General features: G+C 68.5%; 46 protein-coding genes (1 of these 46 running past the window's edge). 27 read left to right on the forward strand and 19 right to left on the reverse strand.

Features of this window, described 5'->3' with window-relative positions:
* The first annotated feature begins 362 nt into the window (after nt 1-362).
* The 6 genes from IT306_20890 (at nt 363) to IT306_20915 (ending at nt 7,006) form a co-directional block, all read left to right on the forward strand.
* Entirely contained in the window at nt 363-2,369 is a 2,007-nt protein-coding gene (locus IT306_20890; protein ID MCC7370883.1) for a family 10 glycosylhydrolase, read from the forward strand.
* Nucleotides 2,370-3,320: a D-2-hydroxyacid dehydrogenase gene (locus IT306_20895; protein MCC7370884.1), complete on the forward strand. Its 951-nt coding sequence runs from the start codon at nt 2,370-2,372 to the stop codon at nt 3,318-3,320.
* 186 nt (nt 3,321-3,506) lie between these two features.
* The gene (locus tag IT306_20900) at nt 3,507-4,313 is read left to right on the forward strand and encodes a sugar ABC transporter permease (GenBank protein MCC7370885.1); all 807 of its coding nucleotides are present in this window, start codon (nt 3,507-3,509) and stop codon (nt 4,311-4,313) included.
* Complete coding sequence (locus IT306_20905) at nt 4,313-5,191, forward strand: carbohydrate ABC transporter permease (GenBank protein ID MCC7370886.1); 879 nt, start codon at nt 4,313-4,315, stop codon at nt 5,189-5,191. Before IT306_20900 ends, IT306_20905 begins: the two co-directional genes overlap by 1 nt.
* A gap of 31 nt (nt 5,192-5,222) precedes the next feature.
* On the forward strand, nt 5,223-6,545 hold the full coding sequence (locus tag IT306_20910; GenBank protein ID MCC7370887.1) for an extracellular solute-binding protein: 1,323 nt from the start codon (nt 5,223-5,225) through the stop codon (nt 6,543-6,545).
* Nucleotides 6,542-7,006, forward strand: coding sequence for an HIT family protein (locus IT306_20915; GenBank protein MCC7370888.1), 465 nt, complete (start codon nt 6,542-6,544; stop codon nt 7,004-7,006). Before IT306_20910 ends, IT306_20915 begins: the two co-directional genes overlap by 4 nt.
* Nucleotides 7,007-7,054: 48 nt before the next feature.
* Here IT306_20915 and IT306_20920 read toward each other — a convergent pair whose 3' ends face one another.
* Both IT306_20920 and IT306_20925 read right to left on the reverse strand, forming a co-directional pair.
* On the reverse strand, nt 7,055-7,846 hold the full coding sequence (locus IT306_20920; protein MCC7370889.1) for a hypothetical protein: 792 nt from the start codon (nt 7,844-7,846) through the stop codon (nt 7,055-7,057).
* A 736-nt stretch (nt 7,847-8,582) separates the two neighbouring features.
* Nucleotides 8,583-9,467: an aldo/keto reductase gene (locus IT306_20925; protein ID MCC7370890.1), complete on the reverse strand. Its 885-nt coding sequence runs from the start codon at nt 9,465-9,467 to the stop codon at nt 8,583-8,585.
* A gap of 178 nt (nt 9,468-9,645) precedes the next feature.
* Between IT306_20925 and IT306_20930 the strand changes: the two genes are divergently transcribed.
* Together IT306_20930 and IT306_20935 are read left to right on the forward strand one after the other, a co-directional pair.
* Nucleotides 9,646-11,136, forward strand: a complete 1,491-nt coding sequence (locus IT306_20930; protein ID MCC7370891.1) for an RNB domain-containing ribonuclease — start codon at nt 9,646-9,648, stop codon at nt 11,134-11,136.
* 56 nt (nt 11,137-11,192) lie between these two features.
* Entirely contained in the window at nt 11,193-11,879 is a 687-nt protein-coding gene (locus IT306_20935; protein ID MCC7370892.1) for an HAD family hydrolase, read from the forward strand.
* A gap of 47 nt (nt 11,880-11,926) precedes the next feature.
* Here the strand turns inward: IT306_20935 and rny are convergent, their stop codons facing one another.
* On the reverse strand, nt 11,927-13,453 hold the full coding sequence (gene rny / locus IT306_20940) for a ribonuclease Y (protein ID MCC7370893.1): 1,527 nt from the start codon (nt 13,451-13,453) through the stop codon (nt 11,927-11,929).
* Nucleotides 13,454-13,831: 378 nt separating this feature from the next.
* Here rny and IT306_20945 point away from each other — a divergent pair, with 378 nt between their 5' ends.
* From IT306_20945 to IT306_20955, 3 genes are all read left to right on the forward strand, one after another.
* Nucleotides 13,832-14,944 (forward strand): zinc-binding dehydrogenase, encoded by a 1,113-nt coding sequence (locus IT306_20945; protein MCC7370894.1) that lies wholly within the window; start codon nt 13,832-13,834, stop codon nt 14,942-14,944.
* Between the two features lie 366 nt (nt 14,945-15,310).
* A complete protein-coding gene (locus IT306_20950) occupies nt 15,311-16,120 on the forward strand; it encodes a hypothetical protein (protein MCC7370895.1) in 810 nt (269 codons plus the stop codon).
* 260 nt (nt 16,121-16,380) lie between these two features.
* Nucleotides 16,381-17,262, forward strand: coding sequence for a PepSY domain-containing protein (locus IT306_20955; protein MCC7370896.1), 882 nt, complete (start codon nt 16,381-16,383; stop codon nt 17,260-17,262).
* 27 nt (nt 17,263-17,289) lie between these two features.
* On the opposite strand, the gene IT306_20960 is transcribed toward IT306_20955, so the two are convergent.
* Nucleotides 17,290-17,604, reverse strand: a complete 315-nt coding sequence (locus IT306_20960; GenBank protein MCC7370897.1) for a hypothetical protein — start codon at nt 17,602-17,604, stop codon at nt 17,290-17,292.
* 378 nt (nt 17,605-17,982) lie between these two features.
* On the opposite strand from IT306_20960, the gene IT306_20965 reads away from it, so the two are divergent.
* Nucleotides 17,983-18,723, forward strand: a complete 741-nt coding sequence (locus tag IT306_20965) for an SIMPL domain-containing protein (protein MCC7370898.1) — start codon at nt 17,983-17,985, stop codon at nt 18,721-18,723.
* Nucleotides 18,724-18,730: 7 nt separating this feature from the next.
* Here IT306_20965 and IT306_20970 read toward each other — a convergent pair whose 3' ends face one another.
* Nucleotides 18,731-19,939, reverse strand: coding sequence for a sensor histidine kinase (locus IT306_20970; GenBank protein ID MCC7370899.1), 1,209 nt, complete (start codon nt 19,937-19,939; stop codon nt 18,731-18,733).
* Between the two features lie 343 nt (nt 19,940-20,282).
* On the opposite strand from IT306_20970, the gene IT306_20975 reads away from it, so the two are divergent.
* Nucleotides 20,283-21,884, forward strand: a complete 1,602-nt coding sequence (locus tag IT306_20975; GenBank protein ID MCC7370900.1) for an MFS transporter — start codon at nt 20,283-20,285, stop codon at nt 21,882-21,884.
* 59 nt (nt 21,885-21,943) lie between these two features.
* On the opposite strand, the gene IT306_20980 is transcribed toward IT306_20975, so the two are convergent.
* Complete coding sequence (locus IT306_20980) at nt 21,944-24,238, reverse strand: hypothetical protein (GenBank protein MCC7370901.1); 2,295 nt, start codon at nt 24,236-24,238, stop codon at nt 21,944-21,946.
* A 31-nt stretch (nt 24,239-24,269) separates the two neighbouring features.
* On the reverse strand, nt 24,270-27,767 hold the full coding sequence (locus tag IT306_20985) for a YfhO family protein (GenBank protein MCC7370902.1): 3,498 nt from the start codon (nt 27,765-27,767) through the stop codon (nt 24,270-24,272).
* A 472-nt stretch (nt 27,768-28,239) separates the two neighbouring features.
* On the opposite strand from IT306_20985, the gene IT306_20990 reads away from it, so the two are divergent.
* The 7 genes from IT306_20990 to IT306_21020 all read left to right on the forward strand — a co-directional run bounded on the left by IT306_20990 (nt 28,240) and on the right by IT306_21020 (nt 35,117).
* Nucleotides 28,240-29,481 carry a tyrosine--tRNA ligase gene (locus tag IT306_20990; GenBank protein ID MCC7370903.1) on the forward strand — a complete coding sequence of 414 codons (1,242 nt, stop codon included), beginning with the start codon at nt 28,240-28,242 and terminating at the stop codon, nt 29,479-29,481.
* 229 nt (nt 29,482-29,710) lie between these two features.
* Complete coding sequence (locus tag IT306_20995) at nt 29,711-30,616, forward strand: hypothetical protein (GenBank protein MCC7370904.1); 906 nt, start codon at nt 29,711-29,713, stop codon at nt 30,614-30,616.
* A 195-nt stretch (nt 30,617-30,811) separates the two neighbouring features.
* On the forward strand, nt 30,812-31,612 hold the full coding sequence (locus IT306_21000) for a hypothetical protein (protein MCC7370905.1): 801 nt from the start codon (nt 30,812-30,814) through the stop codon (nt 31,610-31,612).
* A gap of 451 nt (nt 31,613-32,063) precedes the next feature.
* On the forward strand, nt 32,064-32,840 hold the full coding sequence (locus IT306_21005; protein ID MCC7370906.1) for a hypothetical protein: 777 nt from the start codon (nt 32,064-32,066) through the stop codon (nt 32,838-32,840).
* A gap of 115 nt (nt 32,841-32,955) precedes the next feature.
* Nucleotides 32,956-33,861, forward strand: coding sequence for a dihydrodipicolinate synthase family protein (locus IT306_21010; GenBank protein MCC7370907.1), 906 nt, complete (start codon nt 32,956-32,958; stop codon nt 33,859-33,861).
* Between the two features lie 173 nt (nt 33,862-34,034).
* Nucleotides 34,035-34,589, forward strand: a complete 555-nt coding sequence (locus IT306_21015) for a helix-turn-helix transcriptional regulator (GenBank protein MCC7370908.1) — start codon at nt 34,035-34,037, stop codon at nt 34,587-34,589.
* Nucleotides 34,590-34,865: 276 nt separating this feature from the next.
* Entirely contained in the window at nt 34,866-35,117 is a 252-nt protein-coding gene (locus IT306_21020) for a hypothetical protein (GenBank protein ID MCC7370909.1), read from the forward strand.
* A 116-nt stretch (nt 35,118-35,233) separates the two neighbouring features.
* Here the strand turns inward: IT306_21020 and IT306_21025 are convergent, their stop codons facing one another.
* Nucleotides 35,234-36,304, reverse strand: a complete 1,071-nt coding sequence (locus tag IT306_21025; GenBank protein ID MCC7370910.1) for a 3-deoxy-7-phosphoheptulonate synthase — start codon at nt 36,302-36,304, stop codon at nt 35,234-35,236.
* Between the two features lie 392 nt (nt 36,305-36,696).
* On the opposite strand from IT306_21025, the gene IT306_21030 reads away from it, so the two are divergent.
* Nucleotides 36,697-38,052: an LLM class flavin-dependent oxidoreductase gene (locus tag IT306_21030; GenBank protein ID MCC7370911.1), complete on the forward strand. Its 1,356-nt coding sequence runs from the start codon at nt 36,697-36,699 to the stop codon at nt 38,050-38,052.
* A 36-nt stretch (nt 38,053-38,088) separates the two neighbouring features.
* On the opposite strand, the gene IT306_21035 is transcribed toward IT306_21030, so the two are convergent.
* Both IT306_21035 and IT306_21040 read right to left on the reverse strand, forming a co-directional pair.
* Nucleotides 38,089-38,811, reverse strand: a complete 723-nt coding sequence (locus IT306_21035) for an aspartate/glutamate racemase family protein (GenBank protein ID MCC7370912.1) — start codon at nt 38,809-38,811, stop codon at nt 38,089-38,091.
* An 85-nt stretch (nt 38,812-38,896) separates the two neighbouring features.
* Nucleotides 38,897-40,288, reverse strand: a complete 1,392-nt coding sequence (locus IT306_21040; GenBank protein MCC7370913.1) for a glycosyltransferase family 39 protein — start codon at nt 40,286-40,288, stop codon at nt 38,897-38,899.
* Between the two features lie 395 nt (nt 40,289-40,683).
* On the opposite strand from IT306_21040, the gene IT306_21045 reads away from it, so the two are divergent.
* Nucleotides 40,684-41,661 (forward strand): nucleoside hydrolase, encoded by a 978-nt coding sequence (locus IT306_21045; GenBank protein MCC7370914.1) that lies wholly within the window; start codon nt 40,684-40,686, stop codon nt 41,659-41,661.
* Between the two features lie 97 nt (nt 41,662-41,758).
* On the opposite strand, the gene IT306_21050 is transcribed toward IT306_21045, so the two are convergent.
* Nucleotides 41,759-42,691, reverse strand: coding sequence for a diguanylate cyclase (locus tag IT306_21050; GenBank protein MCC7370915.1), 933 nt, complete (start codon nt 42,689-42,691; stop codon nt 41,759-41,761).
* 325 nt (nt 42,692-43,016) lie between these two features.
* Between IT306_21050 and IT306_21055 the strand changes: the two genes are divergently transcribed.
* On the forward strand, nt 43,017-43,880 hold the full coding sequence (locus IT306_21055; GenBank protein MCC7370916.1) for an EamA family transporter: 864 nt from the start codon (nt 43,017-43,019) through the stop codon (nt 43,878-43,880).
* 119 nt (nt 43,881-43,999) lie between these two features.
* On the opposite strand, the gene IT306_21060 is transcribed toward IT306_21055, so the two are convergent.
* The 7 genes from IT306_21060 to IT306_21090 all read right to left on the reverse strand — a co-directional run bounded on the left by IT306_21060 (nt 44,000) and on the right by IT306_21090 (nt 51,026).
* Nucleotides 44,000-44,779 (reverse strand): flagellar hook-basal body complex protein, encoded by a 780-nt coding sequence (locus tag IT306_21060; GenBank protein ID MCC7370917.1) that lies wholly within the window; start codon nt 44,777-44,779, stop codon nt 44,000-44,002.
* 115 nt (nt 44,780-44,894) lie between these two features.
* Nucleotides 44,895-45,407 (reverse strand): flagellar biosynthesis protein FlgD, encoded by a 513-nt coding sequence (locus tag IT306_21065; GenBank protein MCC7370918.1) that lies wholly within the window; start codon nt 45,405-45,407, stop codon nt 44,895-44,897.
* 16 nt (nt 45,408-45,423) lie between these two features.
* Complete coding sequence (locus IT306_21070) at nt 45,424-47,268, reverse strand: flagellar hook-length control protein FliK (protein ID MCC7370919.1); 1,845 nt, start codon at nt 47,266-47,268, stop codon at nt 45,424-45,426.
* 23 nt (nt 47,269-47,291) lie between these two features.
* On the reverse strand, nt 47,292-48,266 hold the full coding sequence (locus tag IT306_21075) for a C39 family peptidase (GenBank protein ID MCC7370920.1): 975 nt from the start codon (nt 48,264-48,266) through the stop codon (nt 47,292-47,294).
* A 577-nt stretch (nt 48,267-48,843) separates the two neighbouring features.
* Nucleotides 48,844-49,176 carry a hypothetical protein gene (locus tag IT306_21080; GenBank protein MCC7370921.1) on the reverse strand — a complete coding sequence of 111 codons (333 nt, stop codon included), beginning with the start codon at nt 49,174-49,176 and terminating at the stop codon, nt 48,844-48,846.
* Between the two features lie 186 nt (nt 49,177-49,362).
* Nucleotides 49,363-50,127, reverse strand: a complete 765-nt coding sequence (locus IT306_21085) for a ubiquinone/menaquinone biosynthesis methyltransferase (protein ID MCC7370922.1) — start codon at nt 50,125-50,127, stop codon at nt 49,363-49,365.
* On the reverse strand, nt 50,124-51,026 hold the full coding sequence (locus IT306_21090; protein MCC7370923.1) for a 1,4-dihydroxy-2-naphthoate polyprenyltransferase: 903 nt from the start codon (nt 51,024-51,026) through the stop codon (nt 50,124-50,126). The genes IT306_21085 and IT306_21090 overlap by 4 nt, the downstream gene beginning before the upstream one ends.
* A 423-nt stretch (nt 51,027-51,449) precedes the next feature.
* Between IT306_21090 and IT306_21095 the strand changes: the two genes are divergently transcribed.
* The 4 genes from IT306_21095 to IT306_21110 all read left to right on the forward strand — a co-directional run bounded on the left by IT306_21095 (nt 51,450) and on the right by IT306_21110 (nt 57,459).
* Entirely contained in the window at nt 51,450-52,787 is a 1,338-nt protein-coding gene (locus IT306_21095) for an MFS transporter (GenBank protein ID MCC7370924.1), read from the forward strand.
* Between the two features lie 125 nt (nt 52,788-52,912).
* Nucleotides 52,913-54,172, forward strand: a complete 1,260-nt coding sequence (locus IT306_21100) for an MFS transporter (protein ID MCC7370925.1) — start codon at nt 52,913-52,915, stop codon at nt 54,170-54,172.
* A gap of 244 nt (nt 54,173-54,416) precedes the next feature.
* Nucleotides 54,417-55,931, forward strand: a complete 1,515-nt coding sequence (locus tag IT306_21105) for an iron-containing alcohol dehydrogenase (protein MCC7370926.1) — start codon at nt 54,417-54,419, stop codon at nt 55,929-55,931.
* Between the two features lie 310 nt (nt 55,932-56,241).
* On the forward strand, nt 56,242-57,459 hold the full coding sequence (locus IT306_21110) for an MFS transporter (GenBank protein ID MCC7370927.1): 1,218 nt from the start codon (nt 56,242-56,244) through the stop codon (nt 57,457-57,459).
* A gap of 7 nt (nt 57,460-57,466) precedes the next feature.
* On the opposite strand, the gene IT306_21115 is transcribed toward IT306_21110, so the two are convergent.
* On the reverse strand, nt 57,467-57,671 hold the 3' portion of the coding sequence (locus IT306_21115) for a bZIP transcription factor (GenBank protein MCC7370928.1). The gene runs 125 nt beyond the window's last position; the window shows 205 of its 330 coding nt (coding positions 126-330); its start codon lies off the right edge, out of view; it ends in the stop codon at nt 57,467-57,469.

Consider the following 57,671-nt stretch of genomic DNA (forward strand, 5'->3'; position numbering starts at 1 on the left):
CTCTCCCGCGCACAGGGAGAGGGGGCGCGCTGCGCCGAAGGCGCGCGACTCTACGACCCCCCTCTCCCTGTGCGCGGGAGAGGGGGCCGGGGGGTGAGGGCCTCCAACGGGCTGGGGGGTGAGGGCCTCCAACGGGCCGGGGGTGAGGGCTATTCTGGGGGGGCTGGCAATCGGCAGAACGCCGTGATAAAGTTGCGGCAACGTTTGCAGCGCACTGCATCCGATCCTTCGGAGGCCGCTTGGACACGAAGATCGACGCGCGCGCAACCGTGGCGAGCGAAGCCGCTCCCGGGGTTGCCGCGTCCACCGCTGGCCCTGCTCCCGCCGACTCGCCCCCCCTCTGGTGGCGTCAGCCGTTCGGCATGTTCCAGACGAACCTGCGCGAGATCGACGCCACGATGGACGTCGGGGCGGTCCTCGACTTCATCCAGGCCCACGGCGCTGATGCCTGGCTCGTGAACGCCGGCGGCATCCTCTCCTTCTACCCCACGGACCTGCCGTTCCAGACCCGCAACCCATTCCTGGCGCAGCGCCCCGGCGGCGACATGCTGGGCGACGCCGTCACGGCGGCCCACCAGCGCGGCATCCGCCTCGTCGCGCGGATGGACTTCTCGAAGGTCTCCGCGAAGATCGCCGCCGAGCACCCCGAGTGGCTGTACGTCTCGCCGAAGGGCCAGCCGCAGATCTACCAGGGGCTGTACAGCGTCTGCCCGAGCGCCGGGTACTACCAGGAGAAGTCGTTCCAGGCGCTCGACGAGGTCATCGACCGCTATTCGCCAGACGGATTCTTCTTCAACTGGTTCGGCTTCAACGAGGTCGACTACAGCAAGGTCTACAACGGCGTCTGCCACTGCCTGAGCTGCCTGCGCGCCTTCAAGGCGTACAGCGGGCACGACACCCTGCCCGAGGGGCCGTCCTCCCCGACCTACGGCGTCTGGCGGACGTTCTCGGCCAGCACCGTCGCCACGCTGATGCAGCGTTTGCAGACGCACATCAAGACCCGCAAGCCGGGCACCTTCCTGCTCGGGCGGACGGCCGACCTGATCTTCCACGAGGCGAACAACGCGCTCGGGCGCGAGCTGTGGCACCATGCGACTGGCGAGTCGGTCAGCGCGCCCAAGAGCTTCCGCCCCGAGACGCCCGTCCTGGTCAACGCCGTCTCGTTCATGGACATGCCGTACCGGCTGGCCGGCGAGCAGCCGGAGCAGTTCGCGCAGTACTTCGTGCAGACGATTGCCCGGGGCGGCAGCCTCTCGACCTACATCATGGGTGCGCCGGGCCTGATCCCGTATCCCAACCTGCCGGTAGCCGGTGAGATCACACGGTTCCACCGCCGCTGGCGGGACGTCTACACGGACATGCGGCCCACCGCCCGGACCGGACTGGTGCTGCCGAAGCAGCTTGCCCGCTCGGCCGCCGACCACGACCAGTCCATTGCCGAGTACCGGGGCGTCTACGAGTCGTTGCAGCAGACCCACGTGCCGTTCGACGTCGTGCCCCAGGAGGGCATCGCGGAGATGGCGGCGAACGGCGGGCTGGGGCGGTACTCGCTGCTGGTGCTGCCGGACCTCGGTCCGCTGGCGGCCGACACGGTCGCGGCGCTCGACGGGTTCGTGGCCGATGGCGGCCGGCTGCTCAGCACCGGCTCGACGGCGCTGGCCGCCGATGGCAGCGTGCAGCTTGCCAGCCTCGCCGCCAGCCAGCAGCTTGCCGCCACGCGCGGGCAGGATCTCTGGTCGACCTGCATCGCCCCGGACCAGTCGGGGCGGACCTCGCCGTACCAGTACGTCGGGCCAGTCGCGCCGGTCTACGGCGCGTACCACTTCTGCTCCTGGAAGGCGGACGCCGAGCGCCACCAGGTGATGCTGGCGCGCTCCGCCTACGGCCCACCCGAGAAAGCGTACGGCTACGAGCCGGTCGAGCATCCGGGCTACGTCGTGCGGGCGCACGGTAAGGGGCGCACGGCGATGGTTCCCTGGACGGTCGGTCGGTCGTACCGCGACCTGGGCCTGACCGTCTCGCGGGACATCATCCACAGCCTGGCGCAGGAGCTGCTGGCCGGCGACGAGATCGTCTCGGCAGACCTGCCGGAGCACGTCGAAGTGACGCTGCACCGGACGGGCAACCGGCTGGTCGTCCACCTGATCAACATGTCGGGCGCGCGCCGGTCCAACTTCGGGCCGCCGCTGCCGATCCGCGACGGCGTCCTGCACGTGCGCGGGGCTGCCGCGCAGGCAACGGCCCATGCACTGGTCCACGACACGCCGTGCGACCTGGCCCGGCAGGGCGACACCGCGAGCATCGCCCTGCCCGAGATCGACCTGTTTGAAGTGCTTGTCGTGGACCTTTCGGCTGAGGGGAAGCAGTAAATGGCTGGCGAGACACACATTCTGGTGACCGGGCAGTTCTCTGAGGAGAACCAGCAGCACATGCGCGATGCCGCGCCGGAGGCGACGCTCCACTTCGTCAGCAAGCTCGCGGACGCCGGCGACCTCGTCGAGCGGGCGAAGGCGATTGCCGGCACGGTCAAGGCGGCGGACCTGGCGCGGGCGAAGAACCTGGAATGGGTCCACAGCTGGGCGGCCGGCGCTGACAACGACCTGATCCCCGAGATGAAGGCCAGCCCGGTCGTGCTGACCTCGTCGGTGGGCAACGGCGCGATCCCGCTGGCCGAGCACTCGATCCTGCTGATGATCATGCTGAATCGCGACGTCCCCCGCTGGATGCGCGCGCAGCAGGAGAAGAAGTGGGACCGCTTCACCCACCCTGAGCTGAACGGGATGACGCTGGGCATCTTCGGCCTCGGCAACTCGGGGGCGGACCTCGCCCTCAAGGCGCAGGCGTTCCACATGCGCGTGGTCGGGCTGCGCCGGCGCTCGGATATCCCGGTCCCGGGCGTGGACAAGATGTACACCCACGAGCAGTTCCACGAGTTCCTGGCCGAGTCCGACTTCGTGGTGGTGACCGCCCCGAGCACGCCGGCCACGCTGGGCATGTTCGACGAGGCCGCCTTCAAGGCGATGAAGCCGTCCGCCTTCTGGATCTGCATCTCGCGCGGCGGCATCGCGGACGACGACGCGCTGCTGAAGGCGTTGCAGGAAGGGTGGATCGCCGGGGCCGGCCTGGACGCCCACGGCGTGGAGCCGCTCCCATCCGACAGCCCGTTCTGGTCGCTGCCGAACGTCATCGTCACGCCACACAACGGCGCGACGAGCTTCGGCACGGCGAAGCGCAGCGTCGAGATCTTCATCGCCAACCTGAAGCGGTACGTCGCTGGCGAGCCGCTCGGCAACATCGTCGACAAGGTCAACGGGTACTGAGCGAGGCACGGAAGGACACGCATCGTGGCAACCCAGCCGGTCGCCAGTCACTCCAGAGAGATCGCCGGTAGCCCAGGCGCCGCCGCCGTGGGCGCCAGGAAAACGAGCCGCTATCGCCACGGCCTCGCCCCGTGGCTGTTCCTGACGCCGTGGCTCATCGGCCTGATTGCGATCACGCTCGGGCCGATGCTGGCCTCGCTCTACCTCTCGTTCACGAACTACAACCTGCTCGGGCAGACGCGGTGGGTCGGCCTGAGCAACTACGCCCAGATCCTCACGGACGATCCACGGTTCTACGCTGCCGCTGGCGTGACGCTGAAGTACGTCATGGCGGGCGTGCCGTTGCAGTTGATCTTCGCCCTGAGCATCGCCCTGATCCTGAACCAGGGCCTGACCGGGCTGACGTTCTACCGTTCGCTGTACTACCTGCCGTCGCTGCTCGGGTCGAGCGTGGCCATCGCGCTGTTGTGGCGGCAGATTTTCGGCTCGACGGGCCTCGTTAACCAGGTGCTGGGGCTGTTCGGCTTCACGAACCTGCCGGCCTGGATCGCCACGCCGGAGTATGCGCTCGACACGATCATCCTGCTGCACGTCTGGACGTTCGGCTCGCCGATGATCATCTTCCTGGCGGGCCTGCGGCAGATCCCGCGTGACCTCTACGAAGCGGCCTCGGTGGACGGGGCCGGGCGCTGGACGCAGTTCTGGCAGATCACCCTGCCGATGCTCAGCCCGGTCATCTTCTTCAACCTCGTGCTCCAGATGATCCACTCGTTCCAGAGCTTCACGCAGTCGTTCGTGGTGAGCGGCGGCACCGGCGGCCCGGTGGACTCGACGCTGATGTACACGCTGTACATGTACCACCAGGCGTTCACCAACTTCCGGATGGGGTACGCCTCGGCGATGGCGTGGATCCTGATGCTCGCGATCGGCGTGCTGACAGCCATCGCCTTCGGGACGTCGAAGTACTGGGTTCACTACGCAGGAGACAAGTAATGAGCGCCGCGTCCGCGCAGCTCGACGACGACGCCGGGCATCCGAGCAAGCCGCTCACCGTCAAGCACGTCCTGGCCCACATCGCCATCATCGCGCTCGGGCTGGTGATGCTCTATCCGGTCCTGTGGATGGTCACCAGCGCGTTCAAACCGAGCCAGTTGATCTTCTCCGAGCCGGGCCTCTGGCCCCGGCAGATCACCTTGGAGAACTGGGCGCAGGGCTGGATGGCGCTCGGCATCCCGTTCTCGCAGTTCTTCCTGAACTCGACGCTCATCGCCGGGCTGTCGGTGATCGGCAACCTGTGCTCCTGCTCCATCGCCGCGTACGCGTTCGCGCGGCTGGAGTTCCACCTCAAGCCGCTGCTCTTCGCCTTGATGCTCGGCACCATCATGCTGCCGTTCCAGGTCATCATGGTGCCCCAGTACATCCTGTTTCAGGGGCTGGGCTGGACGAATACGCCGCTGCCGCTGGTGGTCCCGAAGTTCCTGGCGGTGGACTCGTTCTTCGTCTTCCTGCTGGTACAGTTCATCCGGGGGCTGCCCCGTGAGCTGGACGACGCCGCGACGGTGGACGGCTGCGGGCCGCTGGGCGTGTTCTGGCGGATCATCTTCCCGCTGCTGCGGCCGGCGCTGGCCGTGACCGCCGTCTTCACCTTCATCTGGACCTGGAACGACTTTCTCGGTCCGCTGATCTACCTGACGGCGACGGAGAACTACACGGTCTCCATCGCGCTGAACGCCTTCCTGGACTCGACGGGCACGTCGAACTGGGGAGCGATGTTCGCGATGTCCGTTCTCTCGCTGGTTCCGCTGTTTCTGGTGTTCTTGTTCGCCCAGAAGCAGCTCGTCCAGGGCATCTCCACAACGGGTCTCAAGTGAGACACCGGGCCACCGGAAGGAGGGAGGGCACATGAGTTCACAGTCACGCGGACGGGTCTCGGTCTCCCGTCGCGAGTTCATGGCGCTGAGCGCCGGCGGGCTGGCGCTCGTAGCTGGCGCCGCTTGCAGCAGCGTCCCCGGGCTTGGCGGCGGCGAGCCGAAGAAGATCAACGTCGGGCAGTGGGGCACGGCCCAGCGCGCCGAGCTGTACAAGTCGGCCATCACCAAGTTCCAGGAAGCGAACCCCGGGGTGACGGCAGACCTCCAGTTCGCCGAGCTTGGCGCCTACAACGACCGTCTGACAACGCAGGCCGCCTCCAAGAGCCTGCCGGACGTGATGTGGATGCGCGACGACCGCATCGCCCGGTACGGCTCATCGAACGCGCTGCTCGATCTGACGCCGTACCTCAACAAGGGGCTGGACACCAAGAGCCTGAGCAGCGTCGCGACGGCTGACGGCACAGTCGGCAAGGGCGTCTACGCGCTGCCCAGCCACTACGTTGGCCAGTCGATCGTCGTCAACGCGACGGTCCTGCAAGAGAAGGGCGTCACCTACGACCAGAAGGTCAAGACCTGGGACGATCTGGCGGCGCTCGCCAAGCAGCTCGCGGATCCCGGGCGCAAGTTCTACGGCATGGCCGATCCGACCCTCGGCACGACGCAGCGCCACCTCCAGGCCTGGATTCGCCAGTCCGGCGAGGAGCTATTCACGCCCGACGGGCAGCTTGGCTTCAAGGCCGAGACGTTCGGGACGTGGCTGGAGTTCTGGAACAAGCTGCGGAAGGACGGGGTGATCCCGCCGGCCGACGTCCAGACCCAGGCCGACGCTGGCAGCTTCGCCACGAACCTGCTCACGCTGGGGCAGGCCGCGATTGGCGCGCAGAGCACCAACCACCTGACGCAGATCCAGCGGCTGACCAAGACGCCGATGGCCATGTTCAGCGTGCCGGAGATCGCCAACGGCTCGAAGGACTGGTGGTTCTTCCCGCCGATCCTTCTGAGCATCGCGGCGAACACCAAGAGCCCGCAGCTGTCGGTGTCGTTGATGGACTACTTCATCAACTCGGTGCCGGCCGGCAAGATCACCCGCGTGGACCAGGGTGCACCGTCGTCGGCCCAGGTGCGCGATGCGCTGGCTCCGGAGCTGGAGGCCGCCGAGGCCGCGTTCGTCAAGCAGATCTCGCGCGAGATGACCTACCCGGCGCGCGGGCTGCCGGTCCTGCCGGCCGCGTCGGCGGCCGTGATCAAGGCCCAGGCGGACGCCGGGCAGCAGGTTGCCTTCGGGAAGGCATCGGTGTCGCAGGCGGTGGACGCGTTCATGTCCGAAGCCCGCAAGGCGATCGCGGCATCATGAGCGCGGCCAACACGAGCAAGGCTGCCGCGTGCCCCATGTGCGAGATCGCCGCCGCTGGCGGCGACGACGCGAGCATCGTCTACCAGGACGACTACTGGCTGGCGCGGTCGATCTCGCCGACGCCAGCGGTGGCCGGCTGGCTGCTGCTCCAGGCCAAACGGCACATCGGCGATTCGGCGGACTTCAACGCCGAGGAGGCCGCGACGTTCGGCGCGGCGTTGCAACGGACGGCGCACGCGGTCCGCGCGGCGACGGGCGCGGTGCGGGTGTACCTGGCGTCCCTGAACGAGGGGACGCCACACTTCCACTCGCACGTGCTGCCACGGCTGCCGGAGATGCCGAACGGCGCTCTCGGGTTTGACGCATTCGCACTCTCGGCGGCGGCCCGGCGCGGCGAGGTCCGCGCCGACCCTGCAGAGGTCACACGGGTGCTGGCCGCGATCCGCGCGCAGTTGGCCTGAGTTTTCGAACCCTCACCCCCTGGGCTGGGGGTGAGGGCCAAGCCGTCCTCAATTCGCCGGGACCGGCAGCGCCTGGCTGTAGGCGTCCTGGGCCGCCTGCTGCCGCTGTTCGCTGTCCTGGCGGTAGGTGGCCCCACGGGCGAGCAGGGACGTGCGTGTGTCAGACGGCTGCACCAGCCGCGCCTGCGCCAGCATCTCGGCGGACCCCATCGCCGAGTTGACGGCGGTCACCATCAAGCCGTGGTAGCGGAAGAGTCGGCCGCTCCCGCGCGCGGCTGCGTAGGCGTCGCGCGTCGCACGGAGGTCGTCGGCCAGGGATCGCAGGCTGGCCGGATCCACAGCGTCAAGCTGGCCGGCTCCGGCCTGCCGCCGAGCCGCATCGAGCCGCCCCTGCAGCGCCGCGAAGCGAGCCCGGAGCGTCGAGGTCTTGCCAAGATAGTCAGCCTCGGCGGCGGTCGGCTCGGGCGGGGTGACGCTGCTGTTGCGCCAGAGCATCAGTTGCCCGTTGACGAGCGCCCAGTGAGTGTTGCCGTTCGTGAAGATGGCCAGGGTGAGTGACGGACGGTAGTAGGCGAGGCCGGTGGAGGTGCGCTGGACGGTATCGCCGCTGGCCGCATCGACGTGCTCGCACTCGGCCGGGTCGCCCATGGGCGCACCGAGCCGCTCCTTGAGCGCCGCGATGGCGAACACGAAGCGGGCAGGCTGGCCCGGCGCGCAGAACGGCGCGCCCTGCGCCAGCACGAGTGGGACATCATCGGCGGGCAGGCCGCCAGCGGCCACGAGCGCGCAGAGCAACAACGTCACCAACGCCGCCGTCGGCAGGCCAAGCCATCGTCGCATCGTCTGTCGCTCCAACCTCGCGCTGGCGCCACACGCTCTCGGAGATGCTACCGGATTGTCCGTCCCTGAGGCTCCCGAACGGGGCGGAAGGCCAGGGCGATTGCATGTTCGCTGGTGTTCCCGAAGCACGACGAGACGCGCAGTCGGGGGTTGAAACCCCGCCTACCGTCACAGCGTCGCTGCGCGACGGCCGTCGGGAACAGCGTCGTCCGGTGAGACCGGGGCATCGCGCAGCGACTGCAGGAGCGTAGGCGGGGCTTTCAAGCCCCGACGCGGCGGCACGACGACATCAACATGCAATCGCTCCGGTTCGTGACTCAGGGCGATGGCATGTTCATTGGTGTCCCCGAAGCATCATGGAACGGGCGGTCAGGGACTGAAGTCCCCGCCTACAGTCACACCGTCGCTGCGCGACGGCCGTCGGGAACGGCCGGCACTGGTGCGACTGGAGCGTCGCGCAGCGACTGCAGGAGCGTAGGCGGGGCTTTCAAGCCCCGACGCGGCGGCACGGCGAGGCCATCATGCAATCGCCCTGGGCGGAAGGCACGGTGGCGGCGGGCAGCGTGGCGGGGGCTGTATCCGTCAGCGCGCCGCCGGAAGGGAGCGGCACCGATGGGTCAGTATTCGATGGGCACGTGGATCGCCATTGGCGGCGCGATGGGCGCGGCGATGTCGGAGTGGAAGCCCGACGCCTGAGGTGTCGGTGTCCGGGTGCGCGGTCGTGGCTTCGGAGCGCTTATGCTGGCCGCCTGCGGTCAACGTACCGCTCGTGCAGCACGTCCGGGTCGAGCCGATAGGTATCGTCCAGGCTGGCGGCGACGTTCGCCTCGGCCTCGGCTGGTGTCCGCATGCCGACCAGTGCCACGCTCACCAGCGGGTTCGCCAGCACGAACGCCAGCAGCGCCCGGTGCAGGTCTACCCGATCCTCGAAGCCGGGATCCAGCATGCTGAGCCAGCGCTGAAACGTCCCGCTCGTCAGCGAGCGCATCGTGATGATGCCCAGGCCACGTTCCGCCGCCTCGAAGATCAGGCCGGCGTGCCGGCTCGGATCATACGGGTGCTGGTGGATCAGGTTGTAGCAGAGCTGGATCACGTCGAAGGCGTCCGTCTGGAGCAGCTGACTCGCCTGCCCGTTGACGCCCTCGGTGGTGAAGCCCAGAAAGCGGACCAGCCCCTCGTCGCGCGCTCGCTGCATGCCCGCCAGCGCGCCGCCCGGCTTGAGGATGTTCGCCACCTGCTCGTCGGTGTACCAGCCGCCGTGGTACTGGAGCACGTCGATCTGCTCGACGCCGAGCCGCTGCAGGCTGGCCTCAACGCTCCGAAACACGGCATCGGCATCGTCGCCGGTGACCTTGGTCGCGACGGTCATCCCGGCCCGCCGTCCCCGGAGTGCCCGTCCGACCATCGATTCGCTCAGCCCCTGGCCGTAGCCGGGCGCGGTGTCAAAATAGGTGACGCCAAGATCGGCCGCCCGCCGCACGGTCTGGACGATCTGCTCGGCGGCCGCCTCACTGGCGGCATCCCAGCGGCCGAGATAATTCGTGAGGCCGGCCGGCGCGCCGCCAAACCCGATCTCGGAGACCGTGAGGCCCGTCCGCCCCAGCCGTCGCGTTCGTACCATGTCGCTCACCTGTTGGACACAATGGTCCGGAGTCAGCCGGCCCTATCCGGCTGCGGGTGTGCCGATTCCCTTGCCGCGTGGAGCATTCCCTGCATACAGTGCCGCCAGCACCAGCCTCGTGACAAACTGCCCCCGCCCCGTGACCGCGTCACCTGGCCGCCCTGCGTGAGGTCTCTTGATGATCGACCCTGGCCACCCGCGCCTCTCCGAGCTTGCCGAGATCGCTCGCCGGGCCATGCTCGATCATGGGCTCGATCCCGATCTCCCGCCGGCCGTGCTGGAAGCCGTCGCCGCCATCCCCGGGCCGGCCACAGACGCTGACCCCGCGATCCGCGATCTACGCGCCCTGCCCTGGTGCTCGATTGACGACGACGACTCCGAAGACCTGGATCAGCTGACCGTCGCCCGGGCCGAGGACGATGGCGCCGTGACGGTGCTCGTCGCCATCGCCGACGTGGACGCGCTGGTCCCGGCCGGCTCGGTCGTGGACCGGCACGCCCAGGTCAACACGCTGACCGTCTACACCCCGGCCATCATCTTCCCGATGCTGCCGCTGCGCCTCTCGACGGACCTGACCTCACTGGACCCGGGGCAGGATCGGCTGGCCATCGTCATCGAGATGGGCATGGGTGGGGACGGCGAGGTCAGCCGCTCGGACGTGTACCGGGCCTGGGTCCACAACCACGCGAAGCTGGGGTATCCAGGGGTCGCGGCGTGGCTGGAGGACGGTGCGCCGATGCCCGACGCGATGGCTCACGTGCCGGGCCTCGACCAGCAGCTGCGGCTGCAGGACGCTGTCGCGCAGCAGCTCTGCACACGCCGGCATCAGCGCGGCGCGCTCGATATCCGGACGGTGGAAGCGCGGCCCGTCGTCGAGGATGGCACGGTGGTCGGGCTGGAGGCGGTGCCGAAGAGTCGGTCGCGGCAGCTCATCGAGGATTTCATGATCGCGGCGAACGGCGTCACGGCGGCGTTCCTGCAAGAGCGCGGCTTCCCGAGCATCCGGCGTGTCGTCAAGGCCCCGGCCAACTGGGAGCGCATCCGGAAGATCGCGGCTGACGCTGGCGAACAGCTGCCAGACCAGCCGAACGCCGTGGCCCTCGGCGAGTTCATGGCGCGCCAGCAGGCCGCCGAGCCGCTGACCTATCCGGACCTGTCGCTCTCCATCGTCAAGCTGATGGGCTCCGGCGACTACGCCGTGGAGCGCCCGGGCGATCCGCCCGGCGGGCACTTCGGGCTGGCCGTCCGCGACTACGGCCATGCCACTGCCCCGAATCGACGCTACCCGGACATCCTGACCCAGCGGCTGCTCAAAGCGGCGCTGGCCGGAGGGCCGGTGCCGTACGCCGTCGAAGAGCTGGAGCGGCTGGCGGCCCACTGCACCCGCCAGGAAGACCAGGCCAGACGGGTCGAGCGGCAGGCGCGCAAGGCCGCCTCGTCGGCGTACCTGGGCGGGCACATCGGCGACCGTTTCAACGCGCTGGTCACGGGCGTCACTGACAAGGGCGTCTGGGTCCGCACGCTGGAGCCGCCAGTTGAGGGCAAACTGGTGGCTGGCGAGGAGGGGCTGGACGTGGGGGACCACATCAGCGTGCGCCTGGAGTCCGTCGATCCGCTGCGCGGCTTCGTGGACTTCGTACGGGCCACGAATGGCCGCACCGGGGCCTGACGGGGCCGGCTGCCCGCTTGCCTTCGAGCGCTGGCGGCCGGTACGCTCCCGAGGCCATGACTGCTGCATCGCTGCCCCTGCGCGCCGTCGCGTTCGACCTCGACGGGACGCTCACCGATTCGGCCCCCGGCATCTGCTCCACGATGACCACGGTGCTCGGGGCGGCCGGCCATCCGATCCCGCCTACCGCAGAGATCGCCGCGATGATCGGGCTGCCGCTGATCGACATCCTGCGGAAGTACTCGCCGGGCGCGTCCGAGGACGACGTGCACCAGCTCGTCGACGCGTACAAGCTCCAGTACGCGGCGTCCGTGATCCCCACCACGCTCCTGTTCCCGCGCGCGTGGTCGCTGCTGCGGGCGTGCAAGGTGGCCGGGCTGGAGCTGGCGCTCGTCACCGCCAAGACCACCGATGTCGCGCACGCGGTGCTGAATCGCTGCCGGGTGCGCGGCCTGTTCACCAGCGTGGTGGGCGGCGACCGCGCGGACCGTCCCAAACCGTACCCTGACCTGATGCACGTGGCGCTGCGCGAGCTTCAGGTGCCAGCCGAGCAGACCCTGCTGGTCGGGGATGGCTCCCACGATGTCGAGATGGGGCGGGGCGCTGGCGCTCGGACGTGCGGCGTCGCCTGGGGCGTCCACGAGACGGAGCGGCTCATCGCAGCAGGGGCGGACCACGTCGTCCACTCGATGTCCGAGCTGCGGACGCTGATCCTGGGGCCAAGGAGCAGCCACACACGGTAGCGCGGGGGCGTGTCTCCCCCGCTGCGGACGTGCTGAGCGCCTGTGTCTTACCGCGCGAAGTCCACCGCGCGCGTCTCCCGGACCACCGTCACCTTGACCTGCCCGGGGTACTGGAGCGTCTCCTCGATGCGCTTGACGATGTCCCGCGCCAGCCGCACCGCGCCGTGGTCGTCGATCTCGTCCGGCCGCACGATGATGCGGACCTCGCGGCCAGCCTGGATCGCGAACGACTTCTCCACGCCCTCGAACGAGTTGGCGACGCTCTCCAGCGCCTCCAGCCGCTTGACGTAGTGCTCCACGCTCTCGCGGCGGGCGCCAGGACGCGCGCCGGAGATGGCATCCGCCGCCTGGAGCAGCACCGCCTCGACCGTCTGGTACTCCGGATCGTGGTCGTGGTGGCCGCGAATGGCGTCGCAGACCTCGGTGCCCTCGCCGAAGCGTGAGACGAAGTCCGCGCCGATGTAGTGGTGCGGCCCTTCGACATCCGAGGTCATCACCTTGCCGATGTCGTGCAGGAAGGACGACCGGCGGGTCTGGGCGACGTCCGCGCCGACCTCGGCGGCCATCATCGCGGCGAGGTGCGCCACCTCGATGGAGTGCTGAAGCTGGTTCTGCCCGTAGCTGGTGCGGAACCGCATCTTCCCCATCATCTTGACGATCTCGGGGTGCAGCCCGTGGACGCCAGCCTCGTAGGCGGCCGTCTCGCCCTCCTGGCGGATGTGGGCTTCGACCTCCTGCTTCGCCTTCCCGACAATCTCCTCGATGCGGGCCGGGTGGATCCGGCCGTCGGTGACCAGCTTGGTCAGCGCCAGCCGCGCGATCTCCCGCCGGACCGGGTCGAAGCCGGACAGCGTCACGGCGTCCGGCGTGTCGTCCACGATCAGATCGACGCCCGTGGCCGCCTCCAGCGCACGGATATTGCGGCCCTCCCGCCCGATGATGCGCCCCTTCATCTCCTCATTCGGGATATGGACGACGGAGACGGTGGACTCGCTGACCTGGTCGCTGGAGTAGCGCTGAATGGCCGTGGCGATGATCCGCCGCGCCCACGGCTCGGCCTGCTCGGCCGCCTCCAGCTCGAGCTCGCGGGTGCGGCGCACGCAAGCGTCGCGCACGTCCTGCTCGATCTGCGCGACGATGACATCGCGGGCCTCGTCGGTCGTCAGGCCGGAGAGCTGCTCCAGCTCCCTGGTCTGGGCGAGGCGCAGCTCGTCGGCCTGCCGCTCCTTGGCGTCGATCTCGCGCTCGCGGGCCTGAAAGCCACGCTCGCGCTGTTCAAGCTCTTCCTGCTTGCGGTCGAACTGCTCCTCTTTCTGCTGGAGCCGTTTCTCCTGGCGCTGGATCTCGACGCGGCGACCACGGTGCTCTTCTTCGGCGGACGTGCGGAGGCGGACCGCCTCGTCCTGCGCCTGGAGCAGGATCTCTTTGGCCCTGGTCTCGGCTTCTGCGCGCAGTTGTGCTGACGCGACGTCAGCCGCCTGGACCGGATCGACCTTCATGCGCTGACGCATGACATAGCCGGCCCAACCCCCGACCGCAGCCGCGACGAGCCCGACGATCACCAGGAGGATCATGGGTTCCACGATCCCACCTCCTTGCGTGAGGGTATCGTTCAGGCCCCTGCCTATTCGTTTGTGTCGGCCGCGCACAGCACAGTTGCAGCAATGCGCCACCGGGAAGAACGAACGCGAGGAGCAGCGTGCGGCGATTCTACAGATGCGCCTTCGCCCCCGTCAACGGAGGCGAAGGCGTCGCCCGTCAATCACCGTGTCTCACTTTGTAGTGTACGGCCCGTCATCGTTCTGGGCAACGTGTTGGCGCGCATCGAGTAGTCGATTGCGATGGCGCCGTTGCGCCGCCTCACTCTCTGGTACCCTCCGGAGTGCAGCGTTTCCAGGGCGGACTCTGCTGGCCCGTGCTGGCTGCTGCTTCCGACATGGGAGGGCACACTCATGGCCGACACCGGCAAGATGGCCTGCTGGATGGGCTACGGCAAGGGCTTCGAGATCCGAGAGTATCCAGTCCCAGAACCCGAGCCGGGCGCCGTCGTCATCAAGGTCTCCATCGCCAACGTCTGCGGCTCGGACATGCACTACTGGAAGGGCGAGCAGGACTACGCTCGCATGGGCCGGCCGCTCCCCCTGAACACCGGCCACGAGCACATGGGCACCGTCCACAAGCTCGGGGATGGCATCACCACGGACACGGCTGGGCAGCCGCTCCAGGTGGGTGACCGCGTCATCTACCGGTACTTCAACCCGTGCGGGCACTGCAAGATGTGCCTGAAGCGCAACTTTATGTCGTGCCCCACCCGGCAGGCGAACTTCCTGGTCTCCTGCGAGGCCTGGCCGCACTTCCAGGGCGGCTACGGCGAGTACTTCTACCTGCGCCCGAACCACGCCATCTTCAAGCTGCCAGACGAGATCTCCGACGAGATGGCGGCCGGCATCAACTGCGCCTTCACCCAGGTCTACGCCGGGCTGGCCATCGGCGAGTTGAAGGCCGGCGACAACGTGGTGATCCAGGGCGCGGGCGGCCTCGGCGTCTACGCCTGCGCGGTGGCCCGCGAGATGGGGGCCGGCAAGATCATCGTCATCGACGGCGTGGACGAGCGGCTGGAGCTTGCCAGCGAGTTCGGCGCGGATGAGTTCGTCGATCTGCGCCAGTACCCGACACCGGATGCCCGCGTCGAGCGCGTCAAGGCCCTGACCGACGGCTGGGGCGGCGAGATCGTCATGGAGCTGGTCGGGCACCCGGGCGTCGTCAGCGAGGGCCTCAAGATGACGGCTCCGGAGGGCACCTACGTCGAGATCGGCAACATCAACGTCGGCTGGGAAGCGACCTTCGATCCGTCGTGGATCATCTTCGGGAACCGCCGCATCCAGGGCGTCGCCCACTACGAGGCCGAGCACCTGAAGGGCGCGCTCGACCTGATGGTGCGAACGAAGTCCAAGTACCCGTACCACAAGATCCTGTCCCACAAGTTCCCGCTGGAGCAGATCAACGAGGCCTTCAAGCAGCAGGAGGACGGCCACATCACGCGCGGGGCCATCGTGCCGCGCTGATAGCGGGCCAGCCGGAGGCGGAGAAAGCCCGCACCCCCGGAGCGACGCGCCCAACGGGCAATCGCTCCGGTTCGTGACTCAGGACGACTGCATGTTCATTGGTGTCCCCGAAGCATCATGGAACGGGCGGTCGGGGACTGAAGTCCCCGCCTACAGTCACACCGTCGCTGCGCGACGGTCGCCGGGAACGGCTGGGGCTGGCGAGCCTGGAGCGTCGCGCAGCGACTGCAGGATCGTAGGCGGGGCTTTCAAGCCCCGACGCGGCGGCACGACACACCCAACATGCAATCGCCCTGGTTCCTGACCGGGATTGCTTGACGGCCACCATTGGGCGGCGTATCCTGCCGGCGAGAGCGAGGCGCACCGGTGTATCAGGATCCGCACGCCGCAGACGGCTCAGCCCGCCCGCAGCAGGGCCAGCGTTGCGCTGCCTGCGGCCAGCTTGAGGCCGATCCCTGGGCGCGCTTCTGCGGCGTCTGCGGCGGCGCGCTCGGGACGACCGCTGCGCCCGTCGCCGGCCGCGTTGGCGGCCACGGCCCGTCGGCAGCGCCAGCGCCGTTTCCCCCGCCGGCACAGTATCCCCCACAGCCGGGGGCTGCCGGCGCGGCCTACCCGCCGATGCAACGGCCCGGGCCGGCCCCGGCGGCGCCGTATGGCGGCGGCGTCCCCGCAGCGAACGTCCCGGTCGAGTACACCATCCCGTCGATCGGGTTCGGCGGGCCGGCCAGGATCGGGGCGGCCGTCGGGGCCTCGTTTATGCTGCTGCCGTGTGTGCTGTTCGCGTTCGGCGGCGTCTGGCTGATCCACTGGTCGCGCGAGCTGCTCGACTCCTGGCGCTCGGCCACCGTGCAGGTGCCCGTTCCCGTCGTGAGCGTCAACCTGAACATGAACTTCATCGACCTGCTGCGCCTGCACGCGGTGTATGACATGCTGGTCTACTGGGATGGGCATCTCTGGCTGGCGTTCGGGCTGCTCTGGCTGCTCCCGTGGGTGCTGTGGATCGTGGCCGGCTCGCTGTTCGGCATGCTGATGGCGCTGGTCTACAACATCATCGGGAAGATCGGCGGCGGCATGCGGGTGACCCTCCGTCCGAGCGACCCGGGCAGCGGCGCTGCTGCCGGTCCCTGGCCCACGCAACAGCAGCCCGCGGCCTGGCCCGGGCCGCCGCCCCGCTGAGAGCTGTACGCCGTACCCGTGCCTGGCGCGAAAACCCGCGTCTGGCGTGACATGCCGCGAGCTCTGCCCGGCCGCCCATCTGTTCTGTCCGGAACATGACGGCTCCTCTGCTCGTCAGAACGCTATTCGCGCACTCCATCTCGTTGCTATACTGACTCTACGGAAGACAGCGGCGGGCGTGTGCTGTCCGTCCGCGCGCCCGCCTGCTCCCTGACCGGCAGCCTTGCGCGGTCACGCTGGACGGTGGCCAGGAGGGCGCAATGCACACGAAAAGGCTGCTCCGTCAGCTCGTGTCGCATGGCGGGCTGGCCTACGCACTGCTCGGGTTCTTCGGCGGCCTGCTCTGGCTCAGCCTCACCGCCGCCTCAGGCGGCCTGACCGTCACGCCGCAGCCGCTCGCGGCCCCGAGTGACGGCCGCGTCAGCTTGCAGGAAGCCATCGACAGCGTCCGCCGCTTTGTCGGCCAGCCGACGCTCGTGCTCGAAGGCGGCATGCAGGCCGACGCCGAAGCCGGCCGCCGAGGCGACCTCTTCTACCTGGAAGGCGTCTCCCCGACGCGCGGCGAGGACTTCTTCAAAGTGGACGCTCGGACGGGCGAGGTCGTGGAAGCCACGATCCGCTCGCGGGTTGCCCCCGGCGAGCAGACGGCCAACCTCAGTCAGCCAGCGGCCCAGGCCCGCGCCGAGCGGTTTGCCCGCACCCACTTCTGGGGCTTCGACGGGCTGACCCTGGTGGACCGCTCGGTCCGCACCAGCCCGGACGGCACCGTCTACAGCTTCAAATGGACAGCCCTCGCGCCGCAGTCGCGGGCAGAGCTGCCAACGTCGGTCTCGCTGGCCGTGGCCGGCCGCAGCGGCGAGGTCTTCTGGTACCTGAGCCAGCGCGACCCGATCCAGATCGACACCCTGCCGGCCGTCGAGCAGGCGCGCGCGGTGGACGTGGCGCGCGGCTGGCTCCAGACGCGAGACCAGCGGTGGGATCTGACCACGCCAACGGCCGTCCGGCTGCAGGTGCTCTACGACGACGATGACCGCCAGCAGCTGGTGTGGAGCGTGCAGTACCGCTCGGCCACGGACGGCGCGCGCTCGTCTGTGCGGCTGCTGATCGATGCCCAGACCGGCGCGGTGATCCAGACCGGCTGAGCGAGCCGGCCCTCCGTAGGCGACACGCTAGCCGAGCGAAGGCTGCTGCTGGCGCGTGCGTGACCGCCGCTTGCGACGGTACGCCTCGACCTGCGCGACCGGCAGGAAGTGGATCCGCCCGAGCCGCTGCGACTGCAGCCGCCCCTCTTCGATCAGGTAGCGGACACTGCGCGGCTGCAACCCGAGCCGCTCGGCGGCGGCCTGCACGGACAGGAAGCCCGGCGCGCCGACAGCCGTGCGCGTGGCGGCCAGCTTCCGCCCGCGCATCGGGATCAGCCGACCGTTCTGCGTCGGCGGCTTGGTGTCGATGTTCTCCAACGGGAGCAATGCAAGTTGATTCACGGTGCCTCCCGAAACCGCTGCGCTGTCGCGGCGGCTCGTCTGGCGATTGCCCGGTTCGACCCTCCAACGGGCAGGTAACTCTCTGCTGTAACCTGCACAAGTATACCCGATATGGGCATGTTTTTGCCTGCCCCCGGGAGCCCTTCGACCAGATAGAACGGGCACACTTCCGGCACAGGGGACGGCCCGCCGCCAGCACGCCCGCGAGACGCCCCATACTGGGCGAGCCTGAGGCGCATACAGGGCGTCGTCGGGCCTCCGGCAGCCCGACGAACAGTCGGCACCCGAAGCCGACTTCGGGAACCCAAACGCCCCCGTAGGCGTCTCCATGATCTACCCGTGTACACGATCATCCTGTCACCAGGAGGCGCTTCCGCTATGCGTCACCGCACGTTCCTTGCACTGGCCGCCGCTGCCGCGCTGGCAGCCGGCAGCCTCGTCACCGTCACCCGGCCAGCAGCGGTCTCTGCTGCCCCCACGGCCGCCGACGATCTCCGCTCCACCGTCGCCGTCGTCGGCGACGGCCGCGTCACCGTCCAGCCGGATCTCGCGACGGTGACGTTCGGCGTCGAGGCGACCGGCCAGACGCTGGCCGCCGTCCAGGCGGACGCCTCCACCCGCATGCAGGCCGTCATCGACGGGCTGGTGGGGCTGGGCATGCCCCGCGAGGACATCAAGACCAGCCGCATCTCGGCCAGCCCCGTCTACGACCAGCGGGACAACACCCAGATTCGCGGCTACCGGGCGAGCAACTCCGTCCAGGTGAAGCTGCGCGAGCTTGACCGCGTCGGCCAGATCGTGGACGCGATCACGGCGGCTGGCGCGAACCGCGTTGAGGGGCTGGCGTTCTCCGTTGAGAAGATCGAGGAGCCGAAGAACCAGGCCCGCGCCCAGGCCATGCAGAACGCGCGCGTCAAGGCCGATCAGCTAGCCGCCCTGGCCGGCATGCGGATTACCGGCATCAAGGCGATCCAGGAGTCCGACGCGTCGTCCTCGCCGGTCCAGTACGCGCAGCCCGCGGCCGCCCGCGCCGAGGGGGCGGTTGCTGCCCCGCCACCGATCGAGCCGGGCACGCAGGAGATTCGGACCCAGGTCACCGTCACGTACATCATGGAATAGCTGCCGCCTACTCGCCCGTCGGCAGCTCCAGCCGCACCCGCGTCCCGCGTCCGGGCGCCGAGTCCAGGATCAGCCGGCCGCCCACCAGCCCGGCCCGCTCGTGCATCCCGAACAGCCCCAGGCTTCGCTGCCGACTGTCGAGCGCCGTCTCCAACTGGAAGCCTCGGCCGTCGTCGGCGATGCTGATCGTCAGGATTGACGGGCCGGCCCCCAGCCGGATCTCGGCGCGGCTGGCCCCGCTGTGGCGGGCCACGTTTGAGAGCGCTTCCTGAATCACCCGGAACGCCACCAGCTCGACGTCCGGTGGCAACCGCTCCGGACGGCGGGTCATCCGCACATCGACGGGGATGCCCGTGCGGTGAGAGAACTGCCGGGCGAACGCCTCGACGGCCGCCACCAGCCCGAGGTCGTCGAGCATCGTCGGGCGGAGTTCGAGGGCCATGCGGCGGACCCCTTCGAGCGCTTCGGAGGTCAGCACGCGCAGGTCGGCCATCGTCCGCTGCAGGGACTCGGGGTCCGGCGAGCGCTCGGCCACCCGCTGGCGCACCAGCAACGAGGCCAGGGCCTGGGCCGTCTCGTCGTGCAGCTCGCGGGAGATGCGGAGACGCTCCTCCTCCTGCGCGTTGATGATCTGCGAGGAGAGCGCCCGCAGCCGCGCCCCGTGCTCGTCCAGCCGGTCGAGCATCGCATTCATCGTCTCGCGGAGCGTCTCGATCTGCGGATCGCTGAACGGATCGCGCTCGACGCGCGCGCGGAGGTTCCCCTTACGGACCTTCTCGACGGTCCGGGTGATGCCGTCGAGCGGGCGGAGCGCCAGCTTCAGCACGATCCAGTTCACCATCACGCTCAGCAGGGCGCCAATCGCCGCGAAGACGAACGCCAGCTCCAGCGGCGTCCCCGCCGACTCGCTCCTGACGGTGTGGGTGGTGACGTAGGTGCCGACGACTGCCCCGAAGATCACCACGCCGGCGTTGCCGACCATCACCTTGGTGAAGATCGGGAGGGCGGCGACGGTCGAGAACAACTGGCGACCGCGCACAGCCCAGCCGCCTGGCTCGGGCGACAGGGGGTCGGCGGAAACGGCCTCGGCGGGCGTAGCGTCAGCGGCAGCGGCGGCTGGCAGCTCACCGCCCTGCCGGGAGCCAGCCGGTTCGGGCGTGTGGCTGTCAGGCGTGGTGGTAGCCAGCGTCGGCCTCCTCAGGACGCCTGCCAGCATCCGCGGCGTCCCTGTCACATTGTACCGCCGCCACGCGCGCGGCACGGATGGGTCCTGCCCCTGGGAGCACCGCTCCTTCCCGCCCCACGGGGATCGCATGTTCGTTGGTGTACCCAGTACGTGGTAAGACGCGCAGTCGGGGCTAAAGCCCCGACGACGACGCACGACGCGCCCAACCTGCAAGTACCCTGCGTCCTGCCCTGCATTTCAATCGCGATTTTCACCGGCGTGGCATCATCGTAAGCTGGCCGGGCGATGACGATGCCCGCCGGGGCCGTTCGCTGACGCTGGCCGGGTTTGCACGACGGCCAACGCCTGGCCGGCGACCGTGAAGGGGATGGGGTTGGCACAACAGACGGCGGCAGCAGCGCGCCCCCAGCAGGGAGCACCGCACGCGGGGGGAGCCGCGCCGGCGGCAGACGAGCGGGCGTTCCCGCCCGGCCGCGCCCGGCAGATCATCACGGCCGGCCTGGTGCTGGCGATGGCCGTGGTGGCGCTCGAAACCACGGTGGTCGTCACGGCCCTGCCGACCATCGCCGGCGAGCTGGACCGGCTCGACCTCTACCCCTGGGTCTTCACGGCGTACCTGCTGACCTCGACGGTCACGGTGCCGCTCTACGGCAAGCTGGCGGATGTCTACGGCCGCCGGAGCGTCTTCCTGTTCGGGATCGTGCTGTTCCTGATCGGCTCGGTGCTGTGCGGCCTGGCCAGCGGCATGACGCAGCTGATCGTCTTCCGGGCGTTGCAGGGCCTGGGCGCCGGCGCGCTGATGCCCTCGATCTTCACCGTCGTGGCGGACCTCTACCGCCTGCAAGAGCGCGCAAAGGTCCAGGGCGCGTTCAGCACGCTCTGGGGCGTGACCTCTCTGGTTGGCCCGGGGCTGGGCGCGTACCTGACGGTTCACTGGTCGTGGCGGTCGGTCTTCTTCATCGGCGTGCCGTTCGGGCTGGCGGCGGCCATCTTCTTTATCTGCTTCTTCAAGGAGAAGGTGCAGGCGCGGCAGGTCTCCCTCGACGTGGCCGGCTCGGTCCTGCTGATGGGCAGCCTGACCACGCTCCTGCTGGCGCTCACCCAGGGCGCGGAGGGTGTCGGGTGGGCCTCCCCCTGGGTCATCGGGCTGCTGGTCGCCTGCGTCGTGATGACGGTCGGCCTGATCGTGGTGGAGCGGCGCGCGCCGGATCCCGTCGTGCCGCTGGCGATGTTCAAGCTGCGGGTGATGTCCGTGTCGTCGGCCGCCAACTTCCTGTCTGGCGCGGTGCTCTTCGGCGTGACCTCGTATGTGCCGCTGTTCGTGCAGGGCGCGCGCGGCGAGGGGGCAGCCGGCGCGGGCGTGGCGCTCACCCCGATGCTGGTCGCGTGGTCGATGAGCGGCTTCATGGGGCCGCGCCTGCTGCTCCGGTTCGGGTTCCGACCGCTGGCCATCGGCGCGACGACGATGATCGCCCTGGGGATGGCCGGGCTGCTGCTGGTGCGGCTGGACACGCCGTCGCTCTGGCTCTGGATCTCGATGGCGCTGCTCGGCCTCGGGTTCGGCCCGAGCATGGCCGCCTTCCTGATGACGCTGCAAGAGGCCGTGCCCTGGCGTCAGCGCGGCGTCGCGACCTCCTCCACCCAGCTGTTCCGGAGCCTGGGCGGCACCATCGGCGTGGCCCTGCTCGGCTCGATCCTCCACGTCAACCTGATGGCGCAGGTCGCGGCGGCCGGCTACGATGCCTCGGCCATCAGCGGCCTGCTCGACCCGGCCGGCGGCGGGGCCGTCGAGGCCAGCCTGCGCGCCGCCCTCGGCGCAGCCTTGCAGCCCGTCTTCTGGCTCACGTTCCTGTGCGCCGCCGCCACCGTCGCGATGGTGCTGGTCTTCGCGCGGGAGGACAAGCTGCCCGCGCCGGCGGCCGGCGAGATCGTGCCGGCCGCCCTTGACAGATCGGTGAGCGGTGGCATGGAGTAGGCCGGGTCCGGAGCATCAGGCGAGCCGGGGCCGCGCCCGCTGGTTTCCCCTGCATGAAGTCAGTCACACCGCTCAGCCAGGAATCCTGACAGGAATGTCAGATGCGCCCCATACCAGGGCGCGTATCGCAGCCGGATGGCATGATCCCCGGGAGGCACGAGCAAGCCCATCTGCGCATGATTCGCTCGCACGAGCGCCGCTGGCACACCATCAATGGTCGCCACCCACGCGGGGTTCCACGTATTTCCGACCACAAGAAAGGTAGCGCCATCGGCTGAAGAGGAGAGCGCAATACCATCCGGCGCGTAGCACGTCACCCTCATGTTTCCGACCGTCAGCGCACCAGCCGCATTCGCAAGAGCATTCGCCGTGTCGGATGCGCGTTCTACGATCGCACTACTGCGCAACTCCTCAAGCGTCATGGCCTCAAGGCGGTCGAGCACGCCTTTTCCAGAGGGCAACACTTCTATGCGGGATACAGCACGAAAACGTGGGAGGACATTCCTGTTCTCATAGATGTAGAGATCCTTGCCTTCACGCTTGCGCTCGATCGCCTGGAGGCCGTCTGCAACGACCCGCCCCGGTATCTCTGTCAACACCACACGCTCGAAGCGTGTCGTCGGAGCATTGACCAATCCCGTCGCATAGTCATGATTGTCAATCAGCCTCGGTGGCCGCGCCGGTGCATGCACGAGTTGCAGCCCTTCACCCTGGAGCGGAAAGCGAGAGAACACGTATTTCACATTGAGCATCGAGAGGAGCCGCACGTTGAATCGAGCATCGAAGTCGAAGCCTGCTTGGAGCGCCGCTATCGGATCCTCACCGGGCAACAGGCCGATCGGGGCGAGGCCGAGGCTGAGACCCAGGAAGATATAGTGGTCCTGAGGACGTCCGTCCGGCGGATCGAAGACGGCCCGTGTGGCAGGCACCTTCTCCATGAGCGGCGCAATGATCCGCAGCCACACGTCTCGGTACACCGATGGATAGAGGTTCGACCAGCCATCGGCAGTTTCGAAGCCCTGACCATACGCATAGGCGGGCTGAAGATCGAGGACGCTCGCGACGCGGTAGATCGAGGTGTCAGAGCGTCGCAGCTCCTCAAGAGCAGGCGCCTGATAGTGCTTCTCGCCCCAGCCATCCACCATCAATGGGTAGTAGAGACTCGCCTTCGGCCAGATGAGCAGCACGGCAACGGCACCCACGAGGGCCACGAGTGGCGCGCGACGGAGCAGCGCTGGACGCATTTCGTGGACGAGCACGTTCGCCGCGAGCGCCGTCAGCACCGAGATCATGAACGCAGCCGGCAGCGTGTAGAACCGCCCCATGTAGAGGCCAGCAACCCAGGGCAGCGCCATCATCGTCAGCGCCTGCGCCGCGATCCACGCCACCTTGAGCGACAGCAACAGGTAGAGCAAAGCGATCCGCAGCAGGAGCGTGGCTTCGCGCTTCGACGATCGTCGAAGCAGCACGATGCCAACGCCACCGACCAGTGCGGCTGGCGCCAGGGCGATGGCGATGCCGCGCAGCAGTTTGTCCTGATCGAGAAAGTCAAACTGTAGCTGGTAGTAGAACAGTCCGGGGATCGACACTGACACCGGCTCCAGCGCGAATGCAGCACGGTGTGAGAACGGTGCATTTGCCAGGGCGGCGAGGGTTTGGGGCAGCTCGACGACGGTCAGGCCAACAAAGAACAGCCCGATCACGAGGTAGGGACGTCCGTGGCGTCGAGCGAGCACCAGTGCGGACCAGCCGACGGCAAACACAAACAAGTAGGGGGCGCTCTGGCTAAAAGTCACAAGCGTCGAGAAGAGCGCTCCCGCGGCGGGCGCCAGAAGCCACCAGCGCCGCCGTGCGTCGATCCACGAGAGCAGCCAGATCAACAGCGGCACACTGGCGAAGGCGAACATCTCCCCCACGGTGAAATAGCCGAGGCCAGCATGCACAAGCGCTGCCAGCACACACCATCGCTTCGACAACCGCAGTTGATCGGCACAGACGCGGGCGGTGAAGTACACGGCCACAACGCGCTGGGCGAAGACATGCAGACCGTTCGCCAGCCAGGTTGGCAGGAACGTAAAGAGCAGCGGCTCAACGTTGAACGGATCGGCGTTGCCCCAGAACGAGAGACGATCGAGCCCACCCGCGACGAACGGGGCCCAGAGCGACCATGTACTGCCTGACCGAGCGAGTCCCAGGTGAACCGGAATCGTCTCCAGGCTCGCGCCGTAGCCGTACATCCAGGAGTATGGCCCGAGCAGGAGATACTCGAAGCTGAGCCACGCGGCAGTGAGCACTGCCACGGACAGGAACAGGCGGTCACGCCCCCAGACCAGTGCCCGAGTGCGCATGTTCACGGCGCGATGCGTCATCCCTCAGAGACTGGCATCAGACACTGGTCCGACTGTCGGGCAGCCTGAGCCGGCTCGTCCAGGCTGGCGCCTGTAGCAGGCCCGATTCGTACCGTCTCAGCCCCCACACGCCGCCGAGCATCAGCACAGCACCAGCCGTCAGAAAAAGCGCGATCATCGAGGGGCGCGCAACGGGCTCGAAACGAAGCGTGGCGTGCGTCGCCCCCGGCGGGATCAGGAGGCCACGCATCACCAGATTGGTGGGGTAGAGCTTCGTCGGTTCTCCCTGAACTTCGGCTCGCCAGAGCGGATGAAACAGCTCATTCAGCACAAGGAAGCGCGGCCTGTTCGAAGGTGACAACTCGATCTGGACCGTGTCATCGCCGTAGCGGGCTGAGATCGCGCCCTCAGCTGCCAGATCAAGCGGTCCGTCGTACTGCTCGACCACGCTCCGTCGAGCGACATCTAGGACCGGCGTAGCGCCACTGGGAAACAACACGGCGCCTGCGGCGTTGATGTCGAGCACTGGTTGTATCGACGCCGCAAAGAACTCCCGTGGGACCGGAACGGTCGGGTTCTCAACGATCTGCACGTCACTCGGACGAACATCTCGGGCAGTCCGGTCCGGAGGCACGTTTGTATACAGGTCAGGTGTCACGTGAACGGCATGTTTGACGCCCAGGAATGCGAGCAGTGGCCAGGGCAGCGCATCAAATGACGTGAAGGAGATCGTGCGCAGCCCGAGCGCATCGTCCGGCCAGGGGAGCCGGGTGACACGGCGCGGAATCAGGCTGCTGTAGCCATCGACCTGTCGCCAGTGCCAGAACGCGGACACATGCGCTGCGCAGAGCGGTGTTACTTCCTTCGGCGGACACACACTGACCGTACGATACCGGTCGACCTCCAAGACGTCGTGAAACGCCTGTCGCGCTTCACGTCCCGGCATCCTGAAGGCCCAGGGGTCAGCCTGAACGAAATCGCCCTGCGCGAACGGCACTGGTGAGTGGTTCTGCGGCCCGTTCACCTGCGCATCGGCATACGTCAGCGATTCGGCGACCATCGCCGCGCCAAGGGCGACCACCAGCACCATGCGAACGTTCGGGGAACCCCGCGTCAGCGCCGCCACAACCAGGACGAGCCCCAGAATGACCAGTGCGGCTTCAATCCTCAGGACGCTGCGCACGGCCACGAACCACAGCTCACCAGCGGGAGATTCAGGCAGTGGCGGCAGCGCGGCAGGCGCCACGATCTCTGTAGGCGGAGACGCTGGCGAGCACTCGTCTGAGACGCACGCACGGTAGCGAACGAGCATCACGGTGTCAGGACTCACCGGCAACACCGCCGTCGTTTGACCGTGTGCGCGGCTCACCTCGACGAACTCCGGTGACATCTCATCATTCACTTCAAGCGCATAGAGGTCAGCGCCCGCCACCGGCTGCCAGTCGATCGTCAGTTCCGTTGGTGACAGCGCGATCCGCCGGGGGGCAACAGGCGGTGGCGACAACCGCCGCGTTGGGGACACGCCTGGGAGGGAGCCGGTCGAGCCGCCATCCTCGACCGTGACTTCGTCGCCGAACGGCGAGCACAGGCCACCGACACAGGCGCGCACACGCACCGTGTACCGCGAGGCCGACCGAGGGCCGTCGATTTCACGAGCGGTCTCGCCAGGCCTAAGCGTTGCCACCTCACGAAATCGATCGCTCCCACGTGGCCGAGCCTCGACATGGTACGTTGCCTGACCCACATGCTCCTGCCACTGGATACGGAGTTTCCGCGATCCCGTAAGCTCCACCAGCGGCCTGGGAGGGGGCGACGGCGGCGTAACCGGAAGCGCGAGCCGAGGGGGCATCCGGACGTCAACCGGCGGCGAAGGCTCAGAACAGGTCACATCAGCCGACGCCGAGCCACACGACTTCACGCGGACCTGGTACGTCTCCCCCACCGCGAGGTCACCCAGGCGATAGGCGAGTTGATTGCCCTGAACGCGGCCGACCTCCGTGAGGTGTTGAAACATCTGGCCGAAGATTTCAATGCGATAGCTCACGGCGCCATCTACGGCCGCCCAGCTCACATCGATCTGGGTACGACTGGCAGGGACAGCACGCACCGTCGCGGGCGCCTGTACCTCAGAAGATACAACGCCAGCCGTGAGGAGCTGCGCGTTCATTCGACCAAGGCGCTGAAGCGAGGTGGTGCTCGGTACCGTTGCATCTTGACCAAGATTCGTCGCCAGGGACATGGCGCCGTACAGAACCGCCCCGAGACCGAGGCCGGCGACGATGTGGAGGGGCTTGAACGTCAGCCTGCCCACAGAAGAGGAACGCGCCAACGCATCCAGGGCGACCGTCGTGAGGGCCACTTGCACGATGAGGCCAGCAACGACAATCCTCGCATGCGTAAAATCCATGCTCCCAAACATCACGTAGAGCACCCAGAGAGCGTCCTTCGATACAAAGAGGCAGCATATGAGCAACATAAACGCGACAAAGAAGGGGACATCCTCATCAAGTCCAGGCGGCCAGAATATCTTTCCAGGACGTATGTTTCGAAGATATACTATGGCGTACACCATATATACCGTTACGAATAGTGCCGCCAGCGATGAACTCCCAAGCAGCATGCCTTCGTGTACATTGACATTGTTTCCGAATGCCACTACCTCACTCATGCTCCGACCGAATATCTCTGCATCAAACCAGCGAAGCATCTCCCTTGGCAGAACGTTCTGAAACGTGTAGACCTCATCAAATGTTCTCGGCTGCAGACTGTCGCGCTGTCGGTCAAGGAGCCGGAGCTCATCAGCGATAGAAACAATCCGAGGCAACGCTCCGACCAGCGCGATGCCCAGCGAAGCGGCCGTGACAACCATCGGCCTGAAGGAACGGCGGAGCGCCGAGCGGTATGCTGCGTAGAGCCCCAGAATCATGCAGGCATAGGCAGCCTTCTGAAGGAAGGTGAAGAGGAGTAAGGACGCCAGGATCACACTCAGAGCAATCAGTGATATCCAGAGTTTATGACGTCCTATCCTTCGAATGACCAGGAGCATCAATGGTATATGGATAGCCACGGCAAAGCTCATATCATTTTGACTGACCTTCAGAACGGAAAATGCAGAGAGTTGATAGAGGGCTGCGCCAACACATGCCACGAGGCGAGATGTCGATAGCTCTCGGAGAAATACATAGGCTGACCATCCGGCGATAACCGCCAACGCCGTGGAGATGTAGGCAGATACCTGAAACAAGCTCTCCACAGGAAAGAGCGCCGCCAACACGGTCAGAGGGTTCGGAAAGGTGTAGGGCAGAGCGAGCGTGTTCAGGCCTACAAGGCTGGCATCGCTCCAGGCCAACAGATGCGCACGCTGCAAACCATCAACGTGATGCCTCACGATGTTCAAGAAGCTGCTGAGTCGGTCGAAGTCGCCGATGAAGGTGGCGCTGCCCGTCAGCCCGCGGCGAAACACGAAGACAACCACGAGGGCGAGCGCGCCTAACGCGACGAGATCGCGCCAGAACACGCGTCCCAGACCGTGCAACACCGTATCCCGAGGACGAGGCGCCTGAGCGGGCGTCGTCCCTGTCGCCCTGGTCTCCGATCTGGTCACCACGTCTGTCCCCTGATGCTCCCCCAGGACTGCGCCGCGCTGGACGTGAGGGGATGACGGACAGGCCCATCACCTTCATCAAGGTCGAGCATGAGCTATGCCGCGAGTGGCTCAGCGCACGCCTCTTCCGCCCGCCACCCCGGCAGCGCTCGGGATTCGCGATACTGAGACCCCTGAAGCGTCTGGATGCGTCCAGTTCTGTATCTTAGGCAACGCGGCGATGAGTATCCACTCTGGACTGCGACCGGATGCGATGGCGATGCTCGGCGGATCTGGCGCTTCGTCGACGACAGGAGCGGTTCGCCACTCATGAAGGCGGGTCTTTGGCGGTGGTCACCTGCCCACCCCTCTCCGGGCCAGCGACGAAACCGGTACCATCACTCTCCAGGAGGATCATCAGGCCATGGAGAGCGGATTTGACCTGCTCGTGGAGCGGGGCTTCGTCTATCAGTCGTCGAACGACCAGGCGTTGCGCGCGGCGCTCGCGCGTCCCCTCACGCTCTATTGTGGCTACGATCCGACCGCCAACAGCCTGACCGTCGGCCACCTCGTCCCGATCATGATGCTGGCCCACCTTCAGCGGGCCGGCCACCACCCCATCGCGCTCGTCGGCGGCGGCACCACCATGGTCGGCGACCCGACCGGCAAGGCCGAGGCACGGGTCATGATGACCAAAGAGCAGATCGCCACCAACCAGGAAGCGATCAAGGGGCAGTTGGCACACTACCTCGACTTCTCCCCCGCATCACCCGTGCAGGCCAGGATGGTCAACAACGCCGACTGGCTCATGAAGCTCGGCTACATCGACTTCCTGCGGGAGATCGGCCGGCACTTCAGCGTCAACCAGATGCTCCAGCACGAGACCTATCGCGACCGGCTCCAGGGCTCCGGCCTGAGCTTTATCGAGATGAACTACGTGCTGCTCCAGGCGTACGACTTCCTGCACCTGTACCGCGAGTACGGCTGCACGCTTCAGGTCGGCGGCACCGACCAGTGGTTCAACATCCTGGCCGGCGCCGAGCTGATCCGCCGGGCTGACGGCGGCGAGGCGTTCGCGCTGGTGGCCCCGCTGATCACCACCGCGTCTGGGGCCAAGATGGGGAAGACGGAGGCCGGGGCGGTCTGGCTCTCGCCGGAGCGGACCACGCCGTACGCCTTCTACCAGTTCTGGGTCAACACCGAGGACGCCGACGTCGGGCGGTTCCTCCGCCTGTTCACGTTCTTCGCAGCGGACGAGATCGCGCGGCTGGCCGACCTCGGCGGGGCCGAGCTGCGCACGGCCAAGGAGATCCTGGCGTTCGAGGTCACCCGCATCGTGCACGGCGAGGCGGCGGCCACCGAGGCGCAGCAGGCCGCGCGCGCCCTCTTCGGCGGCGAGGGCGGCTCGCTGGAGCATGTCCCCACCACGGCGCTCCCCTCGGACCGCCTGGCCGAGGGCATCGAGGTGGTCGAGCTGCTGGTGCTCGGCGCGCTGGCAAGCTCCAAGAGCAGCGCACGACAGCTCATCAAGCAGGGCGGCGTCTCGTTGGGCGATCGCCGCGTTGAGACGCCGGACGTTCGCATCACGCGCGAGCAGATCGGCGAGCAGGGCATCCTGCTGCGGGCCGGGAAGAAGCGCTTCCACCGGTTTGTGTCCAGTGTGTAGCCCGGCCGCAACACGCGCGGGGCGGGGGAGAAGGACTGAGGAGGGCTGGCCGCGCCACCGCGCGGCCAGCCCTCCTTCATCTTTCTGCAATGCGCGGCCAGGGTCACACCAGCGGAGAAACCACCGGGAGTCCGGCGGCTACAGGTCAGCACGGTGACGTTTCAGGCGCAGCGCGTCACCAAAAACGTGACAGAACGATTGTTCATGATGACGACGACAGACCAACCTGTTGGCGAATGAACAAAATCCTGCTATTGTTAGCCCGAATCTGCCCAATGTCCCCTTTCCGGGGGTAGCTGGGTCCGCATCGGAGGTGCGGCGTATGGCTGCGGTTCGCGCGGTCTTGATCGCCATCATGATCCTGGCGATGGCGGTAACGCCGTTGCTCGTTCCGTCGTTTGGCGGCGGCTCGGACAGTTCCACCGCGTACGCTTCGTTCGCTGGTGGCACACGCACAGGTGACCGGTCTGTTGCTCCGCAGCAGAACGGGAACAATAACGACAACGACGACGACGACGACGACAACGACGACGGCGATAACGACGACGACGATAACGACGACGGCGATAACGACGACGACGACAATAACGACAACGACAGCGACGATAACGACAACGGCGACGACGGCGATGACAACGACAACGACAGCGACGGCAATGACAACGTCCGAATCGTTGTGCAGTCACCGCGTGACAGCGTCAATCGGCCGACCAAGTGCTTCGACACGCGCGAGGTCAGCACGATCCAGCTCGGCACTGGCAGCTACGATGTGACCGTCCAGGTCATGCCGCACTCCAGCTTCGGCCAGACGACCCGGATGACGCTCCGTGCGCTCGATCCGTCGTCGGTGCCTGGCCCGGGCTCGGCAGGCACGCTCGTGGACAGCGTGGTCTTCCAGCTCGACGCGCAGGCTGGCTGCGACGGCGCTGCCATCGGCACCCTGCCGAACGCCGTCAACCTCGGGATTGTCTACAACGTGACCAGCTCGGTCGACAAGGCCAAGCTGCAGATCGTCAAGCTCGACGGCAGCTCCTGGACCAACGTCGCGACGGTTCCGGACCCAACCGCGGGCAACCCGTACGTCTCGGCGACGATCTCGAGCGCTGGCACCTACGCGCTGATCCAGAAGCCGTAAGCGTTCCGCACGGCACGTCGTCCCTGCCTCGGCAGGGGCGACGCTCCAGAGTTTGGGCAGAAGCGCCGATGCTGGGAAACCAGCATCGGCGTCTTGCTGTCGTGTGTGGGTACGGCGTCTCCGTCGTGGAATGCTTCTTGCGTCGGGGCGATCCTGAGCCACCTGCTGGCTCCAGCTCCAGGAGGATCCCGTCACATGTCCAGACTTCGTGCGCTCCTCATCTCCCTCACGATCCTGGCAATGGCCGTGGCGCCGTTGCTCGTGCCGACGTTGACCGCTGGCGGCCCCAGCAGCAGCCGGGCCTATGCCGCCACGGCGGGCGCGCCCGTGAGCCAGGACAACGACGATGAAGACAACGATGATGATGATGACGAGGACAACGACGACAGCGACAATGACGACGCCGACAACGATGATGACGGCGACAACCAGGACGACGACGACAACCAGGACGACGACGACAACGACGACAGCGACAACGACGATGGCGATGACAACGGGAACGGCAACGCCAACGACAATGGCGACGACGGGGATGTCGCGCCGGCGCCGGTCACCGCGGCCCCAGCAGCGCCGTCAGCCTCGGCCTGCACCACGCCCGGGCAGGAGACCGCTGTCAGCTCGGCAGATGGCCGCGTGTCGGCCCGCGTCTTCAGCAGCATGACGCAGTCGATCAAGCTCACCATCGCCAGCCCCATCGATCCGGCCTCGGTGCCGCCGGCCCCCGGCGCAGTGGTTGGCGGTCAACTGTTCCAGATCGTCGCGCAGACCTGTGATGGCGCTCCGATCGCCGCGCTGCCCGCCGAGATCAACGTCGGGGTCAGCTACTCGGATGCGGACGCCGCTGGCCTGAACGAGTCGAACTTTACGCTCTCCCGCCTGGACACCTCGGCCAACCAGTGGCGCGCCACCCCGAAGCAGGCCGCCGACCCGGCCGGCAACTTCACCTCGGCCACCATCACCGAGATGGGCTACTACGTCCTGCACCAGCGGTAAGCGACTCGCTCATTTTGGCGGACGCTGTCGCGCGGGGCTCGTCCCCCACCCTGCATGCGCGAGAACGGCTGAATGCAGCGCGGGGGCATGTCCCCCGCCCGTTCTTCTCAGGAACGGGCGGGGGACATGCCCCCGCGCTGCAGCGTTCGTCGATCTGCGATCATCTTCCACCTGGCCGCGCGCAGCCGTAGAAAGCTCACCCCGCCGACAACATGCGCACGCCCGCTCACGGTTGCACGATTGAGAGGGCGGGGCGGGCAACCGGCCCGGCCCGCCATTCGTGTTATACGGTGAGACGCCGCGCACCGCCTGCGCTGGCATCCCCGTGCGTACGCTGGCAGCCGTGTCTGGCGGAAGGCCCAGCGTCGTCGGATGGCATCCCTGACTCACTCGTGATCCTGGCCGCCCTCGGCAGCACCGAGCTGCGCCAGCACTGGAGGCTGAAAAGACGATGACCCTCTTCCGTCTGCTGCAAGTCAGCGTAGTGATCGTGCTGCTGTTCGGCAGCACCTGGGTCGTCCGCGTGCTGGGGATGGCCGCCGAGCCGCCCGGCAGCTCTCCAACGTGGCTGGCCAGCAGCACGGCGCTGGCCGGGGTCTTGTCGCAGAACAACAATGACAACAGCGATAACAGCGACAATAGCAGCGGCGACGATAACAGCGACAACAGCGACAACGACGGCGGCGGCGACAATAACAGCGACAACAATGACAATGAGAGCAACGGCAATGACAACGGCTATGACGACAACGACAACTTCAACATCGATCTGCCGCCGATCCCGACCGGCCCGGTCCGCCCGCCCGAGCCAGAGTGCGCCCAGCCGGGACAGGACACGACCTTCACCTCGCGTGATGGCAAGGCGACCGTCCGCGTCTTCGCCTCGACGCCGCGCCCGGTCCGCATCGAGATCTATCAGGTGATCGACTTCCTCTCCGCGCCGCTGCCGCCGGGGAACCTTGTTGGCCTGCTGGCCTACGAGATCCGCGCCAGCTACTGCGACTCGAACCCGCTCTCCGAGTTGCCGGCCGAGGTCAATCTGGGCATCCGCTACAGCGACCTTGAGGCCACGGGCCTGGACGAGAGCCGCTTTGTGATCGGCCGGCTGGACGTGCCGTCTGGCGTCTGGACGCCGGTCGAAAAACGCGGCAACGATCCGTCGAGCAACTTCGTCTCTGCGACCATCAGCCAGACCGGGTTCTACATGGTCTGGGAGCTGCGCCCCTGACACGGCGCCCCCAACGGCGCCGCACCCCGGCTCACCTTGCGCGCTCAGCGTGGCGTACCATGAGGGTACGCCACGTTTGTTTGCCGGTCCACGAGAGACCTGGGAGGAGCGCACCATGTCGCAGCGACGTTTTCACGGGGTCGTGCCGCCGACGATCACCGCCCTCGACACCGATGAGAACCTTGACCGTGCGGCGATGTCCCGCCTCGTCGAGTATCAGATCAGCGGCGGGGTGAACGGTATCTTCGTGCTGGGCACCAACGGCGAGGGGCCGTGCCTGCGCGACGCCGTCCGTCAGGGCGCCTGCGAGGTCGCCGTGGAGACCGCCAACGGGCGCGTTCCGGTCATCGCAGGGGTGCTACAGCCGAGCACGGCCCGCATCATCGACGACGTCAAGCTGCTGGAGAGGACGGGCATCGCGGCAGTGGTCGTGACCACCCCGTACTACTTCGGCGGCTACAACGACGACGAGCTGGTCAACCACTACCGTCGCGTGGCCGATGCCACAGATCTGCCCGTCCTGGTCTACAACATCCCGCAGAACACGAAGGTTCCGGTCTCGGCGGGCGCCCTGTTCAAGATCGCCGAGGATCCCCGCATCGCCGGCGTCAAGGACAGCTCCGGCAACTGGGCGGAAGTCCAGCGGATGATCCTCGAGCGCCCGCGTGAGGACTTCACCATCCTCCAGGGCAACCAGCAGATGGGCGCCATCTCGCTGGTGCTCGGCGCAGACGGGCTGGTGCCGGGCTTTGCCAACGTTCACCCGCGCCTGCTCTCGGACCTGTACGCGGCGGCGCAGCGCGGCGACACGGCCGAGGCGTTCGCCATTCAGAAGAGGGTGGACGCGTTCCTCCGTATCCGGGGCCGGGCCTCGCTGCACTGCACCAAGCTGCTGGCCGCGCACCTCGGGCTGATCGAGCCGACGGTGACCGCGCCGCTGCCGCGCATGAACCCCGACGAGGCGAAACGGTACATCGACGCCTGCCTCGCGGCCGGCTTCCCCACCCGCGCCACAGTCTGAACCACATCCGACCTGAGAACCGCGGGCGTCCAGCGCCCAGGTGTATCTCACCCCCAGCCCCGCTCCGCGCCGGAGGATGATGTCGGCGAGGCCGATAGTCGCGCCGCGCGGCAGGCTGGGGGTGAGGCAATCCTGGGGCCGCGCAACTTGTGTGGACCGCATCATCTCCAGAAATGCAGGACATCTGTCCCGCTGACTGGTGCCGCTTGTCCCTCCCCAATCTGAGAGGCTCACGTTACCCTTCCAGTATCGCGAGCACTCGGATGGATGTGCCTGAAGGGGTCGGACCAGAGATGGATGCCAGCCGCTCGGATCCGGCGTGGCAAGTGGCTACGCAAAGCTCTCCACACAATGGCGCGGCGAGCCAGACGCCTCGGGCGCGGCTGATCGTGCCGCGAGGCAGCCAGACGAACGGTACCGCGTCGCACGGCACGCTGACCGATGATGACGGCGTGGTGTCGTGTGTCGCGCACGCCCCTGAACGGCCACATCCGCTGGATGCGCTCCGGGCACGGCTGCCCAACCAGCTTACACGGCGCGAGCGTGAGATCGCCGCGCTCATCGGCGAAGGGATGACCAGCCGGCAGATCGCCGAGCGGCTCATCATCTCGCTACGAACAGTCGACGCGCACGCCGAGCATATTCGGAGCAAGTTCGGGCTGCACTCGCGGGCGCAGATCGCCGCGTGGGCCGTCGATCAGGGCATCGTGGAGCGGCCCCCCAGGTAGGCAGCGTCCGTCGCGCTCCGCACCAGAGCTGCACCCAGAGGCCACGGGAGATCCCGTGGCCCGGGCGGCGTCTGGGCGTTTCCCGCGCAGATAGGTTATTCAACCGATGCCGGGCGGGCGTCCTGTCGGCTTATGGTGAGCGACATGTCGGCAATGGCTGCCGCGTTGCCCGTGCTGGACACGGACCGCCAGCGCTGCACAGGTGCAGCAGGCATGCGGCACAGCCACACGCAGACGACGCGCTGGCCGACAATTTCGCCACCAGGGGGTCGTGCCTTGCTGTCGCTGAACGCGCTGCCGATGTTGCTCGGGATGGTCGGCGCCCTGCTGTACGTCGCGCTGGTGATCGCGATCCCGGTCTGCCGGTTCCTGGACTGGCTCGATACGTCGGATCCAGCCGACCGCCCTGCGCCACGGCCGCTGCCGTCGTGGCTGGCGCGGAGCATCGCCGTCGTGGACCGCGCACTGGCGATCCTCTCGTTCACGCCAGCGCCGAAGCCCGCCGAGCGCCAGCGCGAGCTGTCGTAGCCTCGTCGGGGCTTGAAAGCCCCGACCGCTCGTTTCATGGCGTTACGCGAACACCAGCCAGCATGCAATCGCCCCGCGGTCTCGGATCCGAAACAGGCGGAGGCGGGCGCTGCACCCTATCGGGCGACGGCGACCCGCGCCTCGCGCCGCGAGCGCACGGCGGCTGCCAGCTCTCGAATCACCGGGACCGTCATGTCCCAGCCCATGCACGCGTCCGTGATGCTCTGGCCGTAGACAAGGCTCTCGCGGTCCACCAGATCCTGCCGGCCGTCCACGATGAAGCTCTCCAGCAGGATGCCGACGATGCCGCGCTCGCCGTCCGCGATCTGGCCGGCCACGTCCCGGGCCACGACGGGCTGGCGTCCGTGATCCTTGCCGCTGTTGCCATGGCTGGTGTCGATCATGATGCGGCGTGGCAGACGGGCGCGTTCGAGCGCCGCCAGGGCATCCTGCACGCTGTCCCGGTCGTAGTTGGTGCCACGGTCCCCGCCGCGCAGGATAACGTGCGTGTCCGCGTTGCCGCGCGTGGTGACGATGGCCGCCAGCCCCTGCTCGGTGACGCCCAGGAAGCTGTGCGGGTGCGCCGCCGCCCGCAACGCGTCGATGGCCGCCTGCACCCGGCCGTCGGTGCCGTTCTTGAAGCCGACCGGCACCGACAGGCCCGAGGCCAGTTGCCGATGCACCTGGCTCTCGGTGGTCCGTGCGCCGATCGCGCCCCAGACCATCAGGTCAGAGATGAACTGCGGCGAGATCGGGTCCAGGAACTCGCAGCCGGCCGGCATCCCGATCTCCAGCAGGTCGAGCAGCAGCTTCCGCCCGAGCCGCAGCCCCTCGTTCGAGCGGCAGGTGCCGTCCAGGTGCGGGTCGTTGATGAAGCCCTTCCAGCCGACCGTCGTACGGGGCTTCTCGAAGTAGACCCGCATCACGACGCAGAGATCGTCTTTCAGCTCGTCGGCCAGGGCCTTGAGTCGCCGGCCGTAGTCCATGCCGGCCTCGGGATCGTGGATCGAGCACGGCCCGACGACGACCAGCAGCCGGTCATCCTCGCCGTCCATGATGCTGACGACCTCGTCGCGCGTCTGGGATACGACGACGGACTCAGCCTCGGTGAGGGGCAGCTCCTCCAGCAAAATGGCGGGCGAGATCAACGGACGGATGCTCTCGATGCGAAGATCGCGGGTCTTCATGGCGCTGTTCCTGTTCGCTCCACTGCTCGTGGCGCCTGGGCCTCACGTCGGCGGCGCTGCTCGCATTGACGACGCTCGCGTTGACGACCGGGGGTTCCTGGCTCCTGCTTCGACATCGGACCCTCGCACCGGCGAGCCCGGTCCGACACAACAAAAAAGCAGAGGGCGGTCCCTCTGCTTTCGGCACGACGGGGCATCGGAGCCTGCTACTGAGCGATCAGTAGCTCCGTCGTGCCGCCGCTAAAGTAGTAAAACGCTGTATGCATGGTGTTTTGGGGGGCGCAGGGCACGGATGCCCGCAGCCTTCGGGAGTATAGGCCGGCATCCGGCACGTGTCAAGCGCAGCCGCAACGCGCGCTCGGCGCATCCGTGGAACTCGACGGGGAGTACCAATGACGAGACAGATGGCCCTGGTGGGCTTCATGCAGGCGCAGAACTGCACCACACTGCCGGCCGCGTGGCGGCATCCGGAGGCGCGCCCGGACTTCACCTCCCCGGACTACTATCAGCACATCGCGCGCGTCCTGGAGGCGGGCAAGCTCGATCTCGCGTTCTTCGACGACCGTTTGGCGATGCCTGACCTCTATCTTGGCGACCACGCCCACACCGTGGCCCACGGCATCCGCTGTGTCAAAATGGACCCCGTCGTCACGTTGATGACAATGGCCATGGCGACCGAGCGGCTCGGGCTTGGCGCCACCTACTCGACCACCTACTACCAGCCGTTCCACATTGCTCGCGTGTTCGCCACCCTCGATCTGATGTCGAAAGGGCGGGCAGCCTGGAACGTCGTCACCTCGGTCAACGACAACGAGGCCCGCAACATGGGGCTTGACGGGGTGACCGACCACGACACGCGCTACGACCGCGCCGACGAGTTGATGGAGATCGTGCACGGCCATTGGGACACCTGGGAAGACGACGCCATCGTCGTAGACAAGCGCACAGGCCAGTTCGCGGAGCCGTCAAAGGTGCATCGGCTCGATCATGTCGGCCCGTACTTCAAGTCACGTGGGCCGTTCACCGTGCCGCGCTCGGCACAGGGCCATCCAGTCGTCATCCAGGCCGGCCAGAGCGCACGGGGGAGCCGATTCGCTGCGCAGTGGGCGGAGCTGGTCTTTGTGAGCTATCGGAGCCTGGAAACAGGGCAGGTATCGTACGCGGACCTCAAGAACGCTGCTGCCAGACGCGGCCGCGATCCAGACAGCATGAAGATCACGACCCTGATCTACCCGATCATCGGCGAGACCCTCGCAGAGGCCGAGGACAAGCGGGCGCTCTACGACACCTTGCCGAACGACGTCGATGCGCTGTCCCTGCTCTCCGAGGCGCTCAACTTCGACTTCGCCCGGAAAGGTCTGGACGAGCCGTTCACCGACGAGGAGATCGCGGGCATCGCCGGGATGCAGGGCATGCGCGACCGCGTCTTGCAGGTGACCGGCAACCCGAACCCGACCCCGCGCGACTTCATGCAGGCGACGGGCCGTGGCAAGCTGGAGCACCCCTGGGTGGGCGGCCCCAGGGAGCTTGCGGACCAGTTGGAGGCGTGGTTCGAGGGACGGGCCTGCGACGGCTTCGTGATCGGCCCGACCCACCTGCCGGGCACGTTCGAGGACTTCGTTCGCCTGGTGATCCCCGAGCTCCAACGGCGCGGTCTGTTCCGCACCGAGTACACGGGCGTCACCCTGCGCGACCATCTGGGGTTGGCCCGCCCCGACATCGGCTCCTGGCGGCACGCGGCAGAGTGAGGAGACGTTGCTGCCGAAGTCCGCGCCGAAGGCGACTCAGAAGTCCCGGCCGGCCGTCGCCAGGTAGGTCTGCATGACCAGCGTGTACAGGTCGTAGACCGGCAGGCCCGTCGCGCGGCGCATCGCCTGGCTGTACGGCACGAAGTTCGTGCACTCCAGCACGAACGCGCCGACCTCCGGGTGCTCCCGCGCCACGCGCTCGGCCAGCGTGACCATCTCCCGTTCCAGGATGGCCGTGTCCGACTCCAGCCCGTTGTCGATGAAGACCGTCGGGAAGACGGCGTCTGGCGGCAGCGATGCAACCACGACCGGGGTGGTCTCCGGGGACCAGCCGACGCCCTTGAAGTGGCGCTCGGTCAGGTGGGGGCGCTCGGTGAGCACGCCGACTTTCTGATCCGGCCGCAGCAGGCGCGAGACGAGCGGCACCTGGAGCAGCGACGACGTGAGGACCGGCACCGAGACGGCCGCCGCCAGCTCCTGGTGGAACGCCGCCAGGAAGCCACAGCTCGTGGTGATCGTGCCGACGCCGTGCGCCTCCAGGTCGCGGGCGGCCTCCAGGAACGGCGTCAGCAGTGTCGGGTCAGGCTCCGAGCCCATGATGCGGCTCTGGTGCGCCCCTTTCACGATGCGATACTGGGTCGGGAAGGGCCAGGTGAGCGCGTTGCCGACATCCCCCGGCGGGCGCGGAAAGCGCGTGTCGAGCATGAGGATGCCGAGCGCCTGGCCGTAGACGGTGCGCCCGCCGCGCAGGATCGCCATGAGTGAGCCTCCGAAAGGTCAGAAGTCAGGCCGCCGCACGCCCGCCGGCACGCTGGTACGCGGCCCTACGCACTCGCATGCGGAGCTACGCGCTGGCGTGCTTGCCGAGGGTCGGCGTCGGCAGCCGCGAGCGCGCTGCGCCAGCCAGCAGATGCCGCCCCATGCCCCAGGCCAGTTGCACCGACCAGCCGACGGCCAGCCCCGACAGGAAGATCGCGACCACCGCCGTGGGCACGAAATAGTGCTGGAGCAGGAACCCGAGGCCGAGCGACACGCCCAGCCAGAGGATCGCCAGCCACAGAAACACCAGCAGCTCCACGCTCTGCGGCCCGACGCCGTTCCGGGCGGAGCGGAACGCCAGCACGGCCAGCCAGACCGTCCCGATGACCGTCAACACCGCCTCGAACGGCTTCCCGAAGCGCGAAGGACCGAAGGCGTCGTTCCAGACGCTGCGGTCCCACACCAGCCACGCCCGGTCCGAGACGGCGTAGACGGCCCGCGAGGGCACGTCGATCTGCTGCTGCGCCATCTCGATCCGCCGGTTCTCGAACAGCAGCCACGTCCGCTGCACCGGGTTGGCCCAGGTGAACGGGTTGCTCGCCAGGAACACCGCCATCGTCGTGACCAGGACGGCGGTCGGCCAGATCCAGGGCAGGCCCTGCCGGTTCTGGGTTCCAGGCTCTGGGTTCTGGGGGCCAACGCCGCCGATCCGCCGGCCAACCCAGGACGGCAGACGGCGGGTCCACGGCCCGAAGCGGTCGTCCAGGCAGGCCGCCGCGCCCCACAGCGCGATGGCCACCATCACCAGGACCGTCGTCAGCTTCACGCCGAACGCCAGCCCCACGAACAGCCCGGTCAGGATGCCCCACCAGACGTTCGGCCAGTGCGGCGCAGAGCGGCGCAGGCTGAGGATGGCGCAGAACATGGCTGAGAACAGGAAAACTACCAGGGTTGACTCGGCCTTGGCGCGGATCAGGTGCTCTTGCAGGTACGGGCTGCCCGTCGCCATGGTCGCGGCCACCAGCCCGCCGAGAACGCCGCCGACCGGGCCGCCCAGCAGCCGCACCACCAGGTAGAGCATCGTCACGGCCAGGGCGGACATCGTCCGCGTGACCATCCGGGCGTCGTCCAGCACGGCGTCGGGCGGCGCGAGGCCCAGGCGGCGGTTCGCCTGGATGCCCCGCGTGAAGTCGTAGTGGGGGTTGAGCGGCTCCAGATCGTGCCCGCGCCACCAGAGCCAGCTGCCGATGACGTAGCGGAAGACCATCGGCTGGGTGCGGGTCCAGTAGCCGTCTGCCCAGGTGGTCTGGGAGAAGTCCCGGTCCACGAAGAACGCCACGAAGTAGCGGGTCGTCCCGATCCAGTTGCCTTCGTCGGAATCGATCTTCGCCTTCGCGCCCCAGAAGACGCTGAGCGAGGCCACGAACAGGCAGACCGGCAGCAGGATCTCCAGCGCCCAGCGTGTTCGATGCGCCATTCGTGTCATGACTGCTCTCGCCCGGTAACGGTTTCCCGGCGGACCATAGGCGGTTCGCAACCCGATCGTCAAGCGGTCGAGCGGCGTTCGCAGGGCGATTGCATGTTGATGTCGTCGTGCCGCCGCGTCGGGGCTTGAAAGCCCCGCCTACCATCCTGCAGTCGCTGCGCGACGCGCCAGTCGCACCAGTGCCGGCCGTTCCCAACGGCCGTCGCGCAGCGACGGCATGACTGTAGGCGGGGACGTCAGTCCCCGACCGCCCGTTCCATGATGCTTCGGGTACACCAGCGAACATGCAATCGCCCTGACGTAGGCAGGCCTGGGCAGGGCGAGCGCTGGCGGCGGGGCGGGCGCTCGGGCATGATCTCGCGGTAGCTCGACGAGGAGTGCCTGCCGTGTCCGCTGCCGCCGCCGCCAATGACCGCCCGACGCGCGTCATCATCGACACCGATCCTGGCCTGGACGATACCGCCGCGATCCTCTTCACGCTGGCCTGCCCCGAGCTGGTGACGGTGGAGCTGTTCACCACCGTCTTCGGGAACACGGCCATCGAGCATGTGACGCGCAACCTGCTCTCGATCCTGACCGTGGCCGGACGGACGGATATCCCCGTCTACCAGGGCGCGGACCGCCCGCTGCTCCGCGAGCCGCGCTACGCCCCGCACATTCACAGTGAGGACGGGCTGGGCGGGCTGTCAGGACAGTTCCCACCATCGGGGCAGGTGCAACAGGGCATCGCCGCCGAGAAGATCGTCCAGCACATCATGGCCTCGCCCGGCGACATGACGCTGATCGCGCTCGGGCCGCTCACGAACGTGGCGCTGGCGCTGCGCCTGGAGCCGAGGCTCGCGACGAGCGTCAAGCAGATCGTGCTGATGGGCGGCGCGGTGCGCGTGCCGGGCAACGTCTCGGCGGTGGCGAGCGCCAACATGCTGAACGATCCGGACGCCGCCGCCCTGGTCTACAACTCCGGCGCACCGCTGGTGCAGGCCGGGCTGGACGTGGCCCGCCCGACGATCATCAGCCCGGCCCACCTCGCGCGCATCGCCGCCGCCAACACGCCGGCCGCACGGATGCTCAGCGCCGTTGCGAAGGCGAACATCGCCTCCTACATGCGAAGCTTCGGGGACGAGGGCGGCGCGCGCTTCAACGACCTGCCGACGGTCGGCTACGTCGTGGCCCCGGAGCTGTACCACGTCGAGCGCTACCCAGTGGTCATCGAGACGACCGGCACCTACACCACCGGCATGACGGTGGTAGATTGGCGCGGGCAGCTCGGGCTGCCGGCCAACACGGACGTGCTGTTGGGGATCGACTCGGCCGGGCTGGTGGAGCTGTTTACCGAGCGCCTGTCGTCAGGGTACAGGCCATAGGGGACAGGGGATAGGTTACGAGGGACAGGTTACAGAGGGCTGAAACGTACCCCTGTCACCTGTCCCCTCTTCCCTGAGACCTTTCCCTGTGGCCTCGTCAGGCGCTGACGGGCGACCGGGCGATGGCCACGCGGTTCCGGCCGGCCGCCTTCGCGTCGTAGAGGGCGCCCTCGGCCTCGGCGATCAGCGCCTCGTAGGTGTTGCCGGTGGACTGGTCGAACGCCGCGATCCCGACGCTGACCGTCACCAGGCCGTGTGGGCGGTTGGCCGGGTGATCCAGGGCCGCGCCGGCAACCGCCCGCCGCAGCCGCTCGCCGGCCAGCTCGGCCGAGGCCAGCGTCTGCTCTGGCAGCGCGATCAACAGCTCCTCGCCGCCGTAGCGGTAGACGCTGTCCGTGTTGCGGGTGGTCTGGGTCAGGATCTCGGCCACGCGCTTCAGCATCTCGTCGCCGGCCTCATGTCCGCGCAGATCGTTGAACGCCTTGAAGCGGTCGAGGTCGCAGAGGGCGATGGCGTACGAATGATCGTAGCGCTCGGCGCGGGCGTGGAGCGTCGCCAGGACTTCCGTCATCTGCAGGCGATTGCCCAGGCCGGTCAGTGCATCGGTGCGGGTCAGCGAGAAGAGCTGCCGATTGGCCTGCTCCAGCTCCCTGCCCTGCGCATCCAGCTTCTGGTGCAGCGCGACCACGCGCTCGGCGGCGAGCATGCGTGCCCGCAGCTCCTGACCGCTGAGCGGATCGGCAAGGTAGTCATCAGCGCCGCCGGCCAGGGCGTCCAGCCCCACCGGCCCCTCGGCCATCAGCATGACGTAGGTGTACGGCGTGTCCGAATGCTCGCGGACGTGACGGCTCAGGTCGAGACCGTTCAGGCCGTCCGGACGAAGCCCGGCGATCAGCACGTCAACGCCAGCCTGTTGGACCTGCCGCAAGGCCTCGTCGCCGTCCGCAGCGACAAGGCACTGATGCCCCATCGTGAGCAGCGCCTCGCGGAGACGCTCCCGCAACAGCGCGCTGTCATCGGCCACTAGCACCCGCACGGCCCCTCCCAGGTTCCTCTGGCTCCGCGACCCGCATCCAGCTTGAGACGCCTGGGCCGCTCCGAAGCCGCACACACCTGTGGCGCACCACACGGGGTGTGCCGGATGTCTTCCTACTCGTGACACACAACGTGAAGATGGCACGATTGGGGTCGGGTCTGAGGGCGAGTTCTGCAAATCTGTTGGCGAGATCGCCCACAGCGCGGCGGATTGATACCCTGTGTGTTCGTGAGAACGGTGTGCGCCCAGACGCGACCCTGCCAACATTGGCAGCCTGGCAACCTGGGGCCAGCGCTGCCGGCTGCGCGGGAGGCCGCGTATGAGTAGCGCGGCCCTGGGTCTGGTGCTGCTGGCGGCGGTCGCACACGCCAGCTGGAACTTGCTCGCGCGGCGCGCCGAGGAGAAGCTGGCGTTCCTCTGGTGCGGCACGCTGGCGACGACGGTTCTCTTCCTGCCGCTCGGTGGCTGGCTGCTGCTGACGACGCCGCTGCCACCGGCCGCCTGGGGCGTCGTGGCGGTGAGCGCGCTGCTGGAGGCGCTGTACTACTGGACGCTGGCGCAGGCGTACCGCTACGGCGACCTGTCGCTGGTGTATCCGATCGCCCGGGGCACTGCGCCGGTCATCGTGCCGCTGCTGGCCGCCGTCTTCCTGGGCGAGCGGCTCTCCTGGCTGGCAGCCGGCGGCATCGGGCTGGTGGTCGTGGGCACGGTCGTGATCCACACTCGGCGGCTCGGCTGGCCGAGCCTGGGCGGCGTGGCCCACGTCTTCGGGCAGTTGGGGACGCGCTACGCCCTGCTGACCGGGGTGGTGATCGCATCCTACTCGTCGTTGGACAAGTACGGCGTGACCCTCGCGCCACCGCTGCTCTACGGCTACCTGCTGTTCGCCGGGTTGACGGTCGCGCTGATCCCGCTGATCCGTCCGCGGTGGCGGGCGGTGGAGCTGGAGTGGCGGAAGCGGCGAGGCAGCATCGTGCTGGTGGGCGTGCTGGCCCCGGGCAGCTACGGTCTGGTGCTCCTGGCGCTGACGCTCGCGCCGGTCAGCTACGTAGCCGCCGCCCGCGAGATCTCGGTGGTGCTGGCGGCGATCCTCGGGGCGGTGGTGCTGCGCGAGGGGTACGGGCCGCAGCGGCTGCTCGGGTCGGCGGCCATCGCCGCCGGGCTGATGCTGCTGGTGGGGTAGTTGTCAGTCGTCAGTTCTCAGAGGCATACACAACCCCCTCTCCGCGTCGGAGAGGGGGCTGGGGGTGAGGTCTCTGTCAGCCTGCGGAAGACTGACGACTGGTTACTGACGACTTACCCTTAGCGCTTGATGTTCACCAGGTCCTGCAGGATCTCGTCGGACGCCGTGATCACGCGCGAGTTCGCCTGGAAGCCGCGCTGCGCGATGATCATGTTGGTGAACTGGGCCGCGAGGTCCACGTTCGACATCTCGAGGAAGCCAGACTGGATGGTCCCGAGGCCGCTGGTGCCCGGGTTGCCGACCACTGCCGGGCCTGAGTTGTTGCTGACCTGGAACATGTTGTTCCCCATGCGGGTCAGGCCAGTCGGGTTGGCAAAGTTCGCCATGGTGATGATCGGGCCTGTGGTGACCGTCGCGCCGACGGTCCAGGTCACCTGACCGTTCTGCGCGATGTTGACGTTCGTCGCGCCCGCCGGGATGGTGACGGCCGGCGTCAGGCGCAGGCCCGTCGAAGCGTGGATGAACTGGCCGGCGCTGTCCACGGTGAAGTTTCCATCACGGGTGTAGAAGGTGTTGGTGCCGTCCGTGATCTGGAAGAAGCCGTCGCCCTGGACCGCGAGGTCCGTCGTCTTGCCGGTGCTCTGGAGATTTCCCTGGGTGTTGATCATGTCCAGGGAGCCCGTCTGCATGCCGAGGCCGACCTGCATCGGGTTCAAGCCGCCCTGGGTCGCGCTGGGAGCCTGTGCACCACGGAGCGTCTGGCTGATGATGTCCTGGAAGGTGACGCGGCCACTCTTGAAGGCCGTCGTGTTGACGTTCGCGATGTTGTTCCCAACGACGTCCATCATCGTCTGATGGCCCTTGAGGCCCGAGATGGCGGAGAAGAGTGAACGCATCATGGCGAGGGGTTCTCCTTCGTCTTGTGCACCGGGCGTGTGCCCGTGATGCTGGAGCGAGGCGCTGGTGCGCCCGTGCGGATGACTCGCGAGGCCGAGACTGCCTTCGAGGGTGGCCTCAGCGGGCCGTAACTGTCGGAGTCGTGGTGGTCGTCGTCGCGGCGGCGCGGGTGGCCGCGCCGGTGGTCGTTGCGGCGCTTGTCGTGGTCGTCGAGCTGCCGGTCAGGACCGTGATGAGCGAGGTATCGACCTCCTGGCCGTTGATGATCGCCGTGGGCTGGCCGCTGATCATGCGGACCTCGCTGATGACGCCGGTGACGGTCTCGCCGCTCTCCAGCTTGGCGGTCGCCTGCTTCCCGATCAGCGTCGCGGCCTGCACGAGGGACTGCGAGCCGAGCAGCTCGTCCAGCTGGGTGTTGAGCTTCTCGGTGGCTTCCAGCGAGCTGAACTGCGCCAGCTGGGTGATGAACTCCTTGTCCTCCATCGGCTTCATGGGATCCTGGTTCTTTAGCTGGGCGATCAGCAGCTGCATGAAGTCGTCCTTGCCGAGCCCGGCTGCCTCGCCGAGGCTCGAGGTCGTGCTGCTGCTGCTCGTGCTGGACGTACTGCTCGTCGAGGCGACGCTCACCATCGTCATGCGCTCCCTTTTAGATCCGATAGTCGACGCGGGAGGCCGTCCCAACGCCGGTGGATGGTCGAAGTGGCTCGTCCGTGCCGTCGACGGCGACGGTGGCGCGGCGGTCGCCGGCGGATGATCCGCCGCGCGCCTGCTGTCCGAACTGGCCGGACTGGCCCGCGAAGCCCTGCTGCTGGTTGGCGAACTGCTGGAACGCCTGGAACTGATCGCTGTTGCCGCGCCCGCTGTTCGAGAGGTCGAGCTGAAGCGACTGGACGGTCAGGCCGCGCTGTTCGAGCGCGTGCTGGAGCTGCGGCCAGCTGTTCTGCACCAGCTCGCGGCCCTGCGGGTTGTCAACGGCGAGGTGGACGGCGATGCCGCCACGCTCGGCGGTCACCTTGATGGTGACGGTCCCCAGCCCTTCCGGCTGCAGGATCATCTGGACGCTCTGACCGGTCGTGCGGGCCGCCAGCACCGCGCCGTCCGCAACCTGCGCGGCGACGGGCGGCGCAACCGGCGCGTCGGCCGGCGTGGCGCTCGCGGCGGCGGCCTGCCCAACCTGCTGGTTGGTCAGCGCGGCGAGGTTGAAGGCGGGATTGGTATCGCCGCTGGCCTGTGCGCGAGCGGCGGTCGCCGACGTTGCTTCGCCGACCTCGCCGGCCCCGGAGGTCTCCAGGGAGACGCCCTGCCCTGTGGCTGTCGTGGCGCCAGCGGCGGCAACGGCCTGGCCGGGCAAGGTCACGGGCGCGGCTGACGTCGCCCCGGCGGCCTGGGCGGTCGTTCCGGCAGCGAGCACCTGCCCCGCCTCAAGCTGGATGGCCGGTCCGCTGGTCTGGCTGCTCGCACTGGCTGGCCGGGCGGCGGTTCCGGTGCTGGTCGAGACGATCTGCGCGCCGAAGCTGGCTGCAAGATCGGCCCAGGTGGGCGACGATGCGGCGGGCGCGACGGTTGGAGCCGTGGAGGGAGCGCTGCGCGCGGAGGACGCAGCGGCGTTCCCAGCGCTCGGCTGGGCAGTTGGCAGTTCCTCGGTGGCAGCCGGCTGCCCGCCGCCCTGCGTGAGCGTCTGGGCCGTCGCCACGGCAGCCTGGGCCAGCGCATCGACGGTGGGCGCGCCGGTCGGCGGGAGCGGCGCGGCAGTGGCCGTGGTCGAAGCTGCTGTTGCGCCAGTGGCGGGGGCGGTCTGCGGCGGCGTCTGCGCTGCGACGGTCGTCGTGGCGGCCTGGGTGGTCGGCTCGGTGATGGTCTGGTCTGTCGCCTCGGCAGCAGCCTGCGAAGCCGGTGCGGAGCCAGTCACCGGCCCAGACCGCGGCGAGAGCACAGACGCCGAGGCGTTCGGCGTCGGCACGGCTGCTGCTGTCGCGGCCGCGGCGCTGGCCGCCGTGGCCGGCTGCGCGCCGTCTGCATCCTGCAAGGCTGCGCTGAACGCCTCGCCGGTTGCCACTCCCTGGTCAGTCATGCTGGGGCCGGCGATTGACGCGGTCGTGCTGGCTGCCTGGGTGGTGGCAGCGCCGAGCGGCGCAGGGGCGACGGTCGCAGGAATGCCGGGCGTCCGCGGGGCGGCTGGCGGCTGGGGGGCGACCACCATCGGCAGCAGGGCGGCCAGGGCGTCAGCGCTGATCTGCTCGTCGTCGGGGCGGTCAAGCTCGTCCGCGACGGGCTGTGCATCGGCGGGTGCGGTGCTGCTGCCGGCACTGTGCTTCGTGCCGGCGCGGCCGCTCGACCGCTCGGCGGCGCCGCGTGCGTTCTGGTTGGCGGCGCTCAGCGCTGCCTGGAACGCGTCGGCGTTGGCCGGATCGTAGGCCGGACGGGCATCGGCCACCGAGGACTCGGCGGCGCTCGGCGCGCCGAGCCGGGTGGTGGCGTCGAAGAGCTGCATGGTGACTCGTCCGTCCTTCCTGATCAGCCCCGGACCGAGGGCTTTGGCGTGGTCGAAATGGTCTGGGTGGGCTTTGGCGTGAGGCCTTCGAGGCGGATGCCCCGGCTGCTCCACGAGCGCATGAACTCGCCCTTGGGGATCGTGGTCAGGTCGTAGCGGGAGCTGTCGGCGCAGCGGATGCCGCTCTCGTCCACGCCCGTCACCACGATCCAGTGGCCTTCAGGGAACTTGCCGTTGCGGATGTCCACCAGGACCGGCTGGCCGCTGTCAGTGGCCGCCTTCAGCGACTCGTAGCTGGTCACGTCGTCGGTGGCCTTCGCACCGAAGTGGTTGGCCGCGTTCACCAATGAGGGCCGCGAGACCAGCCCGAGCTTGATGGTCATGCCGCCGGGCATCTCGCGCATCACGTCGGCGATCTTCACGTCCTGGCCGGCCGCGCGCAGCACCGCCGTCAGCGAGGCGGCGGAACAGGTCGAGTAGCCCCAGGCGCGCGCCTGCGCCGCGTTCTCGTACTCGTCGGCCTTCGTCTGGTCTGAGCCCTTGATGGACCGCAGGAACGCCTGGGCCTGCTCCGCTCGCATGGCGGGCGTGACCGCCTGGACGGCCGGCTCGGCGGGCTGGGTGGCGGACATAGCGACGACCTGTGTCGGCTGGCCGGCGGTGGCGGCGACAGGCAGGCCCGTCAGCGGCGTGCCGCGTACCAGGCTCTCCCAGAGGCGGGCATCCACGCCGGGCGGTGGCGACATCGCATCCACCAGCGGAGCGTTCGAACCGTCAGCAGTCGGGGCTGCGATCCTGGCGGCCGAGGGATTGGCGACGCCCGAGTTCGCCAGCATCGCAAGCTGGGTTGTCCGGGCCTCGTTGACCGCTGCCTGCAACGCACCCGTGAAGCTCGTGCCGGGCACCGGCCGATACGGCGTCCGCGACGGCTGCGGCTTCTGTGGCGCAGCGGCCGGCTTCGCCGTGAGTGGGATGGTGGGTGCATTGGTCTGGGTCATGATGGAGCGTCCCCTTCGGCGGAGCGGGCGGACACCTGAGCTGCGCGCGCCACCTGGGACACAGCGCCCGCGTCGGTGTCATTGCGGTCCTCGATAGCCCTAGCAGTCCGAGCATCCTTGCCAGCGAGGTCGCGCCGCAGCCCGAACGAGATCGACGGCTGCCCGACCTACACTGCTGTTGCATGGGTAACGGCAGGGGACGGGCAGCGCGATATGGGTCAAAAGGACTGACGCAGGCACCCAGAAGTACCGCCGAAAGGCAGCCACATGGATACGCCTCTGCACGCATCGAGGCGACACCATGCAAGCAGATGGCGAAGTTCGACGCGCCAGCACGAGATAGCACGGCGTGAGAGCGCACGACTTGCCCATAGAAAGCAAGGCCCCCTGGGAGCGAGGCGGTCAATGGCGTGGCGTCTCGCCGGGCCAGCAGCCCCTGCTTCACCTCCAGCGTCGGCGGCCAGCGCGCCCGTGGCGATCCGCGGCAGCGCGGGCTTGCCGGCGCCATGCACGCACAAGGCCGGCGGAGCGTGACTCCGCCGGCCTTGAGACTGTTCCGTGGACGGGCTGCGTGGGGCTAGCGCCAGTACTTGACCTCGGTGAGGCGCTCGCCGGAGCCGCCGGGGCCACGGTCGAGCCCCGGCTGAACCAGCCGGCCGGACGGGCGGCGCGCCGTCATGACATTGGTGCTCGGCTCGGCCTCGAGGGCCAGGACGGTGGCGTGCTCTGGCGGGGTGAACCAGAAGAACTCGGAGGGCGGCTCGCTGCCGGGATCGCACGACCCCATGTACGTGACCATCGCCCTGAACGCCTGCCAGTCGAAGGCGTTCTCCCCCCGGCGGTGGCGCTCCGTCTGCCAGTCCCGCAACTGCTGCTCAAGCGTCGGGTTCGCCTCGATCAGCTCAGACATGCGCACATCACGGAACATGTCGGGCTCCTTCACGGGGGGCCAGCGCGCAGGGCGCGGGTAGAGAAGGGGGACTCAATCACTTCATCAAGTGTATCACAACACCATCACGACAGCGTTGTGCCGGGTAGACAAAATCAAACATTTTGCTAACGGACCATCAACGATATCACTCGCAATGTTGCAGTATTACACCGTTCCAATATGCAATGTTACCGACCCGAAACCGAGTCGCCGCCAGCGAATCTGTCGGAGACCCCCGTGCGCCATCGCGGCGGCAACACCCTCCGGTCGCAAAAACGCAGCAACTGACTCTGGCAGATACGTATATGCGCCGGAATCACCGGCCACCAGCGTGCCGATCAGCGGGACCACCTTCCCGAAATAGATCGAGAACAGTGGTCCCCACAACCGCATTCGCGGCTGCGTCAGCTCCAGGCAGACCACCCGGCCGCCCGGACGGACCACCCGCCGAAGCTCCCGGAACGCCGCCTGCACGTCCGAGACGTTGCGGATCATGAACGCCGTCGTGGCGCAGTCAAACGTGTTGTCCTCGAAGGGCAATGCCAGGGCGTCGGCCAGGGCCAGGCTGACGCGAGTGGCCGCCTCGTCCGGACCGGCCGCGGGGAGCGCCTGCCGCAGCATCGGTTCGGCCACATCCACCCCCACCACGCGCCCGTCGGGCATGGCCCGGGCCAGCGCCAGCGCCAGTTTGGCCGTGCCCGTGCCCACATCCAGCGCCCGGCCGTTGCGCGGCGGGCGAGCGTGGCGCACGGCCAGCCGTCGCCAGAGGGCGTCCTGCCCCCCGGTCATCAGCGTGTTCATCAGGTCGTACCGCTCGGCGATCCGCCCGAACATGGCGGCCACCCGGGCGCGGTGCTCCGGCGGACGGGGGCCGCTCGGGGTCGGCAGGATCGGGGAGGTCTGGGCCGGCGAGCTTGACGCGACAGTCATAGGATGATTCCCACGGTCCAGAGCAGACCGAACAGCAAGTGGAGGCGGCCCGTCCCCGCCAGGGCAACGTTGAGCGGGCGGCCTTCCTGGGTCAGTACCGTGCGCGCCAGCATGACGGCGAGCGGTGCCGTCAGCCAGGGCAGCAGCAGCCAGAGCGAGCCGCCGAGCAGACCCCACGCGACGACCGGCACGAGGTACGCGCCGACGACCAGGAGCAGGTACTCCGCGCGCGCACCAGCCGGGCCGATCCGCACCGCCAGCGTGTACTTGCCCGTTCGGCGGTCGGTGGGGATGTCTCGCAGGTTGTTGACGACGAGGATCGCCGTCACCAGCGCCGCGACGGGCAGCGCGTAGAGCAGGGCCAGCGAAGTCAGCGCGCCGGTCTGCAGGAAGTACGTCCCCAGCACGGCTACCAGCCCGAAGAAGATGAAGACGGTGATGTCTCCCAGGCCGTTGTAGGCCAGCGGGAACGGGCCGCCGGTGTAGAGGATGCCCGCCGCGATGGAGCACAGCCCGATGACGAGGATCGGCAGGCCGCCGACGATGGACAGGTAGACTCCGATCAGCGCCGCCAGCCCGAAGACCAGCATCGTGGCGCGCTTGACCGTCTCCGGCGGGACCAGACCGCTCTGGGTGATCCGGACCGGGCCAAGCCGCTCGGCCGTGTCAGCGCCCTTGCGGAAGTCGAAGTAGTCGTTGGCGAAGTTGGTGCCGACCTGGATCAGCAGCGAGGCTGCCAGCGCCCCGAGAAACGGCCCGAAGCGGAAGTGGCCGGCGGCCCAGGCGGCGGCGGTCCCCACCAGCACCGGCACGATGGCGGCTGGCAGCGTTGGCGGGCGGGCGGCCAGCACCCAGGTCTGGAGCGGGCCGGGCCGGCTGGCGAGGTGGTCGGCCTGCATCATGGGCGCGACCCCACCGAGGGACGCTGGGCGCGCCGCGTCATGGCGTGCTGTCCACAGTCATGGCGTGCTGTCCACAGTCATGGCGTGTTGACCATAGCGGTTCGTTCCTGCTCCTGCGCGCGGCGCATCGGTGTTGTCCCGGCCACCGGCTGGCGATATGATGGAGCCAGTCGAAGAGCGGAAGCAGCGTCTAGGGTTCCGCCCGTGCGAATTGTTGCGGGGTCTGGACCGAGCGGCGCCAGCGTTGCCCCCAGAATGATGCAGATGCTTCGGGCAGCGTACACCTGACGGGAGAAAAACCAGGAGGGCGCGCGGGAGCATACCCGACGCGCACCCTGCCGGCGAGCCAGCCCGACTGCATGGGCCAGCGTTCCGTCATGGTGTCGGTGGGAGTGCTCCGCGCGGGGAAGGCCCCGGTCTATGCCCGATCCTGGCGCACGGTCAGCGGTTGGCCGTTCTTCTGGGCCACGCTGGTTCCGTTGGTCCGGCCCCTCGTGGCCGCACGCCGCCCTGCCGCCGCTGGTGCTGGTGGTGGGCGCGGTGATGTCGCTGGCGTTGCTCGGCGACTCGCTCCTCTACGTGGCGCTGCCGGCCCACGCCGCCGAGCTGGGCCTGCCGTTGTGGGCGGTCGGCATCCTCCTCGGCGCGAACCGGATCGTCCGGCTGGCGACGAACGTGCTGGCCGGGCGGCTGTTCACGCGGGTTGGCGGGCGGCGGCCGGTGATCGCGGCGGCGGTGGCCTCGGCAGTCAGCACGGCGATGTACGGGCTGACGCCGGCCTTCGTGCCGTTCGTGGCTGCCCGGATGATCTGGGGCACCTGCTTCTCGATCTTGCGGCTCGGGTCGTTCACGGTGGTGCTGGCAGCCTCGACGGCCGCCACCCGTGGCCGGATGATCGGGGTGTACCAGTCGGTGTCGCGGATCGGGTCGGTGGCGTCGCTGCTGCTCGGCAGCTTGCTGGTCGAGGTGATCGGCTACCACGCGACGTTCATCCTGCTGGGCATCGCCACCACGCCAGCGATTCTGCTGACGCTGCTGGTGCCGGAGCGGGCCTACCACTCGGCCCCGTCCCAGGCATCGCCGCCCCTCCACGCAACGTCACCCGCGCACCCGGCGGCCACTCCTGCTTCCGCGCACGCGCCCGCGCACCTGGGCTGGCGCGACCGCTGGCTCGGCAGTCCTCGGATGGTGGCCGTCAAGTGCGGCATGCTGGCGAACGGGTTCGCCTCGCAGGGCGTCGTGCTGGCGACGCTGACGCTGGCCCTCTCGGAGGTCGCCGGCTCCACGGAAGGCGCGGCGGCGCTCGGCGGCCTGCTGGTAGCCTGTCGCTGGGGATCGGACCTGCTGCTCGCGCCGTGGTTCGGCCACCTCTCGGACCGCATCGGGCGCGGGCGGATGATCCCCTGCATGCTGGCGCTGGAAGCCCTCGCCGTCTTCGGGCTGATGCTGGCGGGCGACAGGACGATGGTGATCGTGGCGACGCTCGCGATGTTCTTGACGTCCACGGCGATGACGGCTGCCAGCGACGCAGCGGCTGGCGACCTTGCGCCGCCGGACCGCCGCGCCGAGGCGATGAGCGGCTACGCCGACTGGATCGACATCGGGTCGGCGTTGGGGCCGCCGCTGGCGTTCCTGCTGGCCGAGTGGCTGGGGTTGTTCCCGAGCTACGGCTGCACGGCGGCGTTGCTGCTGGCCGTGTCCGGGTGGTTCGCCCTGACGTGGCAGCGCGCAGGAGCGCCGGCGGCAGCGACAGCATAGCGCGAGGATATGCCCCCCTGGGAGCGCGGCGGTCGGCCACGTCGGCCCGCGCAGCGACGTAGCACGCGGACGCGTGCTATCGTCCTGCCCGCTGGCGCGGCGTTGGGGCTGCGCGTGGGAGGGCTGTGGCAAACCCGATGGTGCTGGGGCGTGTGTCGATGCCCGCCGCCTTTCGCATCCCCGGCTTTGCCGGCCTGTGGGTCAGCGGATCGCTGGCCTCGTTCTCGCGCGTCGTCATCCAGATCGCGCTGAGCTGGATCACCCTGGAGGTGACCGGCTCGCCGTTCATGGTGGGCGTGGTGGGGGCGGCGCGCATGGCCCCGCAACTGGTGTTCGGGATCCCGGCCGGGGCGCTCGCCGACTCGATGGACCGCCGCTTGATGATCGTGCTGGCCAATGGCTCGTGCGTCGGGTTGCTGCTGGCGAGCATCGCGCTGGCCCTGGGCGGCCTGCTCTCCGCCCCGATGCTGATCCTGATGAGTGCGCTGTTCGGCATCGTGGACACCGTGCGGATGTCGGCCTCGCAGGCGTACGCCTACGACCTCGTGCGGAGCACCCGCGCCACCAGTGGCATGGCCCTCTCCAACCTGGGCGGCCAGTTGTTCAGCATGCTGGGCGGGCTGGCCGGCGGGTACGCGCTGGCCGGGCTTGGCGGGCCGGTCACGCTGGCCGGGGTGGCCGTGGCCGTGCTGGTGGCGATAGCGGCGCTGTACCTGGGGGGCGCGGCTGCCCCGGTCGAGAAGGTTGTTCGGGACGGGGCGCCCGCCGAGGGCCGACCGGCTGGCCGGCGCACCGGGGTCGATCTGCGGCGCGCCCTGACGCTCGTCACTCGCAAGCCGATCCTCGCGATCCTGGCGCTCAGCATCATCCTGGCGGAGATCTTCGGGTTCGCCACCCAGACGCTGCTGCCGACCTTCGCCCGGGACGTGTTCGAGGTGGGCGCGGCCGGCCTCGGCGTGATGATGGCGACGCGTGCGGCGGGTGGTTCGCTGGGTCTGCTGGTGCTCTCGCGCCTGGGCGCGGAGGGGCGCTCGGGGGTGATCTTCGTCAGCACGGCCGGCCTGTTCGGGCTGGCGCTGCTGCTGTTCACCCTCAGCCCAACCTACGAGCTGGCCCTGGTGCTGCTGGCGATCTCCGGCTTCGGAGCGTCGGTGATGGACACCCTGGGGCAGACGCTGCTCCAGCGCAACGCCGACGAGCGCGAGCGCGGCGCAGCGATGGGCCTCTGGGTCTTCAGCGTCGGGTTCGGGCCGGTCGGGCACCTGGCGCTGGGCGCGGGGGCCGACGCCTTCGGCGCGCCGGCCACCCAGGCCGTCAGCGGGGTGATGCTGATGATCGTCGCCGCTGGCATGGCGCTGCACGCCCCGCTGCGTCGCGCACGGTGACCCGGAGGCCTCAGCCCGAGGACCGTGCCATGATGATGCCCCAGGGCGATGGCATGTTCATTGGTGTACCCGAAGCATCTTGGAACGGTCGGTCGGGGGTTGAAACCCCCGCCTACAGTCACGCCGTCGCTGCGCGACGGCCACCGGGAACAGCAGCAACAGGCGAGACTGGAGCGTCGCGCAGCGACTGCAGGATGGTAGGCGGGGCTTTCAAGCCCCGACGCGGCGGCACGACGACATCAACATGCAATCGCCCTGGATGATGCCAGCCCGCGGCGGCCGGCCGCTGCGGCGGCACGCTACACTCGCCTGCATGAGCAGCTACGCCGCCGCCCCTCTGCCAGACGACTTGCCCGCTCTTCGCCAGTGGCTCGCCGCCCGCCCGGACGCCGCCGAGCTTGCCGAGTTGCCGATCCGCGAGATCGTGGTGCGCTCGAACGCGCTGGCCGGTCTGCCGGATCTGCTCTCGCAACTTGACGCGCCCACGCGCCTGCTGCTGATCCAGGATGACCGGCCCTACCAGCGTGGCGGCGCGAGCCTCAAGCCGCTGGTCCACGATCTGCTGGCGGGCGCAGGCCGGGCCGTCACCACGCTGACGCTCCCGCCCGGGCGCGAGGGAACGGTCCTGGCCGACCTGGAGAACGTCGAGCGGGGCCGCGCGGCCATCGGCGGCCAGCCCACGACGGTGGTGGCGCTCGGCTCGGGGACCGTCTGCGACGTGGCGAAGCACGCCTGCTTCCTGGCCGAGCGCGAGGACGGCGCGCGGACCACCCTGGTGCTGGTCCCAACGGCGGCCTCGGTGACGGCGTTCACGTCGAGTCTCGCGGTGCTGCTGGTGGACGGCGTCAAGCGAACCCGTCCGTCACGCTTCCCTGACGTCGTCCTCTGCGACCTGGAGACCATCGCCGAAGCGCCCGCCGCCATGACCCGGGCCGGCCTGGGCGACTGTGTGGCCCGCTTCATCTCCTATGGCGACTGGTACCTGGCGCATCAGTTGGGGCTGGTGGACCGCTACAGCGAGACGCCGCTCGACCTGATGGGCGAAGACCTGGACGACGTGTACCTGGAGCATGCGCCGCTGGTGGCCCAGGGCACGCCCGAGGGGCTGACGTTCCTGGTCAGACAGGTCTTGATGGCCGGACTCGCGCAGTCCATCGTGCGGATCTCGACGCCCCTCTCCGGCACCGAGCACGTCGTCTCCCACCTGCTCGACATGGGCTCGCACGCCTGGGGCCGCCAGACGGCGCTGCACGGCGCACAGGTCGGCGTGGCGACGCCGCTGGCCGCCCGCGCCTACGAGTTGCTCCACGAGCGGTTCGACCCCGGCCGCCCCCGCCCAACGCCGCCGTCACCAGGGGCCGTCGAGACGCTCATCACCCAGACGTTCGGGCCGCTCGACCCGAGCGGACGGATGGCCGCCGAGTGCTGGCGCGACTATCAGCGCAAGCTGGCGCTCTGGACGGCGGCCGGCCGGCGCTTCGACGCCCTCCGCGAGCGCTGGGACGGCGAGGTCGGGCCGAGGCTGCGCGAGCTGGTGCGGCCGTCCGCCACCATCCGCGACATCTTACGATTGGCCGGCCACGCCCTCAGCTTCGAGGAGCTGGACCTGCCGATCCCAGCCGAGCAGGCCCGCTTCGCCCTCGGCAACGCCCACCTGATCCGCGAGCGGTTCGTGATCGGGGATCTGCTCTGGTGGCTCGACCTGGCCGGCCCAGCCTTCGCCGACGACTTGCTCGCCGCCGGCAGAGGCCGTTCGTAGTCCGCCACGGTCAACATGCACAGCCTGTCATCCCGACCCCATTCGGCACGCTCAGGGCAAGCCACGCGGGGCACGACCACCCCTCCGTCATCCCGACCGCGGCGAGGCACGACCACCCCTCCGTCATCCCGACCGCGGCGAGGCACGAGCGAAGTGGAGGGATCTTCCCCAGACACGGGAGCGAGGAAGATCCCTCGACTGCGTTCGCAAGCTCACTCCGCTCGGGATGACGGGCAGGGTTCGCAAGCTCACCCCGCTCGGGATAACGGGACGTGCCTTCGCCTCTGCACGGTGGGACACGGGCTGTAGCATGGCCACGCCCTCCGTGCGGGCGGATACGGCGGCTGGCGTCGCTGCGCCGCCCGGTTTCTGGATGCTGGCGGCCGTCTGCCTCGCGCCGTTCGTCACCCAGCTGGCGACGTTCGCGCTCAGCCCGTTCCTGCCGTTCGTCGCCGCCGATCTCGGCACGACCGTCTCGGTACTGGGGCAGATCCCGGCGCTGGCCCTGCTGACGGCGGCCATCCTGGGGCTGGTGGTCGGGCCGCTGGCGGACCGGTTCGGGCACCGGCCGACGCTGCTGGCCGGTGTGCTGGCCTCGTCGGTCGGGGCCGTCGCGACCGCCGCCGCGCCGAGCCTGCTCGTGCTGATCCCCGTCGCGCTGATCGGGGCCGGCGGGCGCTCGGTCGGGCTGCCGGTCGCGCAGGCCGTCGTCGGGACGCTGTTCACCGGCGCGGCCATGCGGCGGGGCATCGGCATGGTTCAGGCGACGGGCACCCTCGCCCCGATCCTCGGGATCCCGCTGGTGACGGCAGTCGGGGCGGCGGCCGGCTGGCGGGTCGCCTTCCTGGCGCTTGGCGCGCTCGGGTTCGTGGCGGCCGGGCTGATGCTCTGGCTGCTCCCGCATGGCCGCCACGCGGAGCAGTCCGGGACGCGCCTTTCCCTGACGGTCTTCACCCCCCTCTTCCGCGATCCGCCGACGCTCTGGATGTACGCCTCCACCCTGACGCGCAATCTGGGCGTCTGGGCGCTGACCACCTACCTCGGGGCGTTCCTGGTGCAGACTCAGGGCCTCAGCACGGCGGAAGTCGGCTGGGCGTTCACGGCGACGGGCGTCGGCAACTTCCTGGGCAGCCTCGCCACCAGCGGCCCGCTCGGGCGGTTCAGCCTGCGCGGGCTGGCGATCTGGTCGCCGGTCGCGATTGGCCTGGCGCTCGGGCTGGTGACGATGCTGCCGCTCTCGCTGGCCTCGGTCATCGCCATGCTGGTGCTGGGGTTCATGGCGAACGGCGTGGGGATCGTGTCGCAGAACACGATGCTGATGGACCTCTCGCCGGCCGGTCGCGCCACCACGACCTCGCTGAACCAGACCTGCATGAGCCTGGGCGGCGCGATTGGCAGCTCGGTGGGCGGGCTGCTGCTGGCGACGGGCGGCTTCCCGGCCCTGGGACTGCTGACGCTGGTCTGCAACGTGGCGTCAGCCGTCTGCCTGCTGCCGGCCCGGCGGCCGGGCGTGCGTCTCTGGTTCTGAGCCGCGCTCACAGCTCGAAGCGGCGGTCCTCGTCGCGCTGGATATACCGGTCGACCGTCGCTTCGAGCTGCTCGACCTGCTCCGTCAGTTGGGCGTTCTCGCGCTCAAGCTCCGTGATGCGCTGCCGACTTGCGATAACGTCCAGCGCCAGCGTCCGCTGCACGATCAGCGCGCCGACGCCGCCGGCCAGCAGCCCGATCACCGCCGGCCAG

The organism is Chloroflexota bacterium, from assembly GCA_020850535.1.
GTDB lineage: Bacteria > Chloroflexota > UBA6077 > UBA6077 > JACCZL01 > JADZEM01.

Excerpts from the sequence above, each read along its gene's own strand:
- IT306_20890 (MCC7370883.1), top strand. The coding sequence starts at position 363 with ATGTTCCAGACGAACCTGCGCGAGATCGACGCCACGATGGACGTCGGG.
- IT306_20895 (MCC7370884.1), top strand. The coding sequence starts at position 2,370 with ATGGCTGGCGAGACACACATTCTGGTGACCGGGCAGTTCTCTGAGGAG.
- IT306_20900 (MCC7370885.1), top strand. The coding sequence starts at position 3,507 with ATGCTGGCCTCGCTCTACCTCTCGTTCACGAACTACAACCTGCTCGGG.
- IT306_20905 (MCC7370886.1), top strand. The coding sequence starts at position 4,313 with ATGAGCGCCGCGTCCGCGCAGCTCGACGACGACGCCGGGCATCCGAGC.
- IT306_20910 (MCC7370887.1), top strand. The coding sequence starts at position 5,223 with ATGAGTTCACAGTCACGCGGACGGGTCTCGGTCTCCCGTCGCGAGTTC.
- IT306_20915 (MCC7370888.1), top strand. The coding sequence starts at position 6,542 with ATGAGCGCGGCCAACACGAGCAAGGCTGCCGCGTGCCCCATGTGCGAG.
- IT306_20920 (MCC7370889.1), bottom strand. The coding sequence starts at position 7,846 with ATGCGACGATGGCTTGGCCTGCCGACGGCGGCGTTGGTGACGTTGTTG.
- IT306_20925 (MCC7370890.1), bottom strand. The coding sequence starts at position 9,467 with ATGGTACGAACGCGACGGCTGGGGCGGACGGGCCTCACGGTCTCCGAG.
- IT306_20930 (MCC7370891.1), top strand. The coding sequence starts at position 9,646 with ATGATCGACCCTGGCCACCCGCGCCTCTCCGAGCTTGCCGAGATCGCT.
- IT306_20935 (MCC7370892.1), top strand. The coding sequence starts at position 11,193 with ATGACTGCTGCATCGCTGCCCCTGCGCGCCGTCGCGTTCGACCTCGAC.
- rny (MCC7370893.1), bottom strand. The coding sequence starts at position 13,453 with ATGATCCTCCTGGTGATCGTCGGGCTCGTCGCGGCTGCGGTCGGGGGT.
- IT306_20945 (MCC7370894.1), top strand. The coding sequence starts at position 13,832 with ATGGCCGACACCGGCAAGATGGCCTGCTGGATGGGCTACGGCAAGGGC.
- IT306_20955 (MCC7370896.1), top strand. The coding sequence starts at position 16,381 with ATGCACACGAAAAGGCTGCTCCGTCAGCTCGTGTCGCATGGCGGGCTG.
- IT306_20965 (MCC7370898.1), top strand. The coding sequence starts at position 17,983 with ATGCGTCACCGCACGTTCCTTGCACTGGCCGCCGCTGCCGCGCTGGCA.
- IT306_20970 (MCC7370899.1), bottom strand. The coding sequence starts at position 19,939 with ATGCTGGCAGGCGTCCTGAGGAGGCCGACGCTGGCTACCACCACGCCT.
- IT306_20990 (MCC7370903.1), top strand. The coding sequence starts at position 28,240 with ATGGAGAGCGGATTTGACCTGCTCGTGGAGCGGGGCTTCGTCTATCAG.
- IT306_21000 (MCC7370905.1), top strand. The coding sequence starts at position 30,812 with ATGTCCAGACTTCGTGCGCTCCTCATCTCCCTCACGATCCTGGCAATG.
- IT306_21005 (MCC7370906.1), top strand. The coding sequence starts at position 32,064 with ATGACCCTCTTCCGTCTGCTGCAAGTCAGCGTAGTGATCGTGCTGCTG.
- IT306_21010 (MCC7370907.1), top strand. The coding sequence starts at position 32,956 with ATGTCGCAGCGACGTTTTCACGGGGTCGTGCCGCCGACGATCACCGCC.
- IT306_21015 (MCC7370908.1), top strand. The coding sequence starts at position 34,035 with ATGCAGGACATCTGTCCCGCTGACTGGTGCCGCTTGTCCCTCCCCAAT.
- IT306_21025 (MCC7370910.1), bottom strand. The coding sequence starts at position 36,304 with ATGAAGACCCGCGATCTTCGCATCGAGAGCATCCGTCCGTTGATCTCG.
- IT306_21030 (MCC7370911.1), top strand. The coding sequence starts at position 36,697 with ATGACGAGACAGATGGCCCTGGTGGGCTTCATGCAGGCGCAGAACTGC.
- IT306_21035 (MCC7370912.1), bottom strand. The coding sequence starts at position 38,811 with ATGGCGATCCTGCGCGGCGGGCGCACCGTCTACGGCCAGGCGCTCGGC.
- IT306_21040 (MCC7370913.1), bottom strand. The coding sequence starts at position 40,288 with ATGGCGCATCGAACACGCTGGGCGCTGGAGATCCTGCTGCCGGTCTGC.
- IT306_21055 (MCC7370916.1), top strand. The coding sequence starts at position 43,017 with ATGAGTAGCGCGGCCCTGGGTCTGGTGCTGCTGGCGGCGGTCGCACAC.
- IT306_21060 (MCC7370917.1), bottom strand. The coding sequence starts at position 44,779 with ATGATGCGTTCACTCTTCTCCGCCATCTCGGGCCTCAAGGGCCATCAG.
- IT306_21065 (MCC7370918.1), bottom strand. The coding sequence starts at position 45,407 with ATGGTGAGCGTCGCCTCGACGAGCAGTACGTCCAGCACGAGCAGCAGC.
- IT306_21070 (MCC7370919.1), bottom strand. The coding sequence starts at position 47,268 with ATGCAGCTCTTCGACGCCACCACCCGGCTCGGCGCGCCGAGCGCCGCC.
- IT306_21075 (MCC7370920.1), bottom strand. The coding sequence starts at position 48,266 with ATGACCCAGACCAATGCACCCACCATCCCACTCACGGCGAAGCCGGCC.
- IT306_21080 (MCC7370921.1), bottom strand. The coding sequence starts at position 49,176 with ATGTCTGAGCTGATCGAGGCGAACCCGACGCTTGAGCAGCAGTTGCGG.
- IT306_21085 (MCC7370922.1), bottom strand. The coding sequence starts at position 50,127 with ATGACTGTCGCGTCAAGCTCGCCGGCCCAGACCTCCCCGATCCTGCCG.
- IT306_21090 (MCC7370923.1), bottom strand. The coding sequence starts at position 51,026 with ATGCAGGCCGACCACCTCGCCAGCCGGCCCGGCCCGCTCCAGACCTGG.
- IT306_21095 (MCC7370924.1), top strand. The coding sequence starts at position 51,450 with ATGCCCGATCCTGGCGCACGGTCAGCGGTTGGCCGTTCTTCTGGGCCA.
- IT306_21105 (MCC7370926.1), top strand. The coding sequence starts at position 54,417 with ATGCAATCGCCCTGGATGATGCCAGCCCGCGGCGGCCGGCCGCTGCGG.
- IT306_21110 (MCC7370927.1), top strand. The coding sequence starts at position 56,242 with ATGGCCACGCCCTCCGTGCGGGCGGATACGGCGGCTGGCGTCGCTGCG.